The organism is Thalassococcus profundi (genome assembly GCF_003344785.1).
GTDB classification, from domain to species: Bacteria; Pseudomonadota; Alphaproteobacteria; order Rhodobacterales; family Rhodobacteraceae; genus Puniceibacterium; species Puniceibacterium profundi.
Genome location: NZ_QPMK01000003.1, coordinates 55,545 through 111,695, shown reverse-complemented (window position 1 = coordinate 111,695; position 56,151 = coordinate 55,545). Strand labels below are relative to the sequence as shown.

The following is a 56,151-nucleotide window of genomic DNA, read 5'->3' as shown; positions in this document are numbered from 1 at the left end:
GGCGACAAGCCGGTCGAGAATGGCGCGCGGGGTCAGGCGGTCGGGCATGTGACGTGTCCTGTCGGGGGAATTGGCGCCCGTTCTAGCGCAGGATCGCCGGAGGTTGAAGCGCCAGGCGTGGCACCCGACCGCCTTCGGCCCCCCACCGCCTCCGGCCGCGCCGTATCAGTAGCCGCTGTCGGAGGTCAGCACGTAATGGCCCGGTGTCACCTCGTCATATTCAGAGGGGCCCGGCTCGTAGCCGACCTCGTGGATTGGCGACGGGATCGGCTTGAAGTTCAGGTCCTTCTCGGACTTGCGCTTGCGCGGATCGGCGATCGGCACCGCTTTCATCAGGGCTTGCGTGTAGGGATGCTGAGGATCCTCGAAGACCGCCGCGCGCGGCCCCAGTTCGACGATCCGGCCCAGGTACATGACGCCGACATGGTGGCTGACCCGTTCGACCACCGCCATGTCGTGGCTGATGAAAAGAAAGGACAGCCCCAGTTCCGCCTGCAGCTCCATCATCAGGTTGACCACCTGCGCCTGCACGCTCACGTCAAGCGCCGACACCGCCTCGTCGGCGATGATGAGCTTGGGGTTCAGCGCCAGCGCCCGGGCGATGGCGACGCGCTGGCGTTGCCCGCCCGACAGCTCGTGCGGGTAGCGGCGCAGGAAGCTGCGCGGCAGTTCCACCCGGTCGAAGAGCATGGCGATGCGGTCCTCCATCTCCTTGCCCTTGAGCGTGCCGAAGTTGCGCATCGGCTCGGCCACCTGATCGCTCAGGTTCATCTGCGGATTGAGGCTGGCGAAAGGGTCCTGAAAGATCATCTGCATGTCGAGCCGCGCGGTGCGCAGATCGCGCGGGTTCAACGCCACGATGTCCTTGCCGCCCAGCTCGATGCTGCCCGACATCGGCTCCACCAGCCGCAGGATCGACCGGCCCGCGGTAGACTTGCCACAACCCGACTCGCCCACGAGGCTCAGCGTCTGGCCCTTGTTGATGTCGAAAGACAGGTCCTCGACCGCGTGGACATTGGCGATCGTGCGGCGGAAAAAGCCGCCCTTGACCGGAAACCGGGTGGTGAGGTTGCGCACCTTCAAGAGCACCTCGTCGGTGCCGGGGATGGGTTTCGGCGTGACCGCGTCCTTGCCCAGCAGCTTCATCGGCTCGGGCAGCGGCTTGCCGCGCATCTCGCCCAGTTTCGGCACCGCGGCCAGCAGCGCGCGGGTGTAGGGATGCTGCGGGTTCTCGAAGATCTCCTCGGCGGTGCCCTCTTCGACCTTGTTGCCGCGGAACATGACGACGACCCGGTCGGCCATCTGCGCGACCACCGCCATGTCGTGGGTGATGAACATCACCGCCGTGCCGGTTTCGCGCTTGAGCCGGTCGATCAGCGCCAGGATTTCCGCCTGAATGGTGACGTCGAGCGCCGTGGTCGGCTCGTCCGCGATCAGCAGCCGCGGCTTGCAGGCCAGCGCCATGGCGATCACCACGCGCTGGCGCATGCCGCCGGACAGTTCGTGCGGATACTGCTTGAGCCGCCGCTCGGGTTCGGGAATGCGCACCTCGCGCAGCAATTCCAGCGCCCGGGCCTCGGCGGCGTCGCGGTCCATCCCGCGGTGCACGCGCAGCCCCTCGGTCAGCTGACGGCCGACGGTGAAGACCGGGTTGAGCGCGGTCATCGGCTCCTGGAAGATCATCCCGATCTCGTTGCCGCGGATGGTGCGCATCAGGTCCTGGTCGACGTCCGCCAGATTGATTTCGCCGCCCTCCTTGCGATCGAAGAGCAAGCGGCCCCCGGCGATATCCCCGCCACCGAATTCAATGAGCCGCATCAGCGACAGGCTGGACACCGATTTGCCGGAGCCGGATTCACCGACGACGCAGACCGTCTCGCCGGGACCGATCTCGAACGACACATCCTCCACGCCGACGACGGTGCCGGCCTTGGTCTCGAACTCCACCCGCAGATTTTCGATCCGCGTGATCGCATGGTCCAGCATGTCGGCCCGCCCTTGTCAGCTTGTTTTGTGAACGCTACCGGCAGCGTTGCGCCGGTGTCAAACCAGTGTGCCGGTTTCCGTCAGGCAATGTCTTGCATTTTCGCCAAAGTCTGTTTCGATACGGGCACCGCGGGGGAAGACCGCACGGAAATCAGGCTGAAAAGACCACAGAACACCGCCCGACCGCATGCCGTCACACCACACCCCCGACCAATCGGAAAACGCATCAACAACATGCGTCCAACATGGAGACCGCTATGAAAATTAAGACCCTTCTGCTCGGGGCCGCCGCCACGATGGCCCTGGCGCCCGCCGCCATGGCCGAGCGCGGATCGGACGGCAACGTCAGCATCATCTACTGGCAGGCGCCGTCGATCATGAACCCGTACCTCTCGGGCGGCACCAAGGACATCGAGGCCGCGTCCATGGTCATCGAACCGCTGGGCCGCTACGACCCGACCGGCGCGCTGGTGCCCTTCCTCGCCGAGGAAATCCCCACCGTCGAGAATGGCGGCGTGAGCGAAGACCTGACGTCGATCACCTGGAAGATCAAGGAAGGCCTGCTCTGGTCCGACGGCACGCCCTTCACCTCTGCCGACGTGGTGTTCACCGCCGAATACTGCATGGACCCCGAAGGCGGCTGCGCGCAGCTTGCCAAGTATTCCGGCGTCGAGACGGTCGAGGCCATCGACGACCTGACCGTCAAGGTCACCTTCTCGCAGCCGACGCCCAACCCCTACGGCCCCTTCATGGGCGGCCAGTCGCCGATCCTGCAGAAGGCGCAGTTCGAGAACTGCAAGGGCGCGGCGGCCTCTTCCTGCACCGAGCAGAACTTCAACCCGATCGGCACCGGTCCCTTCATGGTGACCGAATTCCGCCCCAATGACGTGATCTCGATGGAGGCGAATCCGAACTATCGCGACCCCGAAAAGCCCGCCTTCGCCACGGTCAACTTCAAGGGCGGCGGTGACGCCAATGCCGCCGGTCGCGCGGTGATGGAGACCGGCGAATTCGACTATGCCTGGAACCTGCAGCTGGCGCCCGACGTGCTGGCCAAGATGGAAGAAGGCGGCATGGGCCAGCCGGTCGCGGCCTTCGGCACCCTGGTCGAGCGGATCGAGATGAACATGACCGACCCGTCGCCCGACCTGCCCGAGGGCGAGCGCGCCACCGTCGCGCATCCGCATCCCTTCCTGACCGACCTCAACGTCCGCAAGGCGCTGTCGATGGCCATCGACCGCGAGCTGCTGGTCGAAGTGGGCTACGGCCAGGCCGGCCGCGCCACCTGCAACCTGGTGCCGGCGCCGGCGCTTTATGCGTCGGACAACACCGAATGCCTGACCCAGGACATCGAAGGTGCCAAGGCGCTGCTCGAAGAATCCGGCTGGACCGACACCGATGGTGACGGCGTCCGCGACAAGGACGGCATGAAGCTGAGCCTCGTCTACCAGACCTCGACCAACGCCGTGCGCCAGGACTTCCAGGCGCTGATCAAGGATTGGTGGAGCCAGATCGGCGTCGAAACCGAGCTGCGCAACGTCGATTCCTCGGTCTTCTTCGGCGGGGATCCGGGGTCGCCCGACACCTTCCAGAAGTTCTACGCGGACGTTGAAATGTATGCCAACAACTTCGACGGCACCGACCCGCAGTCGTACCTGTCCATGTACCGCTGCGGCAACGAACCCAAGCCGTCGAGCCAGTGGCAGGGCGAGAACATCAACCGCTTCTGCGATCCGGAATACGACGCCCTGCTGGACGAGCTGGCGCGCACCGGTGAACTGGAAGAGCGCGGGCGGATCGCCAAGCAGCTCAACGACATGCTGACCAAGGACACCTACACCATCGTTCCGCTGGTGGACCGTGGCCGCGTCTCGGCGCATTCCAACACGCTCGGCGGTGTTCAGCTGAACACCTGGGATTCCGAGCTCTGGAACGTCGCGGACTGGTACCGCATCGAACAATAATTAGGCACGATCGACGCGGCGGGACAGGTGCCCGCCGCGTTCGTTCTATGCAGAGCCGCCCGATGCGCGTAATGTCCCACGACATACCGGCGCACGACGCTCCTGACGTCCCACGCAAAAATCCCGGAACGCCCGATGCCCGAGCAGACTGAACTCATGACCCGAGGCGCCGCATGCTGACATTCGCCATTCGCAGATTGGTCCTGTCGGTCCCGACGCTTCTGTTCATCAGTTTCGCCATCTTCATGCTGCTGCAACTGGCCCCCGGCGACCCGATGGCGCAGGTTCCCCTGACCGTCCCGCCCGAGGTCAAGGAACGGATGCGCCAGGCCCTGGGCCTGGGCGAGCCGCCGCTGGTGCAATACGGAAAATGGCTCGTGCAGATGTTCTGGATCGAACCGCAGGTGCTGTGGGACCACTGGTTCGGCACCAACTATTCCGAGGGCAAGTTGCGGGTGATTTCCTGGCAGACCCGGTCGCCGGTCATGGACATCGTGATCCAGCGGATGCCGCAGACGCTTTGGGTCGTCGGCCTGTCCTACATCGTCGGCATCCTGATCGCCCTGCCCATCGGCATTTATTCCGCCTACCGGCAGTATTCGGTCTTCGACCAGGCCGGCACCTTCGTCACCATGATCGGCTTCTCGATCCCGCCGTTCTTCACTGGCCCGCTGCTGATCGTCATCTTCTCGGTGCAACTGGGCTGGTTCCCGTCGATCTACGACACCACGCTGGTCGTCGACAGCTGGGCCGATTTCAAGAGCCAGCTGCAGCAGATGATCATGCCGGTGATGGTGCTGGCCCTGCAGACTACGGCGCAGATCAGCCGCTACATGCGCGCCTCGATGCTGGACAACCTCAACCAGGATTACGTGCGCACCGCCCGCGCCAAGGGCCTGTCCGAGGCAGTGGTGGTCATGGTCCACGTCCTGCGCAACTCGATGATCCCGGTCGTGACTGTGATCGCGCTTGGCGTTCCGGCGATCTTCGGCGGCGCGATCATCACCGAGAACGTGTTCAAGGTGAACGGCATCGGCCAGCTGCTGATCACCGCGCTCTTCGCCAACGACCTGCCGATGGTGATGACGCTGACCTTCATCTTCGCCTTCCTCATCGTGATGTTCAATCTCATCGCCGACATCCTCTATGGCGTGCTTGACCCGAGGATCCGTTATGACTGACCCCGTCCCCATCGCCGCGCTGCAGGACAAGGAGCCCTCCGCCCCGCCCGCCAGCAAGTGGAAGGACGTCTGGGCGCAGTTCTCCAAGCACAAGGGCGCGCTGCTGGGCGGCGGGTTCCTGGTGTTCATCACCCTCGCGGTGCTGGTGGGACCATGGGTCTGGCCGCTGGACCCGCAAGCGCTCGACATCCGCAACAAGGACCTGCGCCCGATCTATACCGCGCTCTGGGACGGCGAGGCGAAGGTGTCCTGGGGCCACCCCTTCGGCACAGACAACCTTGGTCGGGACCAGCTGGCGCAGATGATCTACGGCGGGCGGGCCTCCATGGCCGTGGGCTGGGCGGCGATGGTGCTGTCGCTGCTGATCGGCACCGGCATCGGGGTCATCGCGGGGTTCTTCCGCCGGCTCGACGGACCGCTGATGCGCCTCACCGATCTGTTCCTGAGCCTGCCCATCCTTCCGCTGCTGCTGGTCGCCGTGACGCTCTTCCGTCAGCCGCTGCGCGCCAATTTCGGCCCCGAGGGCGGCATGTTCATCCTGATCGTCACGGTCATCGGCATCACCTCGTGGATGCCCACCGCCCGGATCGTGCGCGGCGACATCCTGGCACTGAAAGAGCGCGAATTCATCCTCGCCGCGCGGTCGATCGGCACCAAGCCCTTCAAGATCATCTCGCGCCACCTGTTGCCCAACGTGCTGTCGCCGATCATGGTCTCGGCCACACTTGGCCTTGCCACCGCGATCATCACCGAGTCGGCACTGTCCTTCCTCGGCGTCGGCTTTCCCTCGGACTTCCCGACCTGGGGCAAGATGCTGGCCGATGCGGTGCCGCGGATGGAGGAGTTTCCCGAACGCGTGATGCTGCCGGGCATCGCCATCTCGCTCACGGTGCTGGGGGTGAACTACCTGGGCGACGGCCTGCGCGACGCGCTCGATCCGCGTATCCGGGGGCGGTAACGGCGCTTTCAGAAAACCGACGCCTGACCTTACTCCCGGCACGGATTCAAGCCGAAGGCGCCGTGCCACCGCCGACCCGCCCCCCAAGGCGGCGCTTCGGCCGAGCTTGGCGCAGAGCTGGTGCAGAGCCCGGATGCGGCTGACATAAAGTGCGCAGCTGAAATGTCGGAGTGCGCCACCCCGCGGATCGGCGCTGGCACTCCGTATCAACCACGCCCTGAAAGTGCACCGGTTCCAATCTCGAAACATCCCGCCGTAACGGTGCGCCCACCACCTCCTTCTACCCAAACGCGACTCCGGTATTCACGCAACGCCCATGCCTGCGCTAGGCTCCCGCGCAATCCATTTGAACCGGAGCCCATTTCAATGACCCTCACCCGCCGCGCATTCCTCGCGTCCGCCGCCGCCACCTCCGGCTGCGCCCCCTACACCTACCGACAGGCCCGTGTCTGCGAACCGCCCCGGCCTGATGGCCCGATCCGCATCGACATGCACTGCCACCTGATGAACGTGCGCGACGTGTCAGAGGCCGACTTCGTCACCCGCCGCTTCTTCAACCTCGAAGAGGACGCTTCTCCCACGCTCGAAGCCATCGCCGCATCGCTCGCGACCTTCCTCGCAGGCTTCCTCAGCGTCGGCGCCTGGGGCATCCGGCAGGAACGCGGCTACCTGCGGGTCGAGATGGAGAAGCCGCTCGACCTCAGCGCCGAAGGCCGCAACCGCCCCGCCCGCCAGTCGAACACCGATTTCTGCTTTTTCGCCGGCCGCACCCAGGCTGGGGCGTTCCGCTCGGATGCGCAGCGCCAGATCACCGGCTTCTTCTCGACGCGCATCCGCAACGCCGCGCGGATGATGACGCTCTACCCGGACATGGACCTGTTCCTGCCCTCGATGGTCGACCTCTACGAAGGCGCCAACATTCTGCCCCTGCCCGAACACATCGCCTTCTATTCGGAGCTGAACCTCGCCACCCGCGGCCGCTTCCTGCCGCTGGTGTCCTTCACGCCCGAACGCGAATACGAGGACCGCACCCTGGGCGGGCGCAGCCCCGACGACCCGGCACGGCCCAGTCAGATGTTCTGGGTCAAGCGCGCCATCGACCAGCTCGGCTTCGTCGGCGTGAAGGTGCATCCATCCTCGGGCTTTTCGCCCATCGACAACCTGCGCTGGGGCTGCCTTAACACCCCGCGCCAGCGCATCCGCGAAACCGACCGGGAGCTTTACGACCAGTTCAGCGCCTACGACCGCTACATGGAAGAGCTGTACGCCTTCTGCAAATCCCGCGACGTGCCGATCCTGACGCATAACTCGACCGGCCTCTCGGCCAACGAGGTCTGCATGCAGGGCGCCTTCCCGCCCGGCCATGGCGACCGGCAGGCGCCGCCGTCGGGCGACTATGGCGACCCGGCCTTGGGAGAATGGACCTACGCACCGCGCGCCGCCTCCAATCCACGTCGGCACCGGCGTTGGAACCGCGCCACGGATCCGCGCGACGAGCAGGATTTCACCAACAATCCCGGCGCCTGGATCGCCGCGATGCGGGCCGCCGACCGGGCCGCCCCCGGCCTGCCGCCGCTCAAGGTCATCCTCGGGCACCTCGCCAACGGCATCGACCGCAATTCGCATGACGGCGGCACGGCAACGCTGCAGCCCTCGCCCTGGCTGCGCACCGCCGTCGCCGCCATGCGCACGCAGCGGCACCTCTACGCCGACCTGTCGGAGGTCAACGAGTTCTTCGAAAGCCGCGCGCTGTTCGAGGGCTATCGCGACGTGCTGGGCCGCCTGATCTCAACCGAACCTGGCTTTGCCCGCAACCTGCTATACGGCAGCGACTGGCACATGCCCGCCACCGCCGATGCCGGCGCGCGCTACCCCGACCGGATCGAGGCGCTGCTGCCCGCGCGGGTCCGCCCGGCGGTGATGGGCGAGACGGCGGCGGATGTCTTCGGCCTGCGCCCCGGGCAACAGACCCGCGCGCGGCTGGCCCGATTCTACGCCGATCCGCCGACTCTCACGGGGGTTCCGCGCCGCACGGACGCGTCCCTGCCGCTCTCCGAAGTGCCCTGGTGGGACCGGATGTGAAAAAAGGATCGCTTTGGCCCGGCAGCGGTGCACGCAAGACGGCTTTCGGGCGGCCAGAGCGTCACCCGGGACGGACGTTTTCCTCAATCGGCCGCAATCGGAACAGTGTTCTGCCTGCGCAAATCCCGTACTAAGGGTAAAGCCTTGCAATGCGCCCGAACACCCTAGATCAGGAACGAAATTCCTGATCCGGGAGAAATCCATGTTCGAGTCTCTGGGCTTTGAAAATTACACGGCACCGCAGGTCGTGGTGTTCTTCGCGCTGGCCCTTGGCCTCGCCTTCGGCTTTCTGGCAGAGCGCACGAAGTTCTGCTTCCGCCGCAGCCTTGTCGGCGAGGACCGCCGCCAGGCCATGGGCGTCTGGCTGACCGCGCTTGCGGTGGCCGTGCTGGGCACCCAGGCCGCCGTGGCCATGGGCTGGATCGGTTTTGCCGATCACCGTTTCATGGTCTCGGATCTGCCGATCCTCGCCATCGCGCTTGGCGGGCTGCTCTTCGGCGCGGGCATGGTCCTGACGCGCGGCTGCGTGTCGCGTCTGACCGTCCTGACGGCGACCGGCAACCTGCGCGCTGTCTTCGTCCTCGCGGTCTTCGCGATAACCGCCCATGCCACGCTCAAGGGTGTGCTGGCGCCGCTGCGCACCGCCGCCGGGTCGGTCACCGTGCCGCTGGGCGAAAACGTCAGCCTCGCCGCCCTGCCCGGGGGCGCGCTGGTCTGGGCTGGCATCATCGCCGCCGCCGCGCTCGCCTATGCGCTGCGCTCGGGCAGCCGCCCCGGCATGCTGATCCTCGCCGCGCTGCTGGGCGCGCTGGTGCCGCTGGCCTGGGTCGGCACGGGTTACGTGCTCTATGACGACTTCGACCCCATCGCCATGGAGTCGCTGTCCTTCACCTCGCCCTTCGCCGATACGCTGTTCTGGACCATCGCCTCGACCTCGATCCCCGCGGGCTTTGGCGTCGGACTCATCGGCGGCACGCTGGCGGGTGCTCTCTTGGCCTCGCTCATTTTCCGCAGCTTCCGCTGGCAGAGCTTTTCGGCCCCTGCCGAGACCGGCCGCTACGCGGCGGGCGCGGTTCTGATGGGTGTGGGCGGCGTGCTGGCGGGCGGGTGCACCGTGGGTGCGGGCCTCTCGGGCGTGCCCACCCTGTCCGTCGCCGCCCTGCTGGCGATCCTCAGCATCGCCGCCGGCGCGCTGGCCACTAACCGAGGTCTGGCCCTTTCGTCTCCATCGCGTGGCGAATTCGCCGGATCGCGGTCCACACAAGCAGCACAACCGGCAGAGTGATCGCCGCGGTCAGGAGGCCCTTGGACACCCCGAGGGCCTCTGCCACAGGGTAGAGCAGATACCCCACCAGCGACACGGCATAGTAGCTGATCGCCACCACCGACAACCCCTCGACGGTCTTCTGTAGGCGCAGCTGCATGTCGGCGCGCTGGTTCATCGATTCCAGAAGCTGCTGGTTCTGGGCCGAGCGTTCCACCTCGACCCGCGTGCGCAGCAGGTCGCCCGCGCGCATGGCGCGGTTCGCCATCGCCTCGAGCCGACGTTCGCTGCTTTTCACCGTCCGCATCGCCGGGTCGTAGCGGCGCATCATGAACTCGGCGAAGGTCTGGCGCCCGTGCCAGCGTTCCTCGCGCAGCACCTGGATGCGCTGCGCCACGATGGCCTCGTAGGCGCCCGTCGCGCCCAGCCGGAACGCGCTTTGCGCCGACAGGGCCTCGAGCTCTGCCGACACCGACAGGAGCGCCTTCAGCGTCTCTTCAGCGGGTGCGGTGCCATGGGTCATCGCCTCCATCAGCCGCGACAGCTCGGTGTCGATCTCGCTCATCCGAGGCGAGATTTCCTTGACCCGGGTGAAACCCAGCATCGACATGGTCTTGTAAGTCTCGATCTCGCACAGCCGCTGCACGATCCGCCCGATCCGGCGCTCGCCCACATGCACCTTGGGAAAGACGGCAAAGCGCTGGTGCCCGGCCGGGTCGATGCGGAAATCGCCGGCCATGATCGCCTCGTCGTCGATCACCGAACTGACGGCCACGCTTTCCGGCACGAACCAGTCCTCGATTTGATCCTCGACCTCGTCATCCTCGCGTCGGACCGAAATGCGGATCAGCGCCGAGGTGATGCGCACCCCCGGTGCCTCGGCCAGCCAGTCGGCGGGGAAAACCTCGAAATCGGCGGGGTTGAAGATGCGCTCTCCCACGCCGTTCATGAACACGGTGTATGTCACGAATTCCGTGTGCTGTTCCCATTTGAGCGTGTGCTGCCCGATCTGGCCCGAAAAATGCGTGGCACCGGGCTGCGGATGCGCGGCGCCGTAGCGGTCCAGCAGGTCGGTCAGATGCTTGAGATCCAGCGACTTGTCCCGCGACGCCGCCTGGTGCGGTTTCTTGACCGCCAGATACACCGCCCGGCACGGCGCCTTGAGCGACGGAAAGGGCCGCGCGTGCAACTCGTTTGCAAGCCGGTAGCGCAGGGGATGATCTTCGATCGGTGGCATGGCGTCAGTCCCGCATCTTTCCTCGGCAGTTAGGACATGCATCCGCCCCATGTAAAGGAAATCCGCCGCGATTTCAGATTGTTAGCGGTACACCTTTGCATGCAGCCCGATTTTCCGGCGCGCGCGGGAAACGGGCCTGTGCCAAAATACAATCGTAGTCTACTCGGGATTTCGGATTTTTGCACAGCGGCAACGGCGCTTTGGGCGCTCTTGGGCGACAGAGCGCACTCCCTCTGTCTGCCACCGTTTGTATCCTGCCGCCTTGTCGCTGAAACGCGGCCCGCTCGGCGCGGACCGCGTTCTTCGTCAAGTTCCGTATGGATAAGCCGCCTGTCCGGTTGCAGGCGGGCCTACTGCGCCATCAGGTCGAGGATATCGCCGTCGAGGATTTCACCGGACCCGGCGCTTTCCCCGTCCTGGATCCACTCGAGCGACGTGCCATCGATGTTCGCCTGGTAGCAGCCGAAATCCGTATCCGGGTAGCAGACGCCTTCGTCTGTGATCTCGTATACGCCGGAGCCGGAGGCATCGTAATAGGTGCCATCCTCGGCGAAATAGCTGGAATAGCCACCCCCGCCCATGTCGCCCTGGAATGTATTGCCGACCAGCGCCGCGCGCAGCTCGTCCTGTGTCGCCGCGAGGGCAGGAAAGGCGATCGTGCTGACGGTGACAGCGGTGGCGAGGCGCGTGAGGAGGGTCATGGCTCATCCTTGTTACTGAGTGATGATCTTCAAGCTAGCCGGCCGCGCGATTTATCAAGTGGGCGCGAACACCGGCGGCGGACCGCAGCCGATGCGACGGCCGGGATCGCGCCTGTCCCGCAGGACTTCCACGGTCCGGTCAGACGCAGATCGCATCGAAGCCTTGCCCGCTTTACCATCATTCCCCTACTGACAGACCCCGCACCGCACAATTCCGAGCAGTCAGACACTCCATGACACGGCACCGCACATGCAAAAGCCCCGCCGTTTCCGGCGGGGCTTTCGGTGATTTCGCTGAACCGGGACTTAGGGCAGCTTGCTCAGCAGCTCGTCTAGCGACTTCTTGGCATCGCCGTAGAACATCCGCGTGTTGTCCTTGAAGAACAGCGGGTTCTCGATGCCCGAGTACCCCGTGCCCTGGCCCCGCTTCGAGACAAAGACGTTCTTGGCCTTCCAGCATTCCAGCACCGGCATCCCGGCGATGGGGCTGTTGGGATCGTCCTGGGCCGCGGGGTTCACGATGTCGTTCGACCCGATCACGATGACCACGTCCGTATCCGGGAAGTCGTCGTTGATCTCGTCCATCTCCAGCACGATGTCGTAGGGCACCTTGGCCTCGGCCAGCAGCACGTTCATGTGGCCGGGCAGACGGCCCGCCACCGGGTGGATGGCGAAGCGCACGTTCTTGCCCTGCGCGCGCAGCCGCTTGGTGAGCTCGGAGACCGAGTTCTGCGCCTGCGCCACGGCCATGCCGTAGCCCGGGATGATGATGACAGAATCGGCCTCTTCGAGCGCACTGGCCACGCCTTCGGCGTCGATCGGCACCTGTTCGCCCTCGACCTCGGCCGCCGGACCCGTGGTGCCGCCGAAGCCGCCCAGGATCACGGAAACAAAGCTGCGGTTCATCGCCTTGCACATGATGTAGCTCAGGATCGCACCCGAAGAGCCCACCAGCGCACCCACCACGATCAGCAGGTCGTTGCCAAGGCTGAAACCGATGGCCGCCGCCGCCCAGCCGGAATAGCTGTTCAGCATCGACACCACGACCGGCATGTCGGCGCCGCCGATGCCCATGATCAGGTGATAGCCGATGAAGAGCGCCAGCAGCGTCAGCACCACCAGCGTCCAGGATCCGGCATCGGCGAGGTAGGCGATGGCCAGCACCAGCGACAGCGCCGCCGCACCGGCGTTGAGGATATGGCCACCCGGCAGCTTCTTCGCCGCGGAGTTCACCTTGCCGGCAAGCTTGCCGTAGGCGATCACCGACCCGGTGAAGGTGACGGCCCCGATCCAGATGCCCAGCACCAGCTCGATCTTGAGGATGCCGATCTCGACCGGCGTCTTCTTGGCGACAAGCTCGGCAAAGCTGCCGGTCACCGTGTCACCGGCCGCCTGCGCGGCCTGCACCATGTTGATCGTGAGGTCCGCGTTGAACCCGACGAAGACCGCGGCAAGGCCCACAAGGCTGTGCATCACGGCCACAAGCTCGGGCATCTGGGTCATCTCGACCTTGGTTGCCAGCTGGTAGCCGACGCCCGCGCCCAGCGCGATCAGCACGATCGACGCCAGCCACAGGCCCTGCCCCGGCCCGGTCATCGTGGCGACGACCGCGATGGCCATGCCCGCGATGCCGTACCACACCGCGCGCTTGGCGCTTTCCTGGTTCGACAGCCCCCCCAGCGAGAGGATGAAGAGAACGGCCGCGACCGCATAGGCCGCAATCGTGAATCCGAATTCCATGTCGCGGCTCCTTTACGATTTCTGGAACATGGCGAGCATGCGCCGTGTGACGAGGAAGCCGCCGAAGATGTTGATGGCGGCCATGAAGATGCCCAGCGCGGCCAGCGCCGTGACCAGCATCGAACTCGATCCGATCTGGATGAGCGCGCCGAGGATGATGATCGACGAAATCGCGTTCGTGACCGCCATCAGCGGCGTGTGCAGGCTGTGCGCGACGCCCCAGATCACCTGGAAGCCGATGAAGACCGACAGCACGAAGACGATGAAATGCTGCATGAAGCTGGCCGGAGCGATGAGGCCCGCGCCCAGCACCAGCGCGCCGCCGATGGCCAGCAGCGTGACCTGGTTCTTGGTCTGCTGCTTGAAGGCGGCGATCTCTTCGGCGCGTTTCTCCTCGGGAGTCTTCTCCTTGACCTTTTCCTTGGGCTTCTGCGCCGCGATGGCCTTGGTCTTGGGCGGCGGCGGCGGGAAGGTCACCTCTTTCTCGTGCGCGATGGTCGCGCCGCGGATCACGTCATCCTCCATGTTGTGCTTGACCTTGCCGTCCTTGTCGGGCGTCAGGTCGGTCATCAGATGGCGGATGTTGGTGGCAAAGAGCGTCGAGGACTGCGTCGCCATCCGGCTGGGGAAGTCGGTATAGCCGATGATCGTCACACCGTTGTCGGTGACGATCTTCTCGTCCATCTTGGTGAGCTTGCAGTTGCCGCCTTTTTCGGCGGCGAGGTCGACGATCACCGATCCGGGCTTCATCGCGTCGACCATGTCCTTGGTCCAAAGCTCGGGCGCCTCGCGGTTGGGGATCAGCGCCGTGGTGATGACGATATCCATGTCGGGCGCCAGCTCGCGAAACTTGGCCAGCTGTGCAGCGGTGAATTCCGGCGAGGAAACAGAGGCATAGCCGCCAGTCTCTGCACCGTCCTTGGCCTCTTCCTCGAAATCGAGGAAGACGAATTCGGCGCCCATCGACTCGACCTGCTCGGCCACTTCGGGCCGCACGTCGAAGGCGTAGGTGATGGCGCCGAGGCTGGTCGAGGTGCCGATGGCGGCCAGACCGGCAACGCCCGCGCCGACGACCAGCACCTTGGCCGGGGGCACCTTGCCCGCGGCGGTGATCTGACCGGTGAAGAAACGGCCGAAGTTGTTGCCGGCCTCGATCACCGCACGGTATCCCGCGATGTTGGCCATCGAGCTCAGAGCGTCCATCTTCTGCGCCCGGCTGATGCGCGGCACCATGTCCATGGCGATGACCGACGCGCCCTTCTTGGCGGCCTCTTCCATCAGGTCCTTGTTCTGGGCGGGCCAGAAGAACGAGATCAGCAGCTTGCCTTGCGTCAGGCGCTTGACCTCTGCCTCCGACGGCGGGCGCACCTTGGCCACGATGTCGGCGACTTTCCACAGGGCCGCTGCGGTCTTGATGATCTCGACTCCGGCCTCGGCATAGGCGTCATCGGTAAATCCGGCCTTTTCGCCCGCGCCGGATTCGATGGCGCAGTCGTAGCCCAGCTTCTGCAGCTGGCGGGCCGAGTCCGGGGTCATGGCGACGCGCGCCTCCCCCTCGAACACTTCCTTTGGCGTTCCTATCTTCACGTCGTTTGTCCCCTCTTGTGTTCAGACAAGCCTGTTGTCGTTGCGGCACCTTGCAGGTCGCGAAAGGTCTACGCTGCTGACCTAGCGATCACAACCGCATCGCAAGTCGTAGAGCATAGGACGTCGCAGATTTAAAGCCACCTGTTCGTTTGTTGCGCATACCGCTCGAAAACCGCAAGAAACTTAGCCTTGAGCCTCGCCTCTTCCGGCAGCACGAAGCGGCGTTCGATCACCCAGACGAAGACCGGCAGGAGTGGTAGCGCCAACACCGCATCCCACCGCAGGATAAGGCCGAAAAGGATCATCGAATCGGCCAGGTAGATCGGGTTGCGGCTGCGTGCGAAGACGCCCGTGGTGACCAGCCGATCGGCGTCCATGTGGGGAATGATCGTGGTCCGGTGACGGCGCATCTCGATGGCGGCAAGGACGATGACGACCAACCCGCCCCCTACCAGAATCCCACCCGCAAAATCCGCCCATGCGCCGCCGAAGCCCAGCCCCATCGGCAAGAAGGTCGCCTGCGCCCAGGCCAGCGCGGCGAAGGCGGCGAGCCAGACCGGTGGAATGTCGATCCATCTCATCGCCTCGCTCCCGCGAGGACGCCCGCATGGGCGGATCGAGCCGGTCGTCTTTGCCTGCGCAAACGCGGCCTCATTCCCACTCCATCTCCTCGAACACCCGGCCGGCGTTGCGCGTCGCGAGTTCCTCGAACGTGTCCAAATGCGCCCAGTTCGACTGATCGACATAGTAGGCTCCGGCGAGGTCTCCGCCCTCGTCCAGATGCGCGCCGATTTTGGCGCGGAGGTCCTTGAGGTAGTCCGAGGTATATCGGGTCACCTGCGCCATGTTGGTCGGATGGCCGTGCCCCGGGATCACGTAGGTCGCCCCCAGATCGGTGAACGGCCCGTCGAATGTCTCGATCCAGCACGCGGTGCAGGTGTCCAGAAAGATCGGCGGCATGCGTTCGTGAAAGGCGATGTCGCCGGCGATCACGATGTCCCACTGCGGGATCCAGACCTGCGTATCCCCCGGCCCGTGGGCGGAGCCGAGGTGCAGAACCTCGAGCGTCACCTCCCCCATCTCGATCACCTCGCGGTCGGAAAACGACCGGTCCGCCGCCACCACACGCGTGCCCTCGGCGCGGTCGCGGTTGTAGCGCTGCATGCCCTGCAGGATGAAATCGCCGTTCTCCTCGACCTCGGCGATGGCGTCCTCGTGGGCGAGGATCGCGACGCCTTGGTCGGCCCAGTAGCTGTTGCCCAGCATCGCATGGCCCTGGCCGTTCTCGTTGATGACCAGCCGCACCGGCTGATCGGTCACCGCCCGGATCTCGTCATGCAGCGCCGCCGCCAGCCGCGCCGAGGCGCCGCCGTTCACGACCACCACGCCGTCGCCGGTCACGATGAAGCTCAGGTTGTTGTTGTGGCCCGCGTTTTCGTAGGTCGGCGGCGCGGTTGCGCCGATGGCGCTCCAGACATGCGGGATCACCTCCACCGGCTTGTCGTAAAGCTCCGACGCCGGGTACTTGTCGGTGATATCCTCGCTGGCCTGCGCCGCCAGCGGCGACAGGCAGGCCAGTGCAATGAGCAGCGGTCGCATGGTCTTTCCCCTCCTGTTAGGACATCACATTCACATGCGCGAATACGTTTGGCAAGCGCCGCAGAGGCAGGCTTGCTTGCCCCGCCCGCTCGGATAGGCTGGGACAAAGACAGGGAGGCATGGATGACACTCACGGGCAAACACGCGCTGGTCACCGGCGGCGGCACCGGCATCGGGCTGGGCATCGCCCGCGCGCTGGCCGACCAGGGCGCGCAGGTCACCATCACCGGACGCCGGGCGACGGTGCTGGACGAGGCGGCCGCGACGCATGGCCTCTTTGCACAGGTGATGGACGTGACGGACGAGGCGTCGGTGGCGGACGGCATCGCCGCGGCGGTCGCGGCGCGCGGACCGGTGCAGATATGCGTTCCCAACGCCGGCATCGCCGAGGGCCGCGCCCTGCACAAGACCGACAGCGCCTTCTGGCGCAGCATGATGGCCACCAATCTCGACGGGGCGTTCCTGACGATCCGCGAGAGCCTGACGTCGATGCGCCAGACCGACTGGGGCCGGGTCATCGCGGTCAGCTCAATCGCCGGGTTGCGCGGGCTGAAAGGCGCGCCCGCCTACACCGCCAGCAAGCACGGGCTCATCGGCCTGATCAAGGGGCTCGCGGCGGATTACCTCGGCAAGCCCTATACCTTCAACGCGCTCTGCCCCGCCTATGTCGACACCGAGATCGTGCCCTCCAACATCGCGCGGATCATGGAGCGCACCGGCATGAGCCGCGAAGAGGCCGAAAAGATCGTCATCGGCGCCAACCCGCACGGGCGGCTCATCACCTCCGAAGAGGTGGCTGAGGCGGCGCTCTGGCTCTGCGCGCCGCAGTCCGCCAGCGTCAACGGGCAGGCCATCCAGATCGCGGGAGGCGAGTTTTGACCGATTTCACCTGGACCAGGGCGCAATTCCACCTGCCCATGGGCATGATCTACCTCGACGGCAATTCCCTGGGGCCGCTGCCAAAGGCCGCGCCCGCCCGCATCGAGGCGATGCTGCGCCACGAATGGGGCGAGCAGCTGATCACGGGCTGGAACGCCAGCGGCTGGATGGCGCAGCCCCGCGCCATCGGCGACCGCATCGCCCGGCTGATCGGGGCGGAGCCCGGGCACGTGGTCATGGGCGACACCCTGTCGATCAAGGTCTACCAGGCGCTGGCCGCGGCCCTGAAACTGCGCCCGGACCGGCGGGTGGTCCTGTCGGACAGCGGCAACTTTCCCTCGGATCTCTACATGGCGCAGGGGTTGGTGAAGCTGCTGGGGCAGGACTACCGGCTGCGCGTGGTCAAGCCCACGGAGGTGGCCGAGGCGATCGACGAAAACGTCGCGGTCACTCTGCTGACCGAAGTCGACTATCGCACCGGGCGGCGCCACGACATGGCGGCGCTCACGGCGCTGGCGCATGAGAAGGGCGCGCTCACGGTCTGGGACCTCGCACATTCGGCGGGGGCGCTGCCGGTGGACGTGTCGGGTGCGGACGCCGATTTCGCCGTCGGCTGCACCTACAAGTACCTCAACGGCGGTCCCGGCGCGCCGGCCTTCATCTACGTCGCCCCGCGCCATGCGGATCTGGCCGAACCGGCGCTGGCGGGCTGGTTGGGCCATGCCAAACCCTTCGATTTCGACCGCGACTACACCCCCGGCGCGGGCATCGAGCGGATGCGCGTCGGCACTCCGCCGGTGGTGCAGATGACCCTGCTGGAAACCGCGCTCGACATCTTCGACAGGGTCGACATGGCCGAAGTGCGCAAGCAGTCGGTGCGGCTCTGCGAGCAGTTCATCGGCCTTGTCGAGGAAAGCTGCCCGCAGCTCCGGCTCTTCAGCCCGCGCGATCCCGCGCAGCGCGGCAGCCAGGTGAGTTTCCGCGCCGAGAACGGGTATGCCATCATGCAGGCGCTGATCGCCGAGGGCGTGATCGGCGATTTCCGCGCGCCGGACGTCATGCGCTTCGGCTTCTGCCCGCTCTACATCCGCGAGACGGATGTGGAGGAGGCGGTCGGCATCCTCGCGCGGATCCTGCGTGGCGCGCTCTGGGATCGGCCGGAGTTCCTGCGCCGCAAGGCGGTGACCTGAGGTTTCCGCAGGGGACCGCCCGTCGGGCGATACGAGAGACGCCGTTCGATGCGCTTGCGCATCGGCGCAGCGGTATCGCCCTTCGGGCGATACGAGAGACCAGTCTCTCGTGCTCTCTGGAGTTTTATGGCAAGATGAAGGGGGTGCGGATTTCGCCGTCATTGGGGGGTGACCTTTGCGTCTCCCGTGCCATTATTGACCGAGACGGACTCGGGAGGGCGGCATGGCCTATGCGATCACGGTGAACGGGACGGAGCACGAGGTGGACCTGCCGGGCGACGTGCCGCTTTTGTGGGTGTTGCGCGACGCGCTGGGGCTCACGGGCACCAAGTTCGGCTGCGGGGTCGCGGCCTGTGGCGCCTGCACGGTGCATGTGGACGGACAGGCGGTGCGGTCCTGCGTCACGCCGCTGGACCAAGTGGCGGGCGCCGTCACCACGATCGAGGGGCTGGGCACGCCCGAGGCCCCGAGCGCGCTGCAATCGGCCTGGATCGAAAACCAGGTGGCGCAATGCGGCTACTGCCAGTCGGGCCAGATCATGCAGGCGGCGGCGCTGCTCTCGGAGGTGCCGGTGCCCACGGATGCCCAGATCGACGATGCCATGGCCGGCAACCTCTGCCGCTGCGGCACCTATCCGCGCATCCGCGCCGCCATCAAGGCCGCCTCGGCCACCGCCTCGGAGGGCTGAGCCATGAGCCGTATCGGAAAGATCGCGCGCCGGACCTTCCTCGTGGGCGCCGTGGCCGTCGCGGGCGGCGTGGCCTTCGGCGTTTGGGCGGTGCGCAAGCCGGCGCCGAACCCGCTGCGCCCAGCCGACGGGGAAACCGCGCTCAGCCCCTTCGTGGTGATCGACGCCGAGGGGGTGACGCTGGTGGCGCCGCGGGCCGAGATGGGCCAGGGCGTGCACACCACCTGGGCGGCGCTGATCGCTGAGGAACTCGATGTCGACTGGCAGGAGATCCGGGTCATCCACGGCCCCGCCGCCACCGCCTATTACAACCACGCGATGCTGGCGGAAGGTCTGCCCAACAAGGGCTATGATGCGAGTGCATTCCAGGAAGCGCTCGGAGAGACGCTGGGCGGGGTCGGCAAGCTGCTGGACCTGCAGGTGACCGGCGGATCGACCTCGATGAAGGACGGGTTCGAGCGGATGCGCGTCGCCGGTGCCGCGGCGCGCGAGACGCTGAAGCTGGCGGCGGCAGAGCGGCTGGGCGTCGATGCCGCGACCCTGTCGACCGAGGCCGGTGCGGTGGTCACGGCGGACGGCACCCGCCTGCCCTATGCAGAGCTTGCCGAAGCCGCGGCGGGCATCGACCCGCCCAACGTCATCCTGCGCGATCCGGCGGACTGGCGCTACCTGGGCCAGACCCTGCCGCGGGTGGACATGGTCGGCAAGGCCACCGGGACGGCGGAGTTTGCCATCGACATCCGCCTGCCGGGGATGAAATTCGCCAGCCTCCGGATGAACCCGCACCTGGGTGGCGCGATGCGCTCCTACGACTCCCGCGACGCGAAGAAGATGCCGGGCGTGTTGCGCGTCGTCGACCTCGGCACCGGGGTTGCGGTCATCGCAGACAACACCTGGCTGGCCATGAAGGCACTGGAGGCGATCGAAGTCGACTGGGAGCCCGCCACCTACCCCGCCGACATGGACGGCCTGCGCGCGGCGGTGGTCGCGGGGTTCGACGCCGCGCCCAATTCGACCATGCGCGACGACGGCGATGCCGGCACCCTGCCCGAGGGCGCGCAGGAGATCACCGCCGAATACGAGGTGCCCTATCTCGCCCATGCCACGATGGAGCCGATGAACGCCACCGCGCTCATCACCGCCGACGGGCTGGAGCTGTGGTCCGGCAACCAGGCGCCGACCTTCGTGCAGGCGGCCTGCGCCGATGCGGCGGGGTTGAGCGCCGACAGGGTGACGGTGCACACGCCTTACATGGGCGGTGGCTTCGGACGGCGCGGCGAGCTCGATTTCTCGGTTCTGGCGACCCGCGTCGCCATGGCGCTGCCCGGCGTGCCGGTGCAGACCACCTGGAGCCGCGAAGAGGACATGACCCACGATTTCTACCGCCCGCTGGCCATGGCACGGATGCGGGGCGCGGTGCGCGACGGCACGGCGGTGCTGCTCGACGCGCAGGTGTCGGCGCCGTCCACGTCGCAGCAGGCACTGAACCGCTGGGTGGGCTTTGCGCCCGGGGGCCCGGACAAGGTGCATGTGGAGGGGCTGTTCAACCAGCCCTACGGCATCCCCAACTACCGCGTGCGCGGGCATCTGGCAGATCTGTCGGTGCCGATCGGGTTCTGGCGATCGGTGGGCAATTCCTACAACGGTTTTTTCCACGAAAGCTTTGCCGACGAGATGGCCCATGCGGCAGGCGCCGATCCGCTGGAGTTCCGCCTGGCGCTCACCCGCGACGAATACGAACCCGCGTGGGACTGCCTGCGCTCCGTGCAGGAGATGTCGGGCTGGACCGGCGACACGCCCGATGGCACGGGCCGCGGCGTGGCGCTGTGCTATTCCTTCGGCACGCCGGTCGCGCAGGTGATCGAAGTGACCGACGAGGACGGCGCGATCCGAATCGCCAGGGCCTGGATCGCCTGCGACGTGGGCACGGCGCTCGATCCCGGCAACATCGAGGCGCAGATGTCCGGCGGCCTGATCTACGGCCTCTCGGCGGCGGTCATGGGCGAGATCACCTTTGCCGAAGGCCGGGTGGAGCAGCGCAATTTCCCCGATTACAATGCCCTGCGCATGCACAACACGCCCGAGATCGCCGTGCGCGTGCTGGCGGGCGGCGGCAAGCTGGGCGGCGTGGGTGAGCCGGGCACGCCCCCGGCTGCGCCCGCGCTGGCCAACGCGGTGTTCGATCTGACCGGCCAACGGGCGCGAACGTTGCCGCTGGCGAAACAATTCAAATTTATCACCTGACCTGATCAATTATGGCAGGCTGCCGCAATCTCTCCTGAAAACGTCAAGTTTTCAGGGGGCCTTCACCTGCCCCATCGCAAATTAACCGCAATTTACTCAAATTTTCGCCGTCCGCGGTTTGTATCCCGTAGGGAAACCGGACGGTCACTCGGTACGCCGCCCGAATCGTAAAGTGCTGATTTTCGTGTTTTTCCTCGCGCCGAACCAAGGGTGGCTCAGGTCATGGCAGTCTACAACGTCGCGTTCTACCTGACGAATCCGGCCGGCATCCTGTCGACCGGCGTGGGCAGCACGTTCGTCTGGTCGGGTCCGGCGGCCACCGGCGGCACGGCGACGATCAACGACCCCGAGACCGGCATCCAGGGCACCACGCTCGATGACGACAGCGCCGGCGGCGAAACCGCCACCGCGACCGTCACCACGCCCAGCGGCACCTCGACCGGCAGCCCTGTCGATGCGGAAATGGTCTGGACCGTCACCGACAGCGTGACCGGCGAACGCTTTGAAGTCGTCCAGTTCGAAGTCGAAAGCGGTGCGGCGACGGGATTCTACACCCTGTCCGAAGTGCCGCTGGTCGCGGGGCGTACCTATACGGTGAACGCCTACAACAGCAACCCGAACGTCGCCGCGGGCGACATTGCCTTCAACTCCGCCGATTACGTCGACGGCGTGGTGGACGGCACCTCGGGCAACGATTCCATCGACCTGAACTACAGCGATGCACAGGGCGAATCGGTGGATGGCACCAGCTACGCCAGCAGCGACAGCATCAACGCCGGCGCCGGGAACGACACCGTCATCGGCGGGATGGGCAACGACACGATCAGCGGCGGCACCGGGAACGACCTGCTGTACGGGGATTTCGGGACCTACACGCCGGGACCGATCACCGAAACGCTGGACTGGACCGACCAGGGCGGCAACGGGACCAACCTCGCGGGCGGCTTCACCCAGGACACCGGAACCGTCAACGTCTCGGTCAGCTTCGCCAATACCGGCAACAACAACCCGACCTACCAGGTCAACACCGCCGACGCACAGTATGTCGCGCCTGGAGAGGCCTACGACCCCAATTCGTCGCTCTTCCTCTACGGCAACGGCGACGGGTCGACCTCGACGACCACCATGACCTTTGCCCGCAGCGCCGGGGCCAGCGTCGCCGAAGAGGTGGAGAACGTCCGGTTCCGGATCAACGACGTGGACTGGGGCAGCGGCAACCACACCGACGTGGTGACGGTCCGCGCCTTCGACACCGCCGGCAATCCGGTGTCGGTGCGGCTGACGCCCTCGGGCGGCGACACCGTTTCGGGCAACACGGTCACCGCCAACGCCGTCGCCGACAACCCCAACAGCGTCGGTGGATCGGTCCTTGTCGAGATCGCGGGTCCCGTGGACCGGATCGAGATCGCCTATGGCAACGCTCAGGGCGGCACCCAGGGCATCTGGGTTACGGACGTCTATTTCGACGCGATCCCCCTGACCACCGGCAACGACAGCCTGCTGGGCGGTGATGGCAACGACACGCTGTTCGGCCAGGCCGGCAACGACACGCTGCTTGGCGAGGCTGGCGCGGACAGCCTGTCGGGCGGCACCGGCAACGACAGCCTTGTCGGCGGCGACGGCAACGACACGCTCGAAGGCGGTGCCGGGGCCGACACGCTCAACGCCGGCGAGGGGATGGATTTCGTCTCTTACGGCACGTCGGACGCAGGCGTCACGGTCAACCTGACCACCAACACCTTCAGCGGCGGCCACGCCACCGGCGACGTGAGCCAGGGCGGCATCGACGGCATCATCGGCTCGGCCTTCAACGACAGCCTCACCGGCTACGACCAGCAGGGCCCGGACTGGACCAACGTCATCTACGGCGGCGCCGGCAACGACACTATCGACGGGCTGGGCGGCGACGATTCGCTTTATGGCGAGACCGGGGCCGACAGCATCCTCGGCGGCAGCGGCAACGACTATATCGATGGCGGCGCCGACAACGACACGATCGACGGCGGCACCGGCAACGACACCATTCTGGGCGGCGACGGCAACGACAGCATCCTCGGCGGCGACGGCGCGGATTCGATCTCTGCCGGCAGCGGCAACGACGTGGTCAGCGGCGGTCTTGGCGCGGATTTTATCGACGGCGGCATCGGCGACGACACCCTGAGCGGCGGCGACGACAACGACACGATCCTGGGCGGCACCGGGGCCGACAGCCTGAGCGGCGACGGCGGCAACGATTCGCTGAGCGGCGGCACCGGCAACGACACGCTGTCGGGCGGGATCGGCAACGACACGCTCGACGGCGGCGATGGCAACGACAGCCTGCTGGGCGGCGACGGGACCGACCTCCTGACCGGCGGGATCGGCAACGACACGCTCGACGGCGGCACCGGCAACGACACCCTGCAGGGCGGCGACGGGGCCGACAGCATCCAGGGCGGAGACGGCGCGGACTTCATCGATGGCGGGACCGGTAACGACACGATCCTCGGCGGCACCGGCAACGACACCATCGGCGGCAACGACGGCGACGACTCGATCCTCGCCGGCGACGGCAACGACGGGGTGCTCGGTGGCGCCGGGCGAGACACGATCGACGGCGGCGCCGGCACGGACACGATCTATGGCGGTGCCGACGACGACATCATTTCGGGCGGCGCCGGGGCCGACGAACTTTACGGCGACGCGGGCAACGACACGATCTTCTTCGGCCAGGGCGACACGATCTCGGGCGGCGACGGCGACGACGTCTTCAACCTCGTCGATCTGGGCGAACCCGGCAGCGCGCCGATCACCATCCTCGGCGGCACCACCGCGCAGACGCTCGGCGACACGCTGAACCTTAACGGCCTCGCCGACCGCACCACGCTGGTGCTGAACGATCAGGGCGGCGGAGAGTTCTCGGGCTCGGTCACCATGCTCGACGGGTCGGTGGTCAATTTCTCCAACATCGACAACGTCATCTGCTTCACGCCGGGCACGCGTATCCTGACCGCCGCGGGCATGGTCCCGGTCGAGGATCTGCGCCCCGGCGCGCTGATCTTCACCCGCGACAGCGGCTTGCAGCCGCTGCGCTGGGTCGGGTCCAAGACCGTGCCCGCCACCGGCCACCTGGCGCCGATCCGGGTTTCCGCCTCGGCGCTGGCGGGGGCCGAGCGCGACCTGCTGGTCTCGCCGCAGCACCGGTTCCTCTTTGCCGACTACTGCGCCGAACTGCTCTTCGGCACCTCCGAGGTGCTGGTTTCGGCCAAGCACCTGGTCGACGGCCACGGCGTCAACCGCGTCGAGGGCGGCGAGGTCACCTACATCCACCTGATGTTGGACCGCCACGAGGTGATCTATGCCGAAGGCGCCGCGACCGAGAGCTTCCACGCCGGTGTCCAAGGCATCGCGAGCCTCTCCGACGCCTCTCGCGAAGACCTCTTCGCCGCCTTCCCTGCCCTGCGCAGCTCCCCCGGAAGCTACGGCGACGCCGCCCGGCTCTGCCTCAAGGCGCACGAGGCCAGACTGCTCATGGCGCAGATGCACGCACCGGTGCAGCGAGCGGCGTGAGCGCCATGGGCTGCCGTCTCGAGATCGAATTCAGCGGTCTGGGCCGCGCCCGCCTGCGCGTTCAGGCGGATTTGCGGCCCGGCACCGCGCGGGCGCGGGCCCAGTTGCGCACCGCGTCACCAAAGGCGGTGAAGAGAGGACGCGACACCGGGTCGTTGGCGGCGTCCCATTCCGGGTGCCACTGGACCGCGAGACTGAACCCCGGCGCGCCCTCGATATAGGTCGCCTCGGGCGTGCCGTCGGGAGCGTGGCCGTCGATCACGATGCGCCGCCCCGGCGTCTTGATCCCTTGCCCGTGCAGCGTGTTGGTCATCACCTCGGAGGCGCCCAGCAGGGCGCGGAACGGGCCGTCCTCGGAAAAGCGGACGGTGTGGCGCAGGGCGAATTTCTCGGACAGCGTGCCGTACGGCGGCATCCGGTGGTTCATCCGCCCCGGCAGGTCACGGATTTCCGGGTAGAGCGTGCCACCCATGGCCACGTTGACCTCCTGAAACCCGCGGCAGATGCCGAAGACGGGCTGGCCGCGCTCCACGCAGGCGCGCACCAGCGGCAGGGCGATGGCGTCGCGGGCGCGGTCGAATTCGCCATGCGCGGCGGTGACCTCTTCGCCGTATTCCTCGGGGTGGACGTTGGGCCGCCCGCCGGTCAGCAGGAAGCCGTCGCAGGTCTCGAGCAATTCGGCCACGCTGACAAAGCGCGGATCGGCCGGGATCAGCAGCGGCATGCAGCCCGAGACCGAAGCGACCGCCTCGGAATTCATCGTTCCGCCGGCATGGGCGGGATACTGGTCGTTGATCAGGTGCTGGTTGCCGATGATGCCGACGATAGGACGTGTCATGCCTGTCTCTTGAGCTCTGTCTGCCACATTACATAGGCCATGACGCGGTTCGGGGAAAGACGCCGCGTGGGGTGCGGGCGGTCCCGGCCAATCGGACTGCCCGTTTTTCCGGCACTTCGAACGGCCGACGCTCCGGCGCGAAACCGCATCTCCACGTCAGCGACAGGGCCGGGCAATCGGCGGAACCGTGTCAGGTCCGCGCCGACACGGTACGGCATGGTTCACGCCCTCCGCACCGGTGCCCGGGCGGCAGCGATCAGATCTCCGCCACCAGCCGCGCCGCCTCGATCCCTGCCTGTCCGGCTTGCGCATCGTTGTCCGAGGTGTCGCCGGTCACCCCCACGGCCCCCAGCAGACGGCCGCGGGCGTCGCGCACCAGGATGCCGCCCGGAACCGGCACGATCGCCCCGCCGAAGGCGCCGTTGAGCGCGCCCATGAAGGCCGGGTTCGCCGCCGCCCTCGCCTGCAGGTCCGATCCGGGCAGGCCCATCATCACCGCGCCGTAGGCCTTGCCATGAGCGATGGCGAAACGCCCGGCGCTGGCACCGTCGGAACGTTCGAAAGCGACCACATGGCCGCCCGCGTCCAGCACCACCACCGCCAGCGGCTGCAAGTCGCGTTCGCGGCCCGCCTCCAGCGTCTTGCGGATGATCGTGCGGGCGCGGCTGAGGGTGAGCGTCGCCATGGTCTGCCTCCTTACTGCGCCTTGAGTTCCAGCCGGCGCTTGTGCAGCACCGGTTCGGTGTAGCCCGAGGGCTGTTCGCGGCCGTCGAACACCAGGTCGCAGGCGGCCTGGAAGGCGATACCGTCATAGCCCGGCGCCATCGGCCGGTAGGCCGCGTCGCCCGCGTTCTGCTGGTCCACCACCTCGGCCATGCGCTTGAGCGCGGCCATCACCTGGTCGCGGCTGACGACGCCGTGATGCAGCCAGTTGGCGATGTGCTGGGCCGAGATGCGGCAGGTTGCGCGGTCCTCCATCAGGCCCACGTCGTTCATGTCCGGCACCTTGGAGCAGCCGACGCCCTGGTCGATCCAGCGAACCACGTAGCCCAGGATGCCTTGCGCGTTGTTCTCGACCTCGCGCAGCACCTGGTCCTCGCCCCATTTCTTGAACGCCGCCAGCGGGATGTCCAGCACCGTGTCAACATGCGCCCGTCGCCCGCCCTTGCGCAGCTTGTCCTGCACCGCGAAGACGTCGACCTTGTGGTAATGCAGCGCATGCAGCGTCGCGGCGGTGGGCGACGGCACCCAGGCGCAGTTCGCCCCGGCCTTCGGGTGTTCGATCTTCTGCTCGATCATCGCCGCCATCAGGTCCGGCATGGCCCACATGCCCTTGCCGATCTGCGCCTTGCCGCTCAGGCCGCATTCCAGACCGATATCGACATTGCGGTTCTCGTAGCCGCCGATCCAGGCCTTGCGCTTGATGAAGTCCTTGCGGCTGAACGGCCCGGCTTCCATCGAGGTGTGGATCTCGTCCCCGGTGCGGTCGAGGAAACCGGTGTTGATGAAGGCGACGCGCGACTTCGCGGCGCGGATGCACTGCTTGAGGTTCACGGAGGTGCGGCGTTCCTCGTCCATGATCCCGAGCTTCACGGTGTTCTGCGGCAGGCCCAGCACCTTTTCGACGAAGGTGAAGGTCTCGTCCGCAAAGGCCACCTCGTCGGGGCCGTGCATCTTGGGCTTGACCACGTAGACCGAGCCTTTGGTCGAATTGCGCGGGCCGTCAGCCTTGGCAAGGTCGTGCTTGGCAATGAGCGCCGTGACCATGGCGTCCATCAGACCCTCGTAGGTCTCGTTGCCATCGCGGTCGAGGATCGCGGGGTTGGTCATCAGGTGGCCGACGTTGCGCACCAGCATCAGCGCCCGGCCCTTCACGGTCACGGTGCCCTGCCCGTCCGGCGCGGTATAGACGCGGTCGGGGTTGAGCTTGCGGGTCACCGTCTCGCCGCCCTTCTCGAAGGTCTCGGAGAGGTCGCCCTTCATCAGCCCCAGCCAGTTGGCATAGGCCAGCGTCTTGTCCTCGCCATCGACGCAGGCGACGGAATCCTCGCAGTCCATGATCGCCGAGATCGCCGATTCAAGCTGCACATCCGCCAGCCCGCACTGGTCGCGCGCGCCGATCCGGTGGGTGCGGTCGAAGACCAGCTCCACGTGCAATCCGTTGTTGCGCAGTACCACCTTCTCCGGCGCACGGGGGTGGCCGGTGTAGCCGACGAATTTCGACGGATCGGCAAGCGGCGTGTCGTCGACCAGCAGCTGGCCCTGGTGGACGTGGTAGCGTCGGGCATCCGCATGGCTGCCGCCGTCGATCGGAAAGGCCTCGTCAAGGAACACCCGTGACCGCGCCACGACGCGTGCGCCGCGGCCCTTGTCGTAGCCGCCTTTTGGCGCCGGGCTGCCCATGGCATCGGTGCCGTAGAACCCGTCATAGAGGCTGCCCCAGCGGGCATTGGCGGCGTTGAGCGCGTAGCGGGCGTTGGTGATCGGCACCACCAGCTGCGGTCCCGGCACCGTGGCGATCTCGGGGTCGGTGTTGGCGGTATCGATCTCGAAATCCTCGCCCTCTGGCAGAAGGTAGCCGATTTCTTCGAGGAACGCCTTGTAGGCATTGTGATCGTGCGGCTGGTTGGCACGCGCGATGTGCCACTGATCGATCTTGGCCTGCAGGTCGGCGCGGTTCTGGAGAAGCGCCGCGTTCTTCGGACCGAAGTCATGCAGCAGGTCGGAAAGCCCCTTCCAGAAGGCGTCAGACTCGACACCGGTGCCCGGAAGCGCAGAGGTTTCGATGAAATCATGCAGGATCGTATCGATCTGCAGGTCAAAGCGGGTGATGCGGTCGGTCATGGGGACTCCTTCGCGTCGTCACGGTATGCATTCGTGCACAGTCTTAGGAAACGGGTTTCCGATAGGCAACAGGCTTGGGCGGATTTATCGCCTCGATAAATCGGTGGGACGGGATCGGAGCGGAGAAAGCGGAGACTGTCACCGGCGGACCGGCTCGACGACGCACAGGCCAGGGCCTCGGGTCCGCGCCGGCGTATGCCTCCGAAAACTTAGCCGAATGACTCAACATTCTTGACAGAGCGGCTGCAAGGTCTTTACTTAGTCACATGACTAAACATGACCCCAGACTCGACCGCCTGTTCCACGCCCTCTCGGACCCGACCCGGCGCGGGATCGTGGAGCGGCTGGCGCACGGCCCCGCGACCGTCTCGGAACTGGCGGAACCCACCGGCATGGCCCTGCCGACGGTCATGCGCCACATCGCCGTTCTGGCCGAGGGCGGACTGGTCCGGACCGAAAAGGCCGGGCGCGCCCGCCTGTGCCACGCGGTGCCCGACCCGATGGACGCCGCGCGCGATTGGATGGAGGCGCAGCGAGCAATCTGGATCGCGCGGCTTGACCGCATGGAAGCGCACATTCTGAAGAAGGACCTCGAGGATGACTGACACGGACGCAGCGAACCGCACCATGGTCCTGACCCGAGAGATCGCGGCGCCTGTCCGCAAGGTCTGGGCCGCCTGGTCCGATCCGGACGCCCTGCCCCGCTGGTGGGGGCCCGAGGGCTTCAGCTGCCGCACGATGCGGATCGACCTGCGCGACGGCGGCGAATGGGTCTTCGACATGATCGGACCCGATGGCACGGTCTATCCCAACCACCACAAATACGCCCGCTTCAACCTCTCGGACGGCATCGTCTACACCCTGCACAGGGGCGAAAACGGCCCGAAACACGCCGACGCCACCGCCCGTTTCGAGGAATTGGGCGGCCGCACGCGGGTGACGCTGACCATGATCTTCGCCACGACGCGGGAATACGAGGAGGCCAAGGGCTTCGGCGCGGTAGACCTGGGCCATCAGACCCTGGGCAAGCTGGCACGTCACGTGGGCGCTGACTGAGATTTGCGCGCCGCCCGGCAACGGTCGCTGCAATAGCGCACTTCGTCCCAAACCTTTTCCCACTTCTTGCGCCAGGCGAAGGGCCGCCCGCAGGTGGCACAGATCTTAGACGGCAGGTCGGATTTGCGGCGCTGCTTCGGCATGTCAGAGGTCCAGCTTCAACTGATCGGGCGAGGTCTTGCGCGGCTTGCGCCGGGGCGCGCGGTCGTCGACGAAATGGCCCGAGCCGTCCTTGCGACTGGCGTGTTTCGTCACAACCCGCTGCGATTCCGCGCGGAAGCGGGCATCGCCACGCAGCGACCAGATCCTGCTGCGCGCCTCGCGCGCGGCCTCGGCCACGTCGACGATGGGCGCGGGATAGTCCAGCGTCCCGGCCCGCTCCCAGCGCCACGGCTCTTGCAGGACCTTGTCCGGCACCTCGGCCAGTTCCGGCACCCAGCGGCGGGTGAACACGCCTTCGGGGTCCTGGTCGTGGCCCTGTTTCACCGGGTTGTAGATGCGGGGCGTGTTGATGCCCGTCGTGCCCGACTGCATCTGCACCTGGCTCCAGTGGATGCCCGGCTCGTAATCGGTGAACATCCGGGCAAGGTGCAGCCCCGGCGCGCGCCAGTCGAGCCAGAGGTGATAGGCGGCAAAGCTCATCAGCATCGAGCGCATGCGGAAATTGAGCCAGCCGGTGGCGTTGAGCGAGCGCATGCAGGCGTCGACGAAGGGGACACCGGTGCGCCCTTCGCACCAGGCGGCAAGGTTGTCCGCGTCCGGTTCGGCCGGGCGGAGGCCACGGCACCCGGCGTGCATCTGCTCCCACTCGATGGCCGGTTCGTCCTCGAGCTTCTGCATGAAGTGATCGCGCCAGGCGAGTCGCGACTGGAAGCTCTTGAGACTGCCCAGCCAGCCATCCCGCGTGCCGCGCCGTGCGCGCTGCGCCGCTGCCGTCGCCTGCACCGCCTCGCGCACCGACAGCGTGCCGACCGCCAGATGCGGGCTGAGCCGCGAACAGGCGTCCGCCCCCTCTAGCGGCGATGACATGGCGCGGCGGTAAGTCTGGCCGCGCTCCTGCAGAAAGCTGGCCAGCAAAGCCTCGGCGGCGCGGCGTCCGCCGGTCTGGCGCCCGGGGCAGTCATCGGGCAGGTCGAGCTTGGGCAAAGGGCCCGGATCGACGGGCACAGGCGGCAAGGCCTCGGGCGCGGGCAAGGGGTCCTGCGCCATGAACCGGTTGCGCTGCGCCGCCCAGCGGTCGCGGGTGTCGAGCCGGCGCACCACCCCGGATTGCGGCAGTTCGTCCCACACCACGCCCGCTTTGCGCGCCCAGGCGGCGACCCGCTTGTCGCGCGCGAAGGTCCAGCCGTTGCCGGTTTCCTCGTGGCTGACGATGCGGCCGAACCCGGTCTCGGCCTGCACGGCGGCCAGAACCTCGACCGCGTCCCCCTGCCGGATCACCAGATCGCTGCCACGCCCCTGAAGATCGCGGCGCAGATCGGCAAGGCTTTCGCGCAGGAACGCCCATTGCCGCCCCGAGCTATCGTCAAGCCGCCAATACTCCGGCTCGACGATATACAATGCAAAAGGCGCTGCGAAACGCAGCGCCCTGTGCAAGGCCGGGTGATCGGCCAATCGCAAGTCCCGCTTGAACCACAGAAGTGTCGTCATGCGGGACGAAGTAAGGTGTTATTCGGTTCCGACAACTTCGCCGGTGCGGCTATCGACCTGAACATCGGATCCGTCCACGCCGTCGCTTTGAACAAAGGTCCAGACGATCAGGCCCGCAAGCAAGACGCCGGCAAAGACCAAAACGCCCTTGATGCCCAGAAGCGATGGTTTATGAGCTTTTTCCTGCTTTTTCACATTGGTGTCGGGAGCAGACATACCATTTCCTTTTCACAATATCTTGGCGGGGCGCTGTTGAAGCACCCCCTTAGTCAGCCTAACACTTGGCCAGCCGCAAAGTTCCGCCCTTTGCCTTGAAAAACCGGAGTGATTTCAATGAAAGACGCCGCGCCGCAGACCGTCTACCTGGCCGATTACACCCCCTTCGGCTACGGGGTCGAAGACGTTCACCTGACCGTCCGCCTCGATCCCGGAAAGACGCGTGTGCAAAGCCGCATCCGTTTCGCCCCGAACCCCGAGGCGCAGGACCGCGACTTCTTTCTGCATGGCGAAGAGCTGACGCTGCTTTGGGCAAAGATCGACGGCGCGGCGGTCACGCCGCAGCTCAGCGATCAGGGCCTGCGCTGCACCGTGCCCGACGGCCCCTTCATCTGGGAGGCCGAGGTCGAAATCGCGCCCGAGAGCAACACCGCGCTCGAAGGGCTCTACATGTCGAACGGCATGTACTGCACCCAATGCGAGGCGGAAGGGTTCCGCAAGATCACCTTCTACCCGGACCGGCCCGACGTCATGGCGGTCTTCACCGTCCGCATCGAAGGCCCGCACCCGGTGCTTTTGTCGAACGGCAACCCGGTGGACAGTGGCGAGGGCTGGGCGGAATGGCACGACCCCTGGCCCAAGCCCGCCTACCTTTTCGCGCTCGTGGCGGGCGACCTCGTGAACCACCCCGACCGCTTCACCACCATGTCCGGCAAGGAGGTGGAGCTCAACATCTGGGTCCGCCCCGGTGACGAGGGCAAATGCGCCTTCGGGATGCAGGCGCTGAAAGCGTCGATGCGCTGGGACGAAGAGGTCTACGGGCGCGAATACGACCTCGACATCTTCAACGTCGTGGCGGTCGACGATTTCAACATGGGCGCGATGGAGAACAAGGGGCTCAACATCTTCAACTCCGCCGCCGTCCTCGCCAGCCCCGAGACCAGCACCGATGCCAATTTCGAGCGGATCGAGGCGATCATCGCGCATGAGTATTTCCACAACTGGACCGGCAACCGCATCACCTGCCGCGACTGGTTCCAACTCTGCCTCAAGGAGGGGCTGACGGTCTACCGCGACAGCGAATTCACCTCCGACATGCGCTCGGCCCCTGTGAAGCGCATCGGCGACGTGATCGACCTGCGCGCGCGTCAGTTCCCCGAGGACCAAGGGCCGCTGTCGCATCCCGTCCGGCCCGAAAGCTTTCAGGAAATCAACAACTTCTACACCGCGACGGTCTACGAGAAGGGCGCCGAGGTGATCGGGATGCTGAAGCGCCTTGTGGGGGACGAGGTCTATGCCAAGGCGCTCACGCTCTATTTCGACCGGCACGACGGGCAGGCCTGCACCATCGAGGACTGGCTCAAGGTCTTCGAGGACGTGACGGGCCGGGATCTGACCCAGTTCAAACGCTGGTACAGCCAGAGCGGCACGCCCCATCTGCAGGTCGCGGAACGGTTCGAGAACGGCACCTTCACGCTCACCTTTAAACAGCGCACGCCGCCGACGCCGGGTCAGGACGAAAAGCTGCCGCAGGTGCTGCCCATCGCCGTAGGACTGCTTTCGCCGAGTGGTGACGAGGTCGTGCCGACGACGCTGCTCGAGATGACGGAAGCGGAACAAAGCTTTGATTTCGGGGGATTGTCCGAGCGCCCCGTGGCCTCGGTCCTGCGCGGCTTTTCCGCGCCGGTGGTGCTGGAACGCGCAGCGTCGCGGCAGGAACGGCTGTTCCTGCTGGCCCATGACACCGACCCGTTCAACCGCTGGGAAGCCAATCGCGCGCTGGCGCAGGAGTCGCTGATCGCGTCGATCACCGGGGCCGAGGCCGGCCCGGACACCGCATGGCTGTCGGCGCTGCTCGAGGTGGTCAAGAACGCCGCGCAGGACCCTGCCTACCGCGCGCTGCTGCTGGGCCTGCCGTCGCAGTCGGAACTGGCGCAGGCGCTGCACCAGCGCGGTGTCACGCCCGATCCCGACTCCATCCACGCCGCGGCCGAGGCGCACCGGCAGACCCGCGCGGAGCTCTGGCAGGCAGACCTGCCCATGCTGGCTCGCGAAACCGAGGTCACCGCGCCTTTCCGTCCCGATGCGGAACAGGCCGGCAAGCGCGCGCTGGGATCGTCGCTGCTGGCGATGCAAAGCCGGCTCGACGGAGGCGCCGCCGCGCAGGCGCAATTCGACGGCGCCGACAACATGACCGCGCAGCTGTCGGCCCTGACCAGCCTCATCACCATCGGCGCCGCCGACAGCGCCCTGCGCGCCTTCGAAAAGCAATGGCGGCACGACCGGCTGGTGATGGACAAGTGGTTCGGCGTGCAGATCGCCTATGCCCCGCCCGCGATGGCGGTCGAGATGGCGGGCCTGCTGACCGAGCACCCGGCCTTCGACATGAAGAATCCCAACCGGTTCCGCGCGGTCTTTGGCGCGCTGGCGGGCAACCATGCGGGCTTTCACCGGGCGGATGGCGCGGGCTACGACCAGCTGGCCGACTGGCTGATCAAGCTCGATGCCAAGAACCCGCAGACCGCCGCGCGGATGTGCAGCGCCTTCCAGACCTGGCGGCGCTACGACGCCGACCGGCAGGCAAGGATGCGCGCCGCGCTCACCCGCATCGCCGACACGCCCGGCCTGAGCCGCGACAGCACCGAGATGGTGACGCGGATGCTCGGGTGATCCGCGCCGGCCTGCGTCGGGCCCTGACGCACCGGCGATACCATGCGTCTTGATTACGCGTCCCCCGCCCGCAGCCCGCGCGCCGTGCTTGGCCTCGTGTCCGCCTGGGCCATTCTGGCCGGCGGGTGGCTGTGGCTCGATGCCGAAACCTGGATCGTCGCGGGGCTGGGTCTGTTCACCCTGCCCCTGCTCTGGGAGCTGATCACCGGCAAGGTCGCGCGCCTCGTGCTCGACGACACCGGGCTGACCTGGCAGAGCGGCACTTCGACGGGCCACATCGCGCTCACGCGGATCGATCACCTGCGGCTGGACCGGCGCTTTGACGGCAGCCTGCGGCTGTCGGTACAGCTCGATGACGGCAGCAGGCAACGCCTGCCGCCCGACTGCGTTCCGCCCGGCCCAAAGCTCGAAGAAGCGGCGACCCGGGCTGGGCTGCGGCTCGAACGCCATCCCTTCTCACCTTTCTGAACCGTGACTTTTTTCGGGAACCGGCGGCGGATCGCGCGCGTTAACCAGATCGTAAGCCAGTTTGTGCCGCTGGTGACGGGCCGCGAAAAATGCCTTGATGTCAGGGCCTCCGCGCGTCACCTGTCACGCACGTGTCGCAGAACCCTGATTTGAGACTGCCATGCAAGACCGTATCGACCCGCTGATCCAGGAACGCGCCCCGTGGCTCTTTGCCAGCCGTCCCGGCACTCGGGTCGCGCGGTCCGCGCTCAACCGGGTGTTGGGGTATGACCGGACCGTCGCGCTGGCCGAGACGTTCCGGGACAGGCCGAGTGACGAGATCATGTCGGCCATGGCGCAGCTGTTGGCGCGCGACGTCGAGGTCGCGGGGCTGGGTCACATACCGAAACACGGGGCGGCGCTGATCGTCGCCAACCACCCCACCGGCATCGCCGACGGGATCATGCTGCATCACCTGATCGCCGCGCACCGGCCCGATGCCTATTACTTCGCAAACCACGACATCCTGCGCGTCCTGCCACAGATGCAGGACATGATCGCGCCGGTGGAATGGCGCACCGAAAAGCGCAGCCACGCCAAGACCCGCGAAACCATGCAATACACCCGCAAGGCGACCGCCGAAGGCCGCCTGGGCGTGATTTTTCCCGCCGGGCGTCTGGCGAAGCGGCGCGGGCTCAGCCTGCACGAACGTCCCTGGATGTCCTCGGCGGCGATGATCGCCCGCAAGTTCGACCTGCCGATCATTCCGATCCACATCCGCGCGCGCAATTCGTTGCTGTTCTATCTCTTCGACCTGATCCACCCGACGCTGCGCGACATCACCCTCTTTCACGAGACGCTCAACAAGCACCGTCAGCCCTATCGCGTGACGGTCGGAGAGCCGATCTCGGCCAGTGCCCTGCCCGCGCGGTCCGAAGACGGGATCGAGATGCTGCGCCGCGCCACCCTGGCGCTCGGCGGTCCCAGCGCTCCGGCGGTGTCGCTGCTGCACAGCACCCGCCGCCCGTTCTGGCTCAAGGCCTGAGCACGCCGCCCGGTCATCGGTCGGGCCGTCTCTTTTTTTTCCAAATCGGATGCCGCTGTGCGGTTTAACCTGCCGGACGCGCCCGCGGCCGGACAGACGAGATCGGTTTGCAATAGGTCTGCGCCCGCGTCCAGGCCATCATGTCGCGCCGCTTCGACCGGCTGTGGAACGGGCCCCAGTCGGCGGCGACGCCGCGCATGCCCTGTGACACCACGCCGTCCCGCTGCACCGTGCGCGCCATGATCCGCAGCGCGCAGCTCAGGTTTGCCGGAGCGTTCTGCAGCGCGGGTCCGGTGCGCGCGCGGCAGCCATAGCCCCGCGCCGTGCCGGGCAGGATCTGCAGCAGCCCGTGCCAGCGCCCGCCGCCGCCGACGGCTCTGGGGCGATAGGTGCTTTCGTGCTTGGCCAGCGCCGAAATCAGCCCGACCCAGAACGCCTCGCGTTCGCGCAAACCGGCGGTGCGATAGGCCGGGCACCAGTCGTCGATGTCGCGCGGCACGGTGCGCGGCAGGGCGTTGGCGTGGCTGCGCAGCGCCGAGATCGCCGACCGCGTCCAGATCGCCCCGCGCCCCGCGTTGGACCAGCGCGCCCGCGGCAGGAAGGTGCTGCGCGCCTTCGGCCGCACCGACGTGCCGACCGCCTGCGCGGACACAGGCGCCTCCGCCACGGCCTCGGGAAGCGCCGCATTGTCGGGCGTCTCGACCACCATGGCGGCGGGTTCCGGCGCATGGTCGCCCGGCCATCCGGCGGAGGGCAGAAACGACAGTAGAAAGGCAAAGGCAGACAGGCGCATGGCGCACAGAGTGCCCAGATTCCAGCAGTTTGCGCAAGCTTTGTGCACCCGATGCGCGGGAAGGCTCCGACCGGATCCCGTTTCCGGTTTTTAAACAGATTATCGCCTATCCTGCGACACCCCTCAGGAAAGCCGGGAAGAAAGCCCAACCGCTCCATGTCCGCGCCTTTATTGAGCCAGATTGCACGCGCAATTTCGGCCCCATGACACTGCCTGAAAAGCTGCCCCCGATGCGTTCATTCACCGCCCGCCTGTCCCCGGTCCTGCAGGCCCTGCGCCCCGTCGCGTCGCCGGCCGCACCGACCCGCCGTCCGCGGCCCGAACCCGGCCCCGCCAATATCGAGATCGCGGTGCGCGACCTCACCCGAGACGAACTTGAAGCGACGCGGGTCTTCGCGCAGGGCCAGCACCTGGCCCGGCAGGAAAACTGGGTCGAGCTCGGTCGCCTGGTGCGGACCTTCGACACCCAGCGGCGGCGCACCTCCGGAGGGCGGTCGCTGGCCGATCTTTTGGCCGCCGGCGCCCGCGCCGACGCGGTCGAGGCCGGGCGCGACGCGGTGCGCCGCGGCGACGTACGCGCCGCGAACGACCCGATCGAGGCCCTGGAGGAGGTGCTGCGCGAACTGTGCGAGGATCACGGCGTCGCCACAGTGGTGGCGCGGGCCCATATGGACATCGGCCAGGCCTGGCTGGGCGACAGCCCGCGCGACGCGGTGCCCGCGGCGCGCAAGGCGGCCTTCCTCGGGCATTACCGCGCCGCCGCACGCATCGTCGACCGCTTCGACCCCTTCCTTCTGGATGCGCCCGGCCTCGCTGCGCTGCGCTGCGGGCTGCTCGACGCCGACAGCCGCCCCAGCCTGCGCATGGCCGACGATTACGAGGACCTCATCGACCTCGATCCGCAGAACGACGGCGCGCTGCGGCAGTTCGGCCGCCACCTTCTGCCGCGCTGGTACGGCAGCTACGAGGCGCTGGATGCAGAGGCGCGCCGCACCGCCGCCCGCACCGGCGAAGTCTGGGGCGCCGGGGCCTATACCTGGATCTATTTCGACGCGGTGGCGCTCGATCCCATGGCCTTTCGCCGCCTCGATGCAGAGTTTTTCGTGGAGGGCCTGCACGACATCCTCGACCGCCGCGACGACCAGCACACCGCCAACGTCATGGCCGCCTACACCGGGCTTACGCTGTCGGGCATGGCCGCGCCCGGCAGCGCCCGCGGAAGGATCGCCGGCTGCTTCGACTGGATCCTGCGCGACCATCTGCGCGAAATCCACCCGCTGGTCTGGGCCGCGGCCCCCGCCGCCAGCCATGAAAAGCCGGTCAAGGGCACCGAGGACGGGACCCGTCGCGGACGGGTACGGGCCCTGTCGGCCATCGCCGAACACTTCGCCGCCGACATCCTGGCCGGAGGCCGCGTGGTCTTTTCCGACGACGGGCCTCAGGTCACCCCATAACCGGCGGACGGCCCGGACCGGGCCTGCCCCTTGCCCTGACCGGGGCGCTGTCCTAAAGCGGATGGAACAGCCCGGAAAGGACGACAGCCATGCTTGATCTGAGTTTTGAAGCGCCCAAACCCAAGGTGATCGCCGGGGCGAAACACGACTGGGAACTGGTGATCGGGATGGAAGTTCACGCCCAGATCGCCAGCAAGGCCAAGCTCTTTTCCGGCGCCTCGACCGGCTTTGGCGCCGAACCCAATTCGCATGTCGCCTTCGTCGACGCGGCGATGCCGGGGATGCTGCCGGTGATCAACGAATTCTGCGTCGAACAGGCGGTGCGCACGGGCTTGGGCCTCAAGGCGCAGATCAACCTGAAGTCCGCCTTCGACCGCAAGAACTACTTCTATCCGGACCTGCCGCAAGGCTACCAGATCAGCCAGCTGTACCACCCCATCGTCGGCGAGGGCGAGGTGATCGTGGACATGGAACCGGGCATCGCCCGCCGCGTCCGGATCGAGCGCATCCATATCGAGCAGGACGCCGGCAAGTCGATCCACGACATGGACCCGAACATGAGCTTCGTGGACCTCAACCGCACCGGCGTGGCGCTGATGGAGATTGTGAGCCGCCCCGACCTCCGCGGCCCCGAAGAGGCCGCCGCCTACGTGGTCAAGCTGCGCCAGATCCTGCGCTACCTCGGCACCTGCGACGGCAACATGCAGAACGGCAACCTGCGCGCCGACGTGAACGTCAGCGTCTGCCGTCCCGGCCAGTACGAGAAATACCAGGAGACGCAGGATTTCAGCCACCTCGGCACGCGTTGCGAGATCAAGAACATGAACTCCATGCGCTTCATCCAGGCCGCCATCGACTACGAGGCGCGGCGCCAGATCGCGCTTCTGGAATCGGGTGGCTCCGTGGTTCAGGAAACCCGGCTCTACGATCCCGACAAGAACGAGACCCGGTCGATGCGCTCCAAGGAAGAGGCGCATGATTATCGCTACTTCCCCGACCCCGACCTGCTGCCGCTGGAAATCGAACAGGGCTGGGTCGACGGCATCCAGGCCTCCCTGCCGGAACTGCCGGACCAGAAGAAGGCGCGCTTCGTCAAGGATTTCGGCCTGTCGGAATACGATGCCTCGGTGCTGACCGCCGAAACCGCCAATGCCGCCTATTTCGAAGCGGTGGTGGAGGCCTCGGGCGACGGCAAGCTCTCGGCCAACTGGGTCATCAACGAACTTTTCGGTCGCCTCAAGAAAGAGGATCACAGCATCGAGGACAGCCCGGTCACGCCGGCGCAGCTTGCCGGCATCATCGCGCTGATCAAATCCGGCGACATCTCGGGCAAGATCGCCAAAGACGTCTTCGAGATCGTCTACACCGACGGAGGCGATCCCGCGCGGATCGTCGAGGAAAAGGGCTTGAAGCAGGTCACCGACACCGGCGCCATCGAAACGGCGGTGGACGAGGTCATCGCCGCCAACCCTGCGCAGGTGGAGAAGGCCAAGGAGAACCCCAAGCTGGCGGGCTGGTTCGTGGGCCAGGTGATGAAGGCCACGGGCGGCAAGGCCAACCCGGCGGCGGTCAACCAGATCGTCACGGCAAAGCTCGGCTTGTGACGGTCATTTCCGAGGCGCGTCCCCCCAGGTGCGGTGGGTTGCAAACCCACCCTACACTTGGCCGGCCGCAGGAATCGACCGGAAATATGGGGCTGACCCCCGGACCCCGGATTGCTACCGTCCGGCCCGACAAGGGGACAGATGATGCGGTATGAGTACAAGGTGGTGCCGGCACCGGCGCGCGGCGAAAAGGCCAAGGGCGTCAAGGCGCCCGAGGCGCGGTTCGCCCTGACGGTGGAGCAGGTGCTCAATGAGATGGGCGCGGACGGCTGGGAATTCCAGCGCGCGGAGACCCTGCCCAGCGAGGAACGCCAGGGCCTCACCGGCTCGGCGAGCCACTGGCGGCATCTGCTGGTCTTTCGCCGCCCCCTGGCCCGCGAGGAACCGGTGGCGCTGCTGGAAGGCCCCGCGCGCCCTGGCGCCGAACCGTCACCGCCTTCCGCCCGGCCCGGCACGGCGGGCCCGGGACCCGCGGGGCTGGGGGCCGCGGGTCTTGTGGCGGCGCGTCGTCCCGCAGAGACGCAGGCGCCGATGATCCTGACCTCGCCGACCACGCGTGCCCCTGCGACGGCGGAACCGGCAACCGAAAAAGCCGATCCGGGCGAAACTCCGAAAGCCGATGCGACCGTGCGAGAAGACCAGGCGGCGGCAGAGACCGGGGCGACCGAGGCCGAGACCGTGCCCGACGCAGACTGGCACCCGCCCAAGCCGACGCCCAGCCCGTCCGCCTCCGCCGATCCGGACGACAACGGGGTCGAAGAGACGCAGGATGTCGACAAGCCCATCGGCTTTCTCGCCGCCCGCGCCGCACGCGCCACATCGGACAAACCCTGACGGGCGGGATGCCGCCGCCATCGGGTCCTTGCCGCCATGACGATGCCTTGCGGCCGCGGAATGCGCCGGGCACCTGGACCGTCACGCGGCGTGAAACGCCTGCCCGGAACGGAATCCGGTCAGCGCCGGATCACGTCCCGAGGTCCAGCGACAGCGCGTGAATCCGGCCCATCAGGTCCTTGCCCAGCGCGTCATGCACGGCGCGGTGACGGGCGATGCGGCTCTGCCCCTCGAAAACGGCAGAGCGGATCACCACGTGAAAATGGCTTTCGCCGCCTTCCTGGTATCCGGCGTGGCCGCGATGCTTTTCCGAGTCGTCCCGCACCTCCAGCGCGCTGGGTGCCAAAGCCTCGCGCAGCCGTGTCTCGATTTCCTGAGTCCGCGTCATTTTTTCCGCCATGCCCCCTACACGTTGCTGGTGAATAGTCTAAACTCTGACGTCCGAGTCGGAAAGGTGTCCCCCATGAGCAAGTCTGATCCCTTCGGTTTCGACATGTCGGTGTCGTCGGCCAAGAAGAAGAACCCCCGCGGCCGGCGCGGCATGTCCGGCGCGTCGGAAACCTCGACCCGCATCTGCGACCACGAAGGGTGCGAAGAGCCGGGCAAGTTCCGCGCCCCCAAGGCCCCGGACGTGCTCGACGACTATTACTGGTTCTGTAAGGATCACGTGCGCGAATACAACCTCAAGTGGGACTTTTTCCACGGCAAGACCGAGGCCGAGATGAACGCGCAGGCCTCCAAGGACAAGGTCTGGGACCGCCAGACCAAGGACTGGCGCGACCCCGAGGCCCGGGCCTGGGCACGGCTGGGGATCGAGGATCCGCATCAGGTTCTGGGCGATAACGCGACCCGCAATCCGGGCCGGAACGCCACCGGCAGCACCACCCGCCGCCTGCCCCCGACCGAACGCCGCGCCATCGAGATCCTCGAGGCCAAGGACAGCTGGTCCAAGGCGGATGTGCGCAAGGCGTACAAGGCGCTGATCAAGGTGCTGCACCCCGACATCAACGGCGGCGACCGCAGCCAGGAAGAACAGCTGCAAGAGGTCGTCTGGGCCTGGGACCAGATCAAGGACAGCCGGAACTTCAAGTAAAGGTGCGGCCCGCCCGGCCCTTTAAGTTGGCGATCGGTTCTGGTCGACGTTTATCCAGGCGGCAGTACGGCTCGCTGCAACTTTCCTTTGGGCGGCGGGCTGACCCCAGAGTGTCCCGTCCGGCGTGGATCACCGTCAAATCCCTCTATGCCGCGAGAGCGGGTTCGGCGGCGCGACGCATGTCCCGCGGTTGAGAATTTCCGGCCACGGTCTAGTATCCGAAGCAACGACAGACGCGCGCGGCCAAGGCTTTGCGCCGTTGCGGCACCGCCGTTGGGCCGGGCTGGCCCGCCTGCTTCCTTCGGTCTCAGGGGCGTCTGCCTCGCCGTTGCCACCGCCCGGAGCGGACGCGGCGGGCCGGCACCGACCGCAGCCGCGCGCCCGACAGGACGCTGCAAAGGAAAGACGCCATGCAAGCTCAAGTGATCGCCCTTCTGATCATGATGCCGATCACGGCCGTATTCGTTTACGCCGGCATCCATGAATACAAACGCTTCAAATCCGATGGCCGGGCGAATTACGGACTGGTCTACGACGAGGAAACCGGCACCACCCATGTGACCGGCATCGACGAGGACCAGGCGGCCTACGATCCCGACGACTACGATCCCAACGATTACAAGTCGCCAGAGGCCCGGACGGAGCCGGACGCCGAGGGCGAGACCGAGCAAGAAAAGACCTCCCAGTCATAGGCCCGCGGCCGGATCGCAATCGGTCGGAGGCACGCCAGAAGGACAGCCGCCTGCTGCCCTCGGCCCCTTTACCTGGTTGCGCAAAGACCGCTCTCACCGCGCCTCGGAGCGCGTTTGAACAGCGTCGAGCGCGTTAGTCCGGGAAATTTTGCAGTTCACTTCCTGCCGAATGCACCTGCGCCACCCCCGGAAATTTGGGCGATCTGCACCATTATTCTACCTGCCGAGACTTGATCTTTCCGCCCGACGCTGCGTATGGTCCCCGCTCAGGGAATTATTGCAAGCTTCGGAGATTTTGCAGCAGATGATGGATGCACTCGGCCTGGCCGTCCAGCTCGTGCTTTCCGGCGACCCCGATCTGCTGGAGATCGTGCTGCTGTCCCTGCGGGTCAGCCTGACCGCGACCGTGGTGGCCTGCCTGATCGGCCTGCCCCTTGGCGCGCTGGTGGCCGTGGGACGGTTCACCGGCCGCAACGCGGTGCTGATCGTGATGAACGCGCTGATGGGGCTGCCGCCTGTCGTGGTGGGGCTGCTGGTCTACCTGCACCTGTCACGCTCCGGCCCGCTGGGATTTCTCGGCCTGCTCTACACGCCGACGGCGATGATCATCGCGCAGACGATCCTCATCGCGCCCATCGTCGCGGCGCTATCGCGGCAGGTGATCGAGGACCTGCACGCGGAATATGCCGAGCAGTTCCGCTCGCTCTGCCTGACCAAGCTGCAAACCGTGCAGGCGCTTTTGTGGGACGCACGTTATTCGCTGCTGACGGTGGGTCTTGCAGGCTTCGGCCGCGCGGTGGCCGAGGTCGGCGCGGTCATCATCGTCGGCGGCAACATCGACCACCTGACCCGCGTCATGACCACGGCCATCGCGCTTGAGACGTCGAAAGGCGACCTCGGGCTGGCGCTGGCACTTGGCATCATCCTTCTTGTCATCGCGCTTGGCGTGAACGCGGCCGTGCAGTCGGTGCGCATGACGGCGGTGCGGCAGGCCTATGTCTGACGTCTGCGCCAGCCATGTTCCGGCAGCCGCGCGGACCGCGCAGGCGGCGCCGATCCTGCCCCTGTCGGTCCGCGACCTGGCGTTGCGCTTTGACGGCGCGACGGTGCTCGACGGCCTCAGCTTCGACCTGTCGGCGACCGGCTGCACCATGGTCATGGGGCCCAACGGCGCGGGCAAGAGCCTGCTGCTGAAACTGCTGCACGGGCTGATCCGGCCGACCGCCGGCACTATCGCCTGGGGGTCGCACGACCCGTCCGCGGTGACGGCCCGGCACGCGCTGGTGTTCCAAAAACCCGTGCTGCTGCGCCGCTCGGTGGCGGCCAACATCGACTTCGTGCTCAAGGCGCGCGGCAAGGATGCGCGCCGCCGCGACCGATTGCTCGACCACGTCGGGCTGGGCCACAAGGCCCGGCAGCCCGCGCGGCTGCTGTCGGGCGGCGAAGCGCAGCGGCTGGCGCTGGCGCGGGCGCTCGCGACCGATCCCGAGGTGCTGTTCCTCGACGAGCCGACGGCCAGCCTCGACCCCGCCTCGGTGCTTGCCATCGAAGCCATCGTCGCAGAGGCCCGCAACCGCGGCGTGCGCATCGTCTTCGTCACCCACGACACCGGCCAGGCGCGGCGCATGGCCGACGACGTGCTCTTCCTCCAGGGCGGGCGCGTCGCCGAACACAGCCGCGCCGCCGACTTCTTTCCCGCGCCCCGCAGCCAGGCGGCCCGGGACTACCTCGACGGCAGGATCGTCGTCTGACCATCCAGGAAAGGACTTCCGCTTATGCAATTCAAGACAATCGGCGCCGCCACGCTCGCCACGCTCCTGGCCGGAGCCGCATGGGCACAGGACCAGTCGATCATCGTCCAGTCCACCACGTCGACCGCCAATTCCGGGCTCTACGACCACCTGCTGCCGATCTTCCAGGAGGAAACCGGCATCCAGGTCAACGTCGTCGCCGTGGGCACCGGCCAGGCCATCAAGAACGCCGAGAACTGCGACGGCGACGTGCTGCTGGTCCATGCCAAGCCGTCCGAGGAAGCCTTTGTCGAGGCGGGCTACGGCACCAGCCGCACCGACCTGATGTACAACGACTTCGTCATCGTCGGCCCCGAGGCCGATCCGGCAGGCGTCAGCGGCATGACCGACGTGCAGGGCGCGCTGGCCAGGATCGCCGACCAGGGCGCGCTCTTTGCCTCGCGCGGCGATGACTCCGGAACCCACAAGAAAGAGGTGTCGCTCTGGACCGATGCGGGCGTCGACCCCGCCGCGGGGTCTGGCGACTGGTACCGCGAGACCGGCTCGGGCATGGGCGCCACGCTCAACGCCGGGATCGGCATGGGCGCCTACGTGATGACCGACCGGGCCACCTGGATCAGCTTCGACAACAAGCAGGATTACACCATCGCGGTCGAAGGCGACGAGGACATGTTCAACCAGTACGGCGTGATCCCGGTCAGCCCCGAGCATTGCCCCAGCGTGAACGCGGAGGCCGCGCAGACCTTTGCCGACTGGCTGGTCTCGGGCGCGGGCCAGGAGGCCATCGCGGCCTACACCGTCGCCGACCAGCAGCTCTTCTTCCCCAACGCGCCGGCCCAGTGACCGACGGTCCCGGGGCGCCCCGTGCCGGGCGCCCCGGGACAGCTTGCAGATGAGGCATGTTCCCGGCGCCGCAAATTGGGTATCCCTTGATCGCGACACTGCCCGAGGCCGTCCCGACCATGACCGACACCGCGTTTCCGGACCATGAATACCTGACCGTCAAGGAACTGGCGGCGCTGCTGCGCCTGAAAGAGCGCAAGGTCTACGACCTCGCGGCCTCGGGCGCGGCGCCGTGTTCGCGCGCCACCGGCAAGCTGCTGTTCCCGGCGGACGAGATACGCGCCTGGATCGAACGCGCGAAATCCGGCGGCGAAGGCGCTGCCGCTCCCGACCAGGGTGACCGCCCGCCGATCATCCTCGGCAGCCACGATCCCCTGCTCGACTGGGCGATCCGGCAGTCGCGCTGCGGACTGGCGACCTTCCACGACGGTTCGCTGGACGGGCTGGAACGGTTCCTGAAGGGCGAAGGCATCGCCGCCGGCCTGCACATCCACGACGCGGCGTCGGACACCTGGAACGTGCCGACGGTCGCCAGGGCCGCGCCCGGCCAGAACGTCGTGCTGGTGAGCTTCGCGCGCCGCCGGCGGGGCCTTGTTCTGCGTCCGGGCCTGCCCGCGCCCAAGGGTCTTCCCGACCTTGCGGGCCATCGCGTCGTGCCGCGGCAGCCCGGGTCCGGCACCGACACGCTGTTCCGGTACCTGGCAGAGCGCGACGGCCTGGACCTCGCGGCCCTCGACAGGACAGAGGTGGCCCGCACCGAGGACGAGGCGGTCGAGACCGTGCGCCGTGGCGAGGCCGACGCCGCCTTCGGACTGGAGGCGATGGCGAAAAGCTACGGGCTCGATTTCGTGCCCATTCTCGACGAAGACTTCGCGCTGCTGGTGGATCGCAAGGCCTGGTTCGACCCGCCGATGCAGACCCTGATGCGATTCTGCGCATCCCAAGCGTTCAAATCGCGGGCCGAGGCGTATGGCGGATACGACATCGCCACCCTGGGCCGGATCGCCTGGAACGCCTGAAGACCGGCGCGGGCATCCGCCGGACTTGATCTCGATCATGTCGGCACGCGCCGGGCGGACGCACGATGACCGGACCCTGACCCCGGAGGCCCGCGCATGTATCGCCTGATCGTCCCTGCCCTGCTCACCCTCACCGCCTGTGCGCCGGAAAGCCCGGCGTCGGGACGAATGCTCTTTGCCGATAAGTGCGTTGTTTGCCACGGCACCACCGGCCGGGGCGACGGGCCGCTTGCCGCGCAGCTCGACCCGGCGCCGGCGGACCTCACGAAGATCGCCGAACGGCGCGGCGGGGTCTGGCCGCAGCTCGAAGTCATGGGGATCGTCGACGGCTATTCGAAACGCTATCTGCCGGGATCGGACATGCCGATCTACGACGAATTCGTCTCGGGGCCGCTGGTCAGCTTCGACACCGGCAACGGCCTTCGCAGCCGGACGCCCGCGCCCCTGTTCGGCATCGCCCGCTACCTCGAGACGCTGCAGGACCCGGCCCCGACGCGGCGGGTGCCCTGACGAAAAAGGCCGGACCCGCAGGCCCGGCAGAAATCGTTACACACGAGGGAAGTCTCCGGCGGTCCGGAGGAGCCCCCCGGCGTCACGCGGACGCGGGGGAGAAGGTCAGCGACACGCCGTTGATGCAATGGCGCTTGCCGGTGGGTTGCGGGCCATCGTCGAAGATGTGACCCAGGTGCGAGCCGCAACGGCGGCAATGGCACTCGGTGCGGGTCATGAAGAACGACCGGTCCGCCTTGGTCTCGATGGCATCGGGCTGCGCCTGCCAGAAGGACGGCCAGCCGGTGCCGCTGTCGTATTTATGCTCGGAGCTGTAGAGCGCGAGATCGCAGCCCTTGCAGTTGAACATGCCGTCGCGCTTTTCGTCGTTGAGCGGCGAGGTGAAGGCGCGTTCGGTGCCTTCATCGCGCATCACCTTGTATTCCAGATCGCTCAGCATCGCCTTCCATTCGGACGTGGAGCGGGTGACCTCGAACTCCTGCTGCGCGGTGGCGCTGCGGGTCAGGCCCAGCGCGGCTGCGGCGCCGCCGGCGGCGGAAAGAAACAAGCGTCTGTTCATGATATCCTCCGTTTTCCGAGCCTTATGTGGGGACCCCACCCTTGCGGGGGCAAGGGCGGGGCCAGCACTTTCACGTGACCATGGGGGATTCACATGGCCGGCAAAAGCACCCGGTCGATGACGTGGATCACGCCGTTCGATTGCTTGACGTCGGCAATGGTCACGTCGGCGCTGCGGCCCTGTTCGTCGGTCAGGGTGATGGTGCCGCCCGACATCTTGGCCTGCAGCGTGCAGCCGCCGACGGTCTCGACGGGATGGGTGCCACCGTCATCGGCGATCATCCCAGCGATGGCGTCGGACATGGCATTGGCGGCGACCACGTGGCAGGTGAGGATCTGCGCCAGCTGCGCCTTGTGCTCGTCCATCATCAGCTGGCTGAGCGAGTCATCCGAAATCATGTCGAAAGCGGCATTGGTGGGCGCGAAGACAGTAAAGGGTCCGGGGCCCGACAGCGTCTCGACCAGGTCGGCCTGCTGGACCGCGGCGACCAAGGTCGTGTGATCGGCGGAATTCACCGCGTTCTCAACGATGGTCCGGTCGGCGAACATCTCGGCGCCGCCGACCATCGGGTTGTCGTTCATGCCGCCCGACTGGGCGAAGGCTGCGGTGGACAGGCTGGCAGCGGCAATCGCTGCGATCAGGGGGGTGCGGGTCGTCATGGCTTCCTCCGTTTGGACAATCCACCCTTGCTGGGCGATTTCACAGACAGCCACGGAAGCGCGCCGCAGGAGTTTCGGCACGCGCCTTCACGGCTGCGTGAAGAGACCACGCGCGACGATCGGCCCCAAGGGCGCCGCTGGAGAAACGGTGCCCTCTGCCTCGGCCGAGACGGCGAGTCCGGCACCCGGCATTTCCGACGCCAGGTCCAGTGGCAGATCGCGCCTGAACGGACCGCTGTCGGGCATCTGTCCCAGCAGGCGCGGTGTCCCGCCCTCGGGCACGGCCCAGAGAAACAGGATCCGTCCCGGCGGTGGCGCACCGCCGGTCACCTCCGCGACAAGCTCTGCGGTCGCAGGATGGAAGGCCGCCGACAGGGACACGCCGCCGCTGTCCGACTCGAGCCGCGCGGTCAGCGGGGCGGCGTCGCGGACCGGCTCTGACATCGGCACCAGCCCGACGCCCGTCGCGACCCAGGCCAAGGCCGCCGCCGCCGCCGCGCCCAGCACGTAGGGCCAGAGCTGGCGCCAGAAGCTGGGCGGCGCCGCGCCGAAGGCGGCAATTTCGATCCGGCGCAGGACCGCGGGGGCGGGCGCGACTTCGAGAATGTCGGCGGCCAGTTCCGAAAGATGCGCCGCCCAGGCGGCGACCTCGGCCTGCAGGGCGGGGTCGCTGGCCAGCTGCGCCTCGAAGGCGTGCAGTTCCACGCCTTCGAGCAGGCCGAGCACGTATTCTCCCGCCAGTTCGCTGTCGCCTCCGGGCAAGGTGTCGGAATGGTCGACGCTCATCGGTCGAGCTCCGCGCGCAGGGACTTGAGGCCGCGCCGCATCAGCTGTCGCGCAGTGTCGCGCGACACGCCGGCATCGCGGGCGAGCGTCTCGTAGCTCTCGCCGCGCGCATAGGCCCGACGCAGCATCGCCGTCAGGTCCGGCGGCAGGACCATCCGGCAGGCCTGCCGCAGCGGGCCCGCATCAGGGGTCCGGTCGCCCGGACCGGTGTCCGGCACGAGGTCGTCCAGGTTTACCGGAGCGGCATCGGCCGGCCGCCGCGCCTCGCGCCGCTTGCAGTCGATCGCGGCATCGCGCGCCAGCGTCACCAGCCAGACCATCGGCTCCTGCCCGGTCACGCGGTAGCGGTCGGCCTGTTCCCAGATGCGCAGGTAGACCTGTTGCAACGCCTCTTCGGCCCGCGGCCGGTCACCCAGCACACCAAGGCAGATCCCGAAAAGGCGCGCCGACGTCAGGGCGTAGAACGACCGGAACGCGGTCCGTTCGCCCCCGGCGATGCGTGCCAGCAAGGCTTCGATCTCGGATACCGCCACGCCCTGCCCCCCGAACTTCGCGCTTTCCCTTGCCCCTTGCCGCGATATGTTGCACCACGTGCGCGATATCAGACGCGCGAACAAGAACGAGGCAACCATGGCTGACGGCACGATCGACATCAATGCAAAACCCACCGAGGAGATCTCCGTCCGCGAGGTGTTCGGCATTGATACGGACATGATCGTTCACGGCTTTGCCGAGCGCACCGAACGGGTGCCGGATCTCGACAGCACCTACAAGTTCGACCCCGACACGACGCTGGCGATCCTTGCCGGGTTCCGCAACAACCGCCGGGTGATGATCCAGGGCTATCACGGCACCGGCAAGTCGACCCATATCGAACAGGTCGCGGCCCGTCTCAACTGGCCCGCCGTGCGGGTGAACCTCGACAGCCACATCAGCCGGATCGACCTCATCGGCAAGGACGCGATCAAGCTGGTGGACGGCAAGCAGACCACGCAGTTCCAGGAAGGCATCCTGCCCTGGGCGCTGCGCAATCCCTGCGCCATCGTCTTCGACGAATACGACGCGGGCCGCGCCGACGTGATGTTCGTGATCCAGCGGGTTCTGGAAACCGACGGCAAGCTGACGCTGCTGGACCAGAACCAGGTGCTGACGCCGCACAAGTACTTCCGCATCTTCGCCACCGCCAACACCGTGGGACTGGGCGACACCACCGGCCTTTACCACGGCACCCAGCAGATCAACCAGGGCCAGATGGACCGCTGGTCTCTGGTGGCGACGCTCAACTACCTCAGCATCGACGCCGAGACCTCGATCGTGCTGTCGAAGGCACCCCATTACAACACCGAGAAGGGCCGCAAGACGGTGCGCCAGATGGTGACCGTGGCGGACCTCACGCGCACCGCCTTCATGAACGGCGACCTGTCGACGGTGATGTCGCCCCGGACGGTCATCGCCTGGGCGCAGAACGCCGAGATCTTCCGCGACCTTGGCTATTCGTTCCGCGTGTCGTTCCTCAACAAGTGCGACGAGCTGGAGCGGCAGACCGTGGCCGAGTTCTACCAGCGCTGCTTCGACGAGGAACTGCCGGAAAGCGCCGCGTCGATCAGCGTCGTCTGAGCCCATGCTGGGCGCTGCGCTGCTGCTGGTGTCGCTCGGCTCTGCCGAGCGGCTGGCAACTTGCGCGGCGCTCTGGCACGGCTATGCCGACTACGCCGAGGTGTCGGCCTATCTCGATAGAGAGGCCGAGGCGCGCGGCATGGCCCGGGCCTTTGCCCGCCGTGCCGACCTGCCGGGCGCCGTCGCGGACCAGCGTGAGGGCATGTTCCTGATGGTCCGGGCGATGATCGAAGACGGCGACGAGACCAGCCGCGACCTGTTCGAGCGTCAGATGCAGGACTGCGAGGCGCTGCGCGCGGACTGAACGCCGGGCGACATCGGCCGCGTGCCGGAATCGCCTGTGATTCTCCGACAACTCTCCGGAAAAGTTTTCATTTAGCCTCATTTTTGCGCAACTTTCATGCTCCACTGTGCGCAGGATGAGCGGATTGAAAACATATCTCTGCGCCGTTCTGGTCTGGATGCTCTGGACCGGCAGCGCCATCGCCCTGCCGCAGGACGCCCAGACGCGCGCGAAGACCTTTGCCACCTGCGCCGGCCGCATGTCGGCATTGATGGAACATCAATGGATGTTCGACGGCGCCGCGTCGGACCGCACGGAACGGGTGCGCGCGGGGTTCGTGGCGCTGGTCGATGCGACGCTTGGCGGTCCTGTCACCGGACGCCAGGCGCTGGCCTGGCGGATCGACGCGAAGATGGCCCAGGCCCGGCTGTTGCAGCTGGCGCAGTTCGGCACCGACGACCGCCTCAGGCGCCAGGCAAAGCGCAGTGCCTGGCTTTACCTGTCCGAATGCGAAAGCCTGCTGCTGGGATAGGTCAGGTTCTGACGCGCAGCACACGGGCAAGCACCTCGGCCAGGGCCTGCGGATTGTCATGGGTCATCAGGTGGCCCGCGCCGTCGATCACCTCGGTCGCGATGCCATGGGTGTGCAGTTCTGCCGGGTCGGGCACGTCCGGCGCGCCGAGGCTCTCGGTCAGGCTCTGAGCACCGTAGATAAAGGTGCGCGGCAGATGGGCCGAGAGGAACGCGGGTTTGAGCGCCGGGTCGAGGTCGACCAGCTCGGTCGCATTGGCGTGCAGGCTCGCCGGATCGGCGCCGATCCGGGCGGCGTGCACATGATCGGCGTTGGCATTGCCCGCCATCGCGGCCTGGCGCAGCCGGTCCTGCAACCGCGCAAAGCCGGTCGCCACGAAGTCCGCGCGGTCCTTGCGGGCGATCCCCTGCGACGCCGATCCGCCGCCGGGGCTGAGGTTGCCTTCGGCCACCAGCACATGCGCCACGAGGTCGGGCCGGTCGAGCGCCAGGTAAATCGCCACCGTGCCGCCCATGGAATGGCCGAAGATCACCGCCGGACCAAGCTCCAGATGGTCGAGCACCGCCGCCACCAGCCGCGCATGGTCGCGCGGCACCCCGGAGAACCCCGAGATCGGCGGGCTGGAGCCCGAGCCGGGCAAATCCAGCAGGACGCGGCGGTAAGGTGCCAGCGCGGGCTGCGCGACCAGCGGCAGGAAGTTCGGCGCCGCGGCAAAGCTCAGCGCCGGCAGGCAGACCAGCGCGGGCAAGGCATCCGACCCCGTGCCCGGCAGATCGTGCCAGCGCAGAAGCGCACCCGCCTCCGGCAGATGGATCGACGGCATGACCGGCTCCTCCGTGTGGCGTGACGGCAACCTAGGCGGCGGCGCCCGCGCGGGCAACCGGATGCAGTCTGCCCTTGTCAAACCGGCGCCGATATCCAATTAGTCAGGCATGGCACAGCAGTCCGACAACCCCGCCGATCCATTCAAGAAGGCCCTGGCCGAGGCCACCAAGGTCATGGCCCACGATCCGGACATCACCGTCAGCTACACGGTCGACCCGTCGGGCGTGTCGGGCGACGCGATGCGTCTGCCGCAGATCAGCCGCCGCATGACCCGTGACGAGGTGCTGCTGGCGCGCGGCACCGCCGATGCGCTGGCCATGCACCGGCGCTACCACGACGCCGGCTGCCATGCCCGCTACGCCCCGCCGGGCGACATGGCGCGCGAGATCTACGAGGCGATGGAAACCGCCCGCTGCGAGGCGATGGGCGCGCGCGACATGCCCGGCACCGCCGGCAACATCGACGCCAAGATCGGCCACGAGGCGGCGCGGCGCGGTTATGCCGACGTCAAGGACGCCTCGGACGTGCCGCTGTCGGTCGCGGCGGGCTACCTCGTCCGGCATCTGGCCACGGGCCGCGACATGCCGGCGGGCGCGGACAACGTCATGGACCTCTGGCGCGGCTTCATCGAGGACCAGGCCGGCGGCACGCTCGAAGGGTTGCAGGGCAAGCTCGCCGACCAGACCGAATTCGCCAAGTTCACCCGGCAGGTCATCACCGACCTGGGTTACGGCGACCAGTTGGGCGACGATCCGGACGACTTCGACGACGAGTCGGACGAACAGGGAGAGGACAGCCAGGACGACGAGCAGGATCCCGACAGCACCGGCCAGGAGGACGAGGGCGAGGAAGACAGCGAATCGAGCCCGGAGCAGAGCCAGGACGAGACCCAGGACAGCAGCCAGGCCCAGGTCTCCATGGACGAGATGGCCGATCAGGAGCTGGGCGACGAGACCGAGATGCCCGAGGGCGAGGCACCGATGGAGCCGCCCGCCCCTGCCCCGGTGTCCGACGCCGATCCCAATTACACCGTCTACGATTCCACCCATGACGAGGAGATCAAGGCCGAGGACCTCGCCGAACCCGCCGAACTGGAACGCCTGCGCGCCTATCTCGACCAGCAGCTCGAGCCGCTGAAAGGCGCCGTGAGCCGGCTGGCCAACAAGCTGCAACGGCGCCTGCAGGCGCAGCAGAACCGGTCCTGGGAGTTCGACCGCGAGGAAGGCATTCTGGATGCCGGGCGGCTGGCGCGGGTGGTGGTGAGCCCCACGACGCCGCTGAGCTTCAAGGTCGAGAAGGACACCGAGTTCCGCGACACCGTGGTGACGCTTCTTCTGGACAATTCCGGATCGATGCGCGGGCGGCCCATCTCCATCGCCGCGATCTGCGCCGACGTGCTGGCGCGCACACTGGAGCGTTGCAACGTCAAGGTCGAGATCCTCGGTTTCACCACCAAGGCGTGGAAAGGCGGCATGGCGCGCGAGAAATGGCTGGGCGAAGGCCGCGAACAGCAGCCCGGACGGCTGAACGACCTGCGCCACATCATCTACAAGGGCGCCGACGCGCCCTGGCGGCGGACGCGCGCCAACCTGGGCCTGATGATGAAGGAAGGCCTGCTGAAAGAGAACATCGACGGCGAGGCGCTGGAATGGGCGCACCGGCGCATGGCCGGCCGCCCCGAGGCGCGCAAGATCCTCATGGTGATTTCCGACGGCGCGCCGGTGGACGATTCGACCCTGAGCGTGAACGCGGCGAATTTCCTCGAAAAGCACCTGCGCGACGTGATCGCCATGGTCGAGCGCAAGCGCCAGGTGGAGCTGCTGGCTATCGGCATCGGCCATGACGTCACACGCTACTACGAGCGAGCGGTGACCATCACCGACGTGGAACAGCTTGCGGGGGCGATGACCGAGCAGCTGGCCTCGCTCTTTGATTCCGATCCGCGCAAGCGCGCGCGGGTGCTGGGGATGCGCAAAGCCTCCTGACGGCAGGGAGGGCGGACGGGCCTTCGGCCCGTTCGGGGGCGCTGCCCCCGGCGCTGCGGCGCCTCCCCCGGAGTATTTCCCGCCCTTGGAAACAGGCAGGTTTCACGGTTTCGTCTCGGCGGCTCTGGCCCCGCGCTGCGATTTGGGTATTCTGCGGCGCAGAGCGAGAGAGGCGAGATGTTTCAGACTTTCGAGGACAGCGCATCGCCCGACCAGGGCCCGCCCCGGCTGGCGGCGCTGCGCGAGGCGCTGCGCGCCGAGGGGCTCGACGGTTTCGTCGTGCCGCGGGCCGATGCGCACCAGGGCGAATACGTGGCGCCCCATGACGACCGGCTGGCCTGGCTCACGGGCTTCACCGGGTCGGCGGGCCATTGCGTGGTGCTGCAGGACGTGGCGGGCGTGTTCGTCGACAGCCGCTACACCGTTCAGGTGCGCGCGCAGGTGGCGGATGTGTTCACGCCGGTGAACTGGCCCGAGACGCAGCTGGCGGACTGGATCGCCGAGCACCTGCCGGAGGGCGGGCGCGTCGGCTTCGATCCCTGGCTGCACACGGTGACGGGGCTGGAGAAGATGCAGGCGGCGCTGGAGGCGGTCGAACTGGTGCGCAGCGACAACCTGGTGGACCGGATCTGGTACGGTCAGCCCTCCCCGCCGATGGGACCGGTCTTTGGCCAGCCGGTCGATCTTGCGGGCGAGGCACATGGCGACAAGATCGCGCGGCTGGCCAAGGGGCTTAAGGCGGATGTGTCGGTGATCACCCTGCCCGACAGCCTTGCCTGGCTTCTGAATTTGCGCGGATCGGATGTGCCGCGCAACCCGGTGCCGCATGGCTTTGCGCTTCTGCACAAGGACGCGCGGGTGACGCTGTTCATGGCGGATGCCAAGCTGAAGGACCTGGGCGATCACCTGGGACCCTCGGTGACCGTGGCGCCACCGGAGCAATTTGCCGCGGCGCTGGAGGCGCTTTCGGGCACGGTTGCGATCGACCCGGACACGGCCCCTGTCGCGGTGGCCGATGCCCTGGCGCGCGGCGCGGCGGAGGTGCGGCATGCCACCGATCCCTGCCTGCTGCCCAAGGCCCGCAAGAACGCGGTGGAGATCGCCGGTGCGCGCGCCGCGCATCTGCGCGACGGGGCGGCGATGGTGCGGTTCCTGGCCTGGCTCGATGCGCAGCCGCCGGGATCCCTGACCGAGATTGACGTGGTCAAGGCGCTGGAAGCCGAGCGGCGCGCCACCAACGCCCTGCGCGACATCTCCTTCGAGACGATCAGCGGCGCCGGGCCGCATGGCGCCATCGTGCATTACCGGGTCACCGAAAAGACCGATGCGCGCGTCGAGGCCGGGCAGCTTCTGCTGGTGGATTCGGGCGGGCAGTATGTGGACGGCACCACCGACATCACCCGCACCATCGCCGTGGGCGAGGTTGGGCACGAGGAAAAGGACGCCTTCACCCGCGTTTTGAAGGGCATGATCGCCATCAGCCGCGCGCGCTGGCCCAAGGGGCTTGCGGGGCGCGACCTGGATGCGCTGGCGCGGGTGGCGCTCTGGGAGGCGGGGCTGGATTACGGCCACGGCACCGGCCATGGCGTCGGCAGCTACCTCAGCGTGCACGAGGGGCCTCAACGTCTGGCGCGCACCGGCACCGTACCGTTCGAGCCGGGGATGATCCTCAGCAACGAGCCGGGCTTTTACCGCGAGGGCGCTTATGGTATTCGCATCGAGAACCTGATCGTCGTGCAGCCCGCAGCACAGCAGACGGGCCAGACGGTCAAGGATCTGCTGGAATTCGAAACCCTGACCTACGTGCCCATCGACCGGCGGCTGATCCTGCCGGACCTGCTGACCGGGCCGGAGCGGGACTGGCTCGATGCCTATCACGCGAAGTGCCGCGCTCGGCTGGCGTCGCTGGTGGAGGGGGCGGCGCGCGACTGGCTGGAGCGGGCAACGGCGCCGCTCTGATCCGGTGCCGGAACGCAGATACATGCCTGTTACAGGGCCGACATAAGAACCGACAAAAGGGAGAGGGACCATGTCCGACCACATCAAGATACGCCCCGCAGAGGGCACCTGGACGGTCCGCGCCGGCGGCGCCGTGCTGGGCGAATCCAACGATGCGCTGGAATTGACCGAGGGCGACATGCCCTTCGTGATCTACTTTCCGCGCAAGGACATCGCCATGGCGCTGCTGGACAAGACCGACCACAGCACCGTCTGCCCGCACAAGGGCACCGCGACCTATTACAGCATCGCGTCGAAAAGCCGGACCTACGAAAACGCCGTCTGGTCCTACGAGGACCCGAAGGACGCGGTGGCCGAGATCAAGAACCACCTGGCTTTCCATGTGCAGGACGGGGTGACGGTCGAGCAGGTCTGAGGCTTCGGAGGGCCGTCGTGCGCGGCCCGTCGCATCCCGGGCAAGTAAGTCAGGGGCGGCTGATCTGGCCGCCGCCCACCGCGGCCCGCACACCGGTCGTCGACGGGCAGGAGGTCGGCAGGCCGCGCGCCGCACGCACCGCGAGGAAGGCGAAGGCCTGCGCTTCGAGCATGTCGCCGTCGAGGCCCACCGCCTCGACCGGCTCCACCGGGCAGTCGAGCCCCGCCGCCAGCATCGCCATCATCACCGGGTTGTGCCGGCCGCCGCCGGTCACCAGCAGACGTGCGGGCGGGCTTGGGCAATGTTCGATCCCGCGCATCACC

General features: G+C 67.2%; 53 protein-coding genes (2 of these 53 running past the window's edge). 31 read left to right on the top strand and 22 right to left on the bottom strand.

Translation table 11 applies throughout. The annotated features are described in order from the left end of the window. Both argE and DU478_RS04825 read right to left on the bottom strand, forming a co-directional pair. On the bottom strand, positions 1-48 hold the start of the coding sequence (gene argE / locus DU478_RS04830) for an acetylornithine deacetylase (protein WP_114509820.1). 1,110 nt of this gene lie to the left of the window's left edge; the window shows 48 of its 1,158 coding nt (coding positions 1-48); the start codon lies at positions 46-48; its stop codon lies off the left edge, out of view. 117 nt (positions 49-165) lie between these two features. Next, positions 166-1,986, bottom strand: coding sequence for an ABC transporter ATP-binding protein (locus DU478_RS04825; RefSeq protein ID WP_114509819.1), 1,821 nt, complete (start codon positions 1,984-1,986; stop codon positions 166-168). Positions 1,987-2,243: 257 nt separating this feature from the next. Between DU478_RS04825 and DU478_RS04820 the strand changes: the two genes are divergently transcribed. The 5 genes from DU478_RS04820 to DU478_RS04800 all read left to right on the top strand — a co-directional run bounded on the left by DU478_RS04820 (position 2,244) and on the right by DU478_RS04800 (position 9,456). Further along, complete coding sequence (locus DU478_RS04820; RefSeq protein ID WP_114509818.1) at positions 2,244-3,950, top strand: peptide ABC transporter substrate-binding protein; 1,707 nt, start codon at positions 2,244-2,246, stop codon at positions 3,948-3,950. Positions 3,951-4,123: 173 nt separating this feature from the next. Further along, positions 4,124-5,131 (top strand): ABC transporter permease, encoded by a 1,008-nt coding sequence (locus tag DU478_RS04815; protein WP_114509817.1) that lies wholly within the window; start codon positions 4,124-4,126, stop codon positions 5,129-5,131. Further along, a complete protein-coding gene (locus DU478_RS04810; protein WP_199488287.1) occupies positions 5,124-6,089 on the top strand; it encodes an ABC transporter permease in 966 nt (321 codons plus the stop codon). Before DU478_RS04815 ends, DU478_RS04810 begins: the two co-directional genes overlap by 8 nt. Before the next feature lie 366 nt (positions 6,090-6,455). Then, the gene (locus tag DU478_RS04805; RefSeq protein ID WP_158545738.1) at positions 6,456-8,171 is read left to right on the top strand and encodes an amidohydrolase family protein; all 1,716 of its coding nucleotides are present in this window, start codon (positions 6,456-6,458) and stop codon (positions 8,169-8,171) included. A gap of 202 nt (positions 8,172-8,373) precedes the next feature. Continuing rightward, positions 8,374-9,456: a YeeE/YedE family protein gene (locus DU478_RS04800; RefSeq protein ID WP_114509814.1), complete on the top strand. Its 1,083-nt coding sequence runs from the start codon at positions 8,374-8,376 to the stop codon at positions 9,454-9,456. On the opposite strand, the gene DU478_RS04795 is transcribed toward DU478_RS04800, so the two are convergent. The 6 genes from DU478_RS04795 to DU478_RS04770 all read right to left on the bottom strand — a co-directional run bounded on the left by DU478_RS04795 (position 9,371) and on the right by DU478_RS04770 (position 16,299). Further along, positions 9,371-10,672 carry a DUF3422 family protein gene (locus tag DU478_RS04795; RefSeq protein ID WP_114509813.1) on the bottom strand — a complete coding sequence of 434 codons (1,302 nt, stop codon included), beginning with the start codon at positions 10,670-10,672 and terminating at the stop codon, positions 9,371-9,373. The two genes, DU478_RS04800 and DU478_RS04795, sit on opposite strands and share 86 nt — an antisense overlap. 350 nt (positions 10,673-11,022) lie before the next feature. Further along, positions 11,023-11,373, bottom strand: a complete 351-nt coding sequence (locus tag DU478_RS04790; RefSeq protein WP_114509812.1) for a hypothetical protein — start codon at positions 11,371-11,373, stop codon at positions 11,023-11,025. 306 nt (positions 11,374-11,679) lie between these two features. Then, positions 11,680-13,113 carry an NAD(P)(+) transhydrogenase (Re/Si-specific) subunit beta gene (locus DU478_RS04785; RefSeq protein ID WP_114509811.1) on the bottom strand — a complete coding sequence of 478 codons (1,434 nt, stop codon included), beginning with the start codon at positions 13,111-13,113 and terminating at the stop codon, positions 11,680-11,682. Between the two features lie 12 nt (positions 13,114-13,125). After that, entirely contained in the window at positions 13,126-14,700 is a 1,575-nt protein-coding gene (locus DU478_RS04780) for a Re/Si-specific NAD(P)(+) transhydrogenase subunit alpha (protein WP_114509810.1), read from the bottom strand. Between the two features lie 131 nt (positions 14,701-14,831). Continuing rightward, complete coding sequence (locus tag DU478_RS04775) at positions 14,832-15,281, bottom strand: methyltransferase family protein (protein WP_114509809.1); 450 nt, start codon at positions 15,279-15,281, stop codon at positions 14,832-14,834. Positions 15,282-15,351: 70 nt separating this feature from the next. Beyond that, positions 15,352-16,299 carry an MBL fold metallo-hydrolase gene (locus DU478_RS04770; protein ID WP_114509808.1) on the bottom strand — a complete coding sequence of 316 codons (948 nt, stop codon included), beginning with the start codon at positions 16,297-16,299 and terminating at the stop codon, positions 15,352-15,354. A 123-nt stretch (positions 16,300-16,422) separates the two neighbouring features. Here DU478_RS04770 and DU478_RS04765 point away from each other — a divergent pair, with 123 nt between their 5' ends. The 5 genes from DU478_RS04765 (at position 16,423) to DU478_RS04745 (ending at position 24,849) form a co-directional block, all read left to right on the top strand. Then, positions 16,423-17,178: an SDR family NAD(P)-dependent oxidoreductase gene (locus DU478_RS04765; protein ID WP_114509807.1), complete on the top strand. Its 756-nt coding sequence runs from the start codon at positions 16,423-16,425 to the stop codon at positions 17,176-17,178. Beyond that, entirely contained in the window at positions 17,175-18,368 is a 1,194-nt protein-coding gene (gene kynU / locus DU478_RS04760) for a kynureninase (protein ID WP_114509806.1), read from the top strand. The genes DU478_RS04765 and kynU overlap by 4 nt, the downstream gene beginning before the upstream one ends. A gap of 223 nt (positions 18,369-18,591) precedes the next feature. Next, positions 18,592-19,056, top strand: a complete 465-nt coding sequence (locus DU478_RS04755) for a (2Fe-2S)-binding protein (protein WP_114509805.1) — start codon at positions 18,592-18,594, stop codon at positions 19,054-19,056. 3 nt (positions 19,057-19,059) lie between these two features. Beyond that, positions 19,060-21,300 carry a xanthine dehydrogenase family protein molybdopterin-binding subunit gene (locus DU478_RS04750; protein WP_114509804.1) on the top strand — a complete coding sequence of 747 codons (2,241 nt, stop codon included), beginning with the start codon at positions 19,060-19,062 and terminating at the stop codon, positions 21,298-21,300. A 222-nt stretch (positions 21,301-21,522) separates the two neighbouring features. Next, complete coding sequence (locus tag DU478_RS04745; RefSeq protein WP_233501113.1) at positions 21,523-24,849, top strand: Hint domain-containing protein; 3,327 nt, start codon at positions 21,523-21,525, stop codon at positions 24,847-24,849. Between the two features lie 61 nt (positions 24,850-24,910). Here DU478_RS04745 and DU478_RS04740 read toward each other — a convergent pair whose 3' ends face one another. From DU478_RS04740 to DU478_RS04730, 3 genes are all read right to left on the bottom strand, one after another. Beyond that, positions 24,911-25,687, bottom strand: a complete 777-nt coding sequence (locus DU478_RS04740) for a gamma-glutamyl-gamma-aminobutyrate hydrolase family protein (protein ID WP_114509803.1) — start codon at positions 25,685-25,687, stop codon at positions 24,911-24,913. Positions 25,688-25,943: 256 nt separating this feature from the next. Beyond that, entirely contained in the window at positions 25,944-26,372 is a 429-nt protein-coding gene (locus DU478_RS04735) for a GlcG/HbpS family heme-binding protein (RefSeq protein ID WP_114509802.1), read from the bottom strand. A gap of 11 nt (positions 26,373-26,383) precedes the next feature. After that, positions 26,384-28,531, bottom strand: a complete 2,148-nt coding sequence (locus tag DU478_RS04730; RefSeq protein WP_114509801.1) for a malate synthase G — start codon at positions 28,529-28,531, stop codon at positions 26,384-26,386. Positions 28,532-28,797: 266 nt separating this feature from the next. Between DU478_RS04730 and DU478_RS04725 the strand changes: the two genes are divergently transcribed. Together DU478_RS04725 and DU478_RS04720 are read left to right on the top strand one after the other, a co-directional pair. Beyond that, positions 28,798-29,136 (top strand): ArsR/SmtB family transcription factor, encoded by a 339-nt coding sequence (locus tag DU478_RS04725; RefSeq protein WP_114509800.1) that lies wholly within the window; start codon positions 28,798-28,800, stop codon positions 29,134-29,136. Continuing rightward, a complete protein-coding gene (locus tag DU478_RS04720) occupies positions 29,129-29,587 on the top strand; it encodes an SRPBCC domain-containing protein (RefSeq protein WP_114509799.1) in 459 nt (152 codons plus the stop codon). The genes DU478_RS04725 and DU478_RS04720 overlap by 8 nt, the downstream gene beginning before the upstream one ends. Here the strand turns inward: DU478_RS04720 and DU478_RS04715 are convergent. From DU478_RS04715 to DU478_RS04705, 3 genes are read right to left on the bottom strand one after another with little or no spacing between them, the layout of a single operon-like run. Next, positions 29,569-29,730, bottom strand: coding sequence for a DUF2256 domain-containing protein (locus DU478_RS04715; protein ID WP_114509798.1), 162 nt, complete (start codon positions 29,728-29,730; stop codon positions 29,569-29,571). The two genes, DU478_RS04720 and DU478_RS04715, sit on opposite strands and share 19 nt — an antisense overlap. A 1-nt stretch (position 29,731) precedes the next feature. Beyond that, positions 29,732-31,237 carry an FAD-binding domain-containing protein gene (locus DU478_RS04710; protein WP_114509797.1) on the bottom strand — a complete coding sequence of 502 codons (1,506 nt, stop codon included), beginning with the start codon at positions 31,235-31,237 and terminating at the stop codon, positions 29,732-29,734. A gap of 18 nt (positions 31,238-31,255) precedes the next feature. Then, positions 31,256-31,453, bottom strand: coding sequence for a hypothetical protein (locus DU478_RS04705; protein WP_114509796.1), 198 nt, complete (start codon positions 31,451-31,453; stop codon positions 31,256-31,258). Between the two features lie 117 nt (positions 31,454-31,570). Here DU478_RS04705 and pepN point away from each other — a divergent pair, with 117 nt between their 5' ends. The 3 genes from pepN to DU478_RS04690 all read left to right on the top strand — a co-directional run bounded on the left by pepN (position 31,571) and on the right by DU478_RS04690 (position 35,615). Further along, a complete protein-coding gene (gene pepN / locus DU478_RS04700; RefSeq protein ID WP_114509795.1) occupies positions 31,571-34,123 on the top strand; it encodes an aminopeptidase N in 2,553 nt (850 codons plus the stop codon). Between the two features lie 42 nt (positions 34,124-34,165). Next, positions 34,166-34,591 carry a hypothetical protein gene (locus DU478_RS04695; protein ID WP_114509794.1) on the top strand — a complete coding sequence of 142 codons (426 nt, stop codon included), beginning with the start codon at positions 34,166-34,168 and terminating at the stop codon, positions 34,589-34,591. Between the two features lie 160 nt (positions 34,592-34,751). Beyond that, complete coding sequence (locus tag DU478_RS04690) at positions 34,752-35,615, top strand: lysophospholipid acyltransferase family protein (RefSeq protein WP_114509793.1); 864 nt, start codon at positions 34,752-34,754, stop codon at positions 35,613-35,615. A gap of 64 nt (positions 35,616-35,679) precedes the next feature. On the opposite strand, the gene DU478_RS04685 is transcribed toward DU478_RS04690, so the two are convergent. Continuing rightward, positions 35,680-36,408, bottom strand: a complete 729-nt coding sequence (locus DU478_RS04685) for a transglycosylase SLT domain-containing protein (RefSeq protein ID WP_325048088.1) — start codon at positions 36,406-36,408, stop codon at positions 35,680-35,682. Between the two features lie 230 nt (positions 36,409-36,638). On the opposite strand from DU478_RS04685, the gene DU478_RS04680 reads away from it, so the two are divergent. The 3 genes from DU478_RS04680 to DU478_RS23690 all read left to right on the top strand — a co-directional run bounded on the left by DU478_RS04680 (position 36,639) and on the right by DU478_RS23690 (position 40,300). Continuing rightward, complete coding sequence (locus DU478_RS04680) at positions 36,639-37,862, top strand: hypothetical protein (RefSeq protein WP_114509792.1); 1,224 nt, start codon at positions 36,639-36,641, stop codon at positions 37,860-37,862. Between the two features lie 89 nt (positions 37,863-37,951). After that, the gene (gene gatB / locus DU478_RS04675; RefSeq protein ID WP_114509791.1) at positions 37,952-39,466 is read left to right on the top strand and encodes an Asp-tRNA(Asn)/Glu-tRNA(Gln) amidotransferase subunit GatB; all 1,515 of its coding nucleotides are present in this window, start codon (positions 37,952-37,954) and stop codon (positions 39,464-39,466) included. 144 nt (positions 39,467-39,610) lie between these two features. Continuing rightward, the gene (locus DU478_RS23690; RefSeq protein WP_407703148.1) at positions 39,611-40,300 is read left to right on the top strand and encodes a DUF4177 domain-containing protein; all 690 of its coding nucleotides are present in this window, start codon (positions 39,611-39,613) and stop codon (positions 40,298-40,300) included. Positions 40,301-40,430: 130 nt separating this feature from the next. Here the strand turns inward: DU478_RS23690 and DU478_RS04665 are convergent, their stop codons facing one another. Continuing rightward, a complete protein-coding gene (locus DU478_RS04665; protein WP_114510220.1) occupies positions 40,431-40,688 on the bottom strand; it encodes a BolA family protein in 258 nt (85 codons plus the stop codon). A gap of 75 nt (positions 40,689-40,763) precedes the next feature. On the opposite strand from DU478_RS04665, the gene DU478_RS04660 reads away from it, so the two are divergent. The 7 genes from DU478_RS04660 (at position 40,764) to DU478_RS04630 (ending at position 46,208) form a co-directional block, all read left to right on the top strand. Continuing rightward, positions 40,764-41,393, top strand: a complete 630-nt coding sequence (locus DU478_RS04660; protein ID WP_114509789.1) for a DnaJ domain-containing protein — start codon at positions 40,764-40,766, stop codon at positions 41,391-41,393. Between the two features lie 410 nt (positions 41,394-41,803). Then, positions 41,804-42,085 (top strand): hypothetical protein, encoded by a 282-nt coding sequence (locus DU478_RS04655; RefSeq protein ID WP_114509788.1) that lies wholly within the window; start codon positions 41,804-41,806, stop codon positions 42,083-42,085. A 304-nt stretch (positions 42,086-42,389) separates the two neighbouring features. Continuing rightward, positions 42,390-43,088: an ABC transporter permease gene (locus DU478_RS04650; protein ID WP_114509787.1), complete on the top strand. Its 699-nt coding sequence runs from the start codon at positions 42,390-42,392 to the stop codon at positions 43,086-43,088. Beyond that, positions 43,081-43,836, top strand: a complete 756-nt coding sequence (locus tag DU478_RS04645; protein WP_114509786.1) for an ATP-binding cassette domain-containing protein — start codon at positions 43,081-43,083, stop codon at positions 43,834-43,836. Before DU478_RS04650 ends, DU478_RS04645 begins: the two co-directional genes overlap by 8 nt. A 24-nt stretch (positions 43,837-43,860) precedes the next feature. Continuing rightward, a complete protein-coding gene (locus DU478_RS04640; RefSeq protein ID WP_114509785.1) occupies positions 43,861-44,679 on the top strand; it encodes a substrate-binding domain-containing protein in 819 nt (272 codons plus the stop codon). Positions 44,680-44,798: 119 nt separating this feature from the next. After that, entirely contained in the window at positions 44,799-45,698 is a 900-nt protein-coding gene (locus DU478_RS04635) for a helix-turn-helix transcriptional regulator (protein WP_114510219.1), read from the top strand. Positions 45,699-45,794: 96 nt separating this feature from the next. Beyond that, positions 45,795-46,208: a c-type cytochrome gene (locus DU478_RS04630; RefSeq protein ID WP_114509784.1), complete on the top strand. Its 414-nt coding sequence runs from the start codon at positions 45,795-45,797 to the stop codon at positions 46,206-46,208. Between the two features lie 82 nt (positions 46,209-46,290). On the opposite strand, the gene msrB is transcribed toward DU478_RS04630, so the two are convergent. The 4 genes from msrB to DU478_RS04610 all read right to left on the bottom strand — a co-directional run bounded on the left by msrB (position 46,291) and on the right by DU478_RS04610 (position 48,745). Then, the gene (msrB, locus tag DU478_RS04625) at positions 46,291-46,767 is read right to left on the bottom strand and encodes a peptide-methionine (R)-S-oxide reductase MsrB (protein ID WP_114509783.1); all 477 of its coding nucleotides are present in this window, start codon (positions 46,765-46,767) and stop codon (positions 46,291-46,293) included. Positions 46,768-46,856: 89 nt separating this feature from the next. Continuing rightward, complete coding sequence (locus tag DU478_RS04620; protein WP_114509782.1) at positions 46,857-47,426, bottom strand: fasciclin domain-containing protein; 570 nt, start codon at positions 47,424-47,426, stop codon at positions 46,857-46,859. A gap of 87 nt (positions 47,427-47,513) precedes the next feature. Next, entirely contained in the window at positions 47,514-48,212 is a 699-nt protein-coding gene (locus DU478_RS04615; protein WP_114509781.1) for an anti-sigma factor, read from the bottom strand. Then, positions 48,209-48,745, bottom strand: coding sequence for a sigma factor (locus tag DU478_RS04610; RefSeq protein WP_233501112.1), 537 nt, complete (start codon positions 48,743-48,745; stop codon positions 48,209-48,211). The genes DU478_RS04615 and DU478_RS04610 overlap by 4 nt, the downstream gene beginning before the upstream one ends. Before the next feature lie 97 nt (positions 48,746-48,842). On the opposite strand from DU478_RS04610, the gene cobS reads away from it, so the two are divergent. From cobS to DU478_RS04595, 3 genes are all read left to right on the top strand, one after another. After that, entirely contained in the window at positions 48,843-49,829 is a 987-nt protein-coding gene (gene cobS, locus DU478_RS04605; RefSeq protein ID WP_114509780.1) for a cobaltochelatase subunit CobS, read from the top strand. A 4-nt stretch (positions 49,830-49,833) separates the two neighbouring features. Continuing rightward, on the top strand, positions 49,834-50,133 hold the full coding sequence (locus DU478_RS04600) for a hypothetical protein (protein ID WP_114509779.1): 300 nt from the start codon (positions 49,834-49,836) through the stop codon (positions 50,131-50,133). A 124-nt stretch (positions 50,134-50,257) separates the two neighbouring features. Continuing rightward, on the top strand, positions 50,258-50,644 hold the full coding sequence (locus DU478_RS04595; RefSeq protein ID WP_114509778.1) for a hypothetical protein: 387 nt from the start codon (positions 50,258-50,260) through the stop codon (positions 50,642-50,644). A gap of 1 nt (position 50,645) precedes the next feature. Here the strand turns inward: DU478_RS04595 and DU478_RS04590 are convergent, their stop codons facing one another. After that, complete coding sequence (locus tag DU478_RS04590; RefSeq protein ID WP_114509777.1) at positions 50,646-51,467, bottom strand: alpha/beta fold hydrolase; 822 nt, start codon at positions 51,465-51,467, stop codon at positions 50,646-50,648. 109 nt (positions 51,468-51,576) lie between these two features. Here DU478_RS04590 and cobT point away from each other — a divergent pair, with 109 nt between their 5' ends. From cobT to DU478_RS04575, 3 genes are all read left to right on the top strand, one after another. Further along, a complete protein-coding gene (gene cobT / locus DU478_RS04585; RefSeq protein WP_114509776.1) occupies positions 51,577-53,454 on the top strand; it encodes a cobaltochelatase subunit CobT in 1,878 nt (625 codons plus the stop codon). A gap of 177 nt (positions 53,455-53,631) precedes the next feature. Next, positions 53,632-55,413 (top strand): aminopeptidase P family protein, encoded by a 1,782-nt coding sequence (locus DU478_RS04580; protein WP_114509775.1) that lies wholly within the window; start codon positions 53,632-53,634, stop codon positions 55,411-55,413. Between the two features lie 70 nt (positions 55,414-55,483). After that, positions 55,484-55,828: a DUF427 domain-containing protein gene (locus DU478_RS04575; protein WP_114509774.1), complete on the top strand. Its 345-nt coding sequence runs from the start codon at positions 55,484-55,486 to the stop codon at positions 55,826-55,828. A 49-nt stretch (positions 55,829-55,877) separates the two neighbouring features. Here the strand turns inward: DU478_RS04575 and DU478_RS04570 are convergent, their stop codons facing one another. Further along, positions 55,878-56,151: the final stretch of an anhydro-N-acetylmuramic acid kinase gene (locus DU478_RS04570; RefSeq protein WP_114509773.1), read on the bottom strand. 818 nt of this gene lie beyond the right edge of the window; the window shows 274 of its 1,092 coding nt (coding positions 819-1,092); the start codon falls outside the window, past its right edge; the stop codon is at positions 55,878-55,880.

Excerpts from the sequence above, each read along its gene's own strand:
- DU478_RS04825 (WP_114509819.1), bottom strand. The coding sequence starts at position 1,986 with ATGCTGGACCATGCGATCACGCGGATCGAAAATCTGCGGGTGGAGTTC.
- DU478_RS04820 (WP_114509818.1), top strand. The coding sequence starts at position 2,244 with ATGAAAATTAAGACCCTTCTGCTCGGGGCCGCCGCCACGATGGCCCTG.
- DU478_RS04815 (WP_114509817.1), top strand. The coding sequence starts at position 4,124 with ATGCTGACATTCGCCATTCGCAGATTGGTCCTGTCGGTCCCGACGCTT.
- DU478_RS04810 (WP_199488287.1), top strand. The coding sequence starts at position 5,124 with ATGACTGACCCCGTCCCCATCGCCGCGCTGCAGGACAAGGAGCCCTCC.
- DU478_RS04805 (WP_158545738.1), top strand. The coding sequence starts at position 6,456 with ATGACCCTCACCCGCCGCGCATTCCTCGCGTCCGCCGCCGCCACCTCC.
- DU478_RS04800 (WP_114509814.1), top strand. The coding sequence starts at position 8,374 with ATGTTCGAGTCTCTGGGCTTTGAAAATTACACGGCACCGCAGGTCGTG.
- DU478_RS04795 (WP_114509813.1), bottom strand. The coding sequence starts at position 10,672 with ATGCCACCGATCGAAGATCATCCCCTGCGCTACCGGCTTGCAAACGAG.
- DU478_RS04790 (WP_114509812.1), bottom strand. The coding sequence starts at position 11,373 with ATGACCCTCCTCACGCGCCTCGCCACCGCTGTCACCGTCAGCACGATC.
- DU478_RS04785 (WP_114509811.1), bottom strand. The coding sequence starts at position 13,113 with ATGGAATTCGGATTCACGATTGCGGCCTATGCGGTCGCGGCCGTTCTC.
- DU478_RS04775 (WP_114509809.1), bottom strand. The coding sequence starts at position 15,281 with ATGAGATGGATCGACATTCCACCGGTCTGGCTCGCCGCCTTCGCCGCG.
- DU478_RS04770 (WP_114509808.1), bottom strand. The coding sequence starts at position 16,299 with ATGCGACCGCTGCTCATTGCACTGGCCTGCCTGTCGCCGCTGGCGGCG.
- DU478_RS04765 (WP_114509807.1), top strand. The coding sequence starts at position 16,423 with ATGACACTCACGGGCAAACACGCGCTGGTCACCGGCGGCGGCACCGGC.
- DU478_RS04755 (WP_114509805.1), top strand. The coding sequence starts at position 18,592 with ATGGCCTATGCGATCACGGTGAACGGGACGGAGCACGAGGTGGACCTG.
- DU478_RS04750 (WP_114509804.1), top strand. The coding sequence starts at position 19,060 with ATGAGCCGTATCGGAAAGATCGCGCGCCGGACCTTCCTCGTGGGCGCC.
- DU478_RS04745 (WP_233501113.1), top strand. The coding sequence starts at position 21,523 with ATGGCAGTCTACAACGTCGCGTTCTACCTGACGAATCCGGCCGGCATC.
- DU478_RS04740 (WP_114509803.1), bottom strand. The coding sequence starts at position 25,687 with ATGACACGTCCTATCGTCGGCATCATCGGCAACCAGCACCTGATCAAC.
- DU478_RS04735 (WP_114509802.1), bottom strand. The coding sequence starts at position 26,372 with ATGGCGACGCTCACCCTCAGCCGCGCCCGCACGATCATCCGCAAGACG.
- DU478_RS04730 (WP_114509801.1), bottom strand. The coding sequence starts at position 28,531 with ATGACCGACCGCATCACCCGCTTTGACCTGCAGATCGATACGATCCTG.
- DU478_RS04725 (WP_114509800.1), top strand. The coding sequence starts at position 28,798 with ATGACTAAACATGACCCCAGACTCGACCGCCTGTTCCACGCCCTCTCG.
- DU478_RS04720 (WP_114509799.1), top strand. The coding sequence starts at position 29,129 with ATGACTGACACGGACGCAGCGAACCGCACCATGGTCCTGACCCGAGAG.
- DU478_RS04715 (WP_114509798.1), bottom strand. The coding sequence starts at position 29,730 with ATGCCGAAGCAGCGCCGCAAATCCGACCTGCCGTCTAAGATCTGTGCC.
- DU478_RS04710 (WP_114509797.1), bottom strand. The coding sequence starts at position 31,237 with ATGACGACACTTCTGTGGTTCAAGCGGGACTTGCGATTGGCCGATCAC.
- DU478_RS04705 (WP_114509796.1), bottom strand. The coding sequence starts at position 31,453 with ATGTCTGCTCCCGACACCAATGTGAAAAAGCAGGAAAAAGCTCATAAA.
- pepN (WP_114509795.1), top strand. The coding sequence starts at position 31,571 with ATGAAAGACGCCGCGCCGCAGACCGTCTACCTGGCCGATTACACCCCC.
- DU478_RS04695 (WP_114509794.1), top strand. The coding sequence starts at position 34,166 with ATGCGTCTTGATTACGCGTCCCCCGCCCGCAGCCCGCGCGCCGTGCTT.
- DU478_RS04690 (WP_114509793.1), top strand. The coding sequence starts at position 34,752 with ATGCAAGACCGTATCGACCCGCTGATCCAGGAACGCGCCCCGTGGCTC.
- DU478_RS04685 (WP_325048088.1), bottom strand. The coding sequence starts at position 36,408 with ATGCGCCTGTCTGCCTTTGCCTTTCTACTGTCGTTTCTGCCCTCCGCC.
- DU478_RS04680 (WP_114509792.1), top strand. The coding sequence starts at position 36,639 with ATGCGTTCATTCACCGCCCGCCTGTCCCCGGTCCTGCAGGCCCTGCGC.
- gatB (WP_114509791.1), top strand. The coding sequence starts at position 37,952 with ATGCTTGATCTGAGTTTTGAAGCGCCCAAACCCAAGGTGATCGCCGGG.
- DU478_RS23690 (WP_407703148.1), top strand. The coding sequence starts at position 39,611 with ATGCGGTATGAGTACAAGGTGGTGCCGGCACCGGCGCGCGGCGAAAAG.
- DU478_RS04665 (WP_114510220.1), bottom strand. The coding sequence starts at position 40,688 with ATGACGCGGACTCAGGAAATCGAGACACGGCTGCGCGAGGCTTTGGCA.
- DU478_RS04660 (WP_114509789.1), top strand. The coding sequence starts at position 40,764 with ATGAGCAAGTCTGATCCCTTCGGTTTCGACATGTCGGTGTCGTCGGCC.
- DU478_RS04655 (WP_114509788.1), top strand. The coding sequence starts at position 41,804 with ATGCAAGCTCAAGTGATCGCCCTTCTGATCATGATGCCGATCACGGCC.
- DU478_RS04650 (WP_114509787.1), top strand. The coding sequence starts at position 42,390 with ATGATGGATGCACTCGGCCTGGCCGTCCAGCTCGTGCTTTCCGGCGAC.
- DU478_RS04645 (WP_114509786.1), top strand. The coding sequence starts at position 43,081 with ATGTCTGACGTCTGCGCCAGCCATGTTCCGGCAGCCGCGCGGACCGCG.
- DU478_RS04640 (WP_114509785.1), top strand. The coding sequence starts at position 43,861 with ATGCAATTCAAGACAATCGGCGCCGCCACGCTCGCCACGCTCCTGGCC.
- DU478_RS04635 (WP_114510219.1), top strand. The coding sequence starts at position 44,799 with ATGACCGACACCGCGTTTCCGGACCATGAATACCTGACCGTCAAGGAA.
- DU478_RS04630 (WP_114509784.1), top strand. The coding sequence starts at position 45,795 with ATGTATCGCCTGATCGTCCCTGCCCTGCTCACCCTCACCGCCTGTGCG.
- msrB (WP_114509783.1), bottom strand. The coding sequence starts at position 46,767 with ATGAACAGACGCTTGTTTCTTTCCGCCGCCGGCGGCGCCGCAGCCGCG.
- DU478_RS04620 (WP_114509782.1), bottom strand. The coding sequence starts at position 47,426 with ATGACGACCCGCACCCCCCTGATCGCAGCGATTGCCGCTGCCAGCCTG.
- DU478_RS04615 (WP_114509781.1), bottom strand. The coding sequence starts at position 48,212 with ATGAGCGTCGACCATTCCGACACCTTGCCCGGAGGCGACAGCGAACTG.
- cobS (WP_114509780.1), top strand. The coding sequence starts at position 48,843 with ATGGCTGACGGCACGATCGACATCAATGCAAAACCCACCGAGGAGATC.
- DU478_RS04600 (WP_114509779.1), top strand. The coding sequence starts at position 49,834 with ATGCTGGGCGCTGCGCTGCTGCTGGTGTCGCTCGGCTCTGCCGAGCGG.
- DU478_RS04590 (WP_114509777.1), bottom strand. The coding sequence starts at position 51,467 with ATGCCGTCGATCCATCTGCCGGAGGCGGGTGCGCTTCTGCGCTGGCAC.
- cobT (WP_114509776.1), top strand. The coding sequence starts at position 51,577 with ATGGCACAGCAGTCCGACAACCCCGCCGATCCATTCAAGAAGGCCCTG.
- DU478_RS04580 (WP_114509775.1), top strand. The coding sequence starts at position 53,632 with ATGTTTCAGACTTTCGAGGACAGCGCATCGCCCGACCAGGGCCCGCCC.
- DU478_RS04575 (WP_114509774.1), top strand. The coding sequence starts at position 55,484 with ATGTCCGACCACATCAAGATACGCCCCGCAGAGGGCACCTGGACGGTC.